Here is a 57,671-nt window from a genome sequence, read left to right on the forward strand (position 1 = left end):
GGCAATGCCATCCAGACGGTGCAGACGACCGAGGCCAAGCGCGTGATCACCGTGCGCACCGCCTCGTTTGCGTCGGCCTCCGAGGGTGGCTCGGCCTCGGTCGAGACGATCGCGGCTGCGGCCAACCCCGGTCTTTCGACCTTCGTTGCCGACGCGCTGTCGTCGTCGGACCGTCCGGAACTGACCTCGGCGAAGATCATCATCTCGGGCGGCCGGGCGCTCGGCTCGTCTGAGAAGTTCCAGCAAGTGATCCTGCCGGTTGCCGACAAGCTGGGTGCCGCCGTCGGTGCGTCGCGTGCGGCGGTCGATGCCGGTTATGCGCCGAACGACTGGCAGGTCGGCCAGACCGGCAAGGTGGTGGCCCCCGATCTCTACATCGCCTGCGGCATCTCCGGCGCGATCCAGCATCTGGCCGGCATGAAGGACTCGAAGGTCATCGTCGCCATCAACAAGGACGAGGAAGCACCGATCTTCCAGGTCGCCGACTACGGCCTCGTCGCAGACCTGTTCGAAGCCCTGCCGGAGATGGAACGGGTCTCCTGAACAAGGGGAAAATCGACGGCTGAGCGGATAAAATTCAGCCGTCGATCCTGACCGTCCGCGCGCCGACATGCAGCGCTCGACCGGCGCGAAAGCCCATGATCGCGGCCCCGAGACCGAGGGCCACGAACAGGATGGCGGCGGCGTCAAAACTTCCCGTCCAGTCGCGAATGAGCCCGACGAGCAGCGGGCCGATGGCGGCAAGCACATAGCCGACCCCCTGCGCCATGCCGGAGAGGTGGGCGGCGACATGGGAATCCGGCGAGCGCAGCACGATGAGCGTCATCGCCACGGCAATCAGCCCGCCCTGGCCGAAGCCCTGCAGAATGGCCCAGAAAATCACCGTCGACGGCGGCGCGAAGAGAATGCCGAGCAGGGCGATCACCGCAGCCGCGATCAGCGCGACGTTGATGCCGCGCTGGTCCTTGCGGCGAACGGCGAAGGAGGGAACCAGCAGGCAGGTGACGACCTGGGTCATGATCGAGACGGAAACGATCGCGCCTGCCGTCGCCGGGTCGAAGCCGCGCTCCCGCAGAATGGGTGCGAGCCAGCCGAAGATACAGTAGGCCAACGCCGACTGCAGGCCCATGAACAGCGTCACCTGCCAGGCGAGCCGATCGTGCCAGAGGCCGACGACGCGAAAGCCGCTGTGTCTCACTTGCGCCTTGCTGCCAAGCGCCTGCGGCGTCCAGATCAACAAGACGATGAAGGCGGGAAGCGCCCAGATGGCGAGCGCGCCGGACCACGAGCCGGTAATACCGTGTTCGAGCGGCAGGGTCAGGCCGGCGGCACCGGCCGCCCCGGCGCACAGCGCCATGGTATAAAGCCCGGTCATGATCGCCGCCTTGTCGGCGAAGTCGCGCTTGACGAGGCCCGGAAGCAACACGTTGCCAATCGCGATCGCGGCACCCGCAGCAAATGTCGACAAAAAGAGCAGCGGCACCGGTCCGAAGCCGCGCAGCACTGTGCCGAGCGCCAGCAGAGCCAGGGCGCCGAGCAGGGTGCGTTCGGCGCCGAAGCGCTGTGCCAGCTTCGGAGCTAAAGGTGCAAACAGGCCGAGGCAGAGCACCGGCAGGGTGGTCAGCAGGCTGGCGCCCGCAGTCGTCAGGCCGGTATCGCGCATCACTTCCGGCAGCAACACCGAGAGGCTGGAAAACAGCGGGCGCAGGTTGAAGGCGATCAGCACGAGGCTGGCGCCGAGGACGAAGCGCGCCGCACCCCGCGGTAACGCCGGCGGCTGAGGCTCCGGTACGCTGTCGGCTTCGGCGTCGATCAACTGGTCTTCGAGGCCGTTGATGGCTGCGGCCTGATGGGCCTTCGGGTCGGGGCTACGGAATGTCTGGTTCATTGCGAAAGAAGCCTGTCGAGTTCGCGCAGCACCGGCGCCATGAAGGCGCGGACAGAGGCTGCGGCACGGTCCGGGTCGCCGGTGGCAATTGCCGTGACGATCGCCGCGTGGGCGGCATCGTCCGGTTCCGGCACGTCGCCCTTGAGCGTCGATTGGATGGTTTCGAGGATCGATGCGGTGAAAAAATCATAGAGTTCGACGATGGCGCGATTGCCTGAGGCCTCGACGATCGCCTTGTGAAAGGCGATGTCGCGATGGCCGAAGGCCTCGTAGCCGCCGTCGGCAACGCTGCCGCGCGCCTTCAGCAGTCGGGTCATGCGCTCGAGGTCGGCCGGCGTATGACGGATGGCGGCAAGCCTTGCGGCTTCGACATCAAGGGCGGCTCGCGCCTCCCATTGGTCGCGCAGTCCGGCGCGCTTGACGCGGTCGAGCGCGCCGGCCGGATCGACGGTCGAGCGCACATAGGTGCCGGAGCCCTGGCGGGTATCGAGCAGACCTTGCGAGACCAGCACGCGCACGGCCTCACGCACCGTGCCCCGGCTGACGGACAAAAGCTCGGTCAGCGCGGTTTCGTTCGGGATGCGGTCACCCACACCCCAGCGGCCGCTGACGATCTCAGCGCGCAGGCTTTCGGCCGCACTGTCGGCCAGATTGGTTCGGTTGATGGGATGCATGATAAATTCGTCAAGTCATCAGATGACATGATGAATATGCCCATGCTCAGTTGCTGTCAACCGACCTGGGACGTTATCAGCCTTCGTCGCTGTCGCTTCTCAGACGCCGAAGGAGCGGCGATAGGCAACGGGCGAAACGCCGAACTTGCGAACGAAGGCGCGCCGGAAAGCAACGTCGTCATTGAAACCCAGATCGCGGGCGATCGCTTTCATCGGCGTGTTCGTTTCTTCGACCAAACGCCGTCCGGCCTCCAGCCGCATCGATTCCACGTAGTCGCCCGGTGTCATGCCGACCTCCTGCTTGAACTGACGGGCAAAGTTGCGTGCGCTCATGCCGGCGCGCTTTGCCATCGCGGCGACCGTCAGCTCGGCCTTCAGGTTGTCGGCGATATATTCCTGCGCAGATCGGATCGGTGTTCGCTGGGCGATTTGCGTTGCCAGATGCGTGCTGAACTGCGACTGCCCGCCGGGTCTCTTGAGAAAGACCACGAGTTCGCGCGCGACTTTCAACGCGGTCTCGAGGCCGAGATCCTTCTCGACGATTGCAAGCGCCAGATCGATGCCGGCCGTCACCCCGGCTGACGTCCAAATGTTACCGTCGCGGGTAAAGATGCGGTCGGGCTCGAGCTTCACCTGCGGAAACCGCCGGGAAAACTCGATGGCCTGCGACCAGTGCGTTGTCGCCTTGCGCCCGTCGAGCAAGCCGGTTTCCGCCAGTACGAATGCGCCGGAACACACCGAGCCGAGCCGTTCCGGCCCTTCCGACGCAGCCTTTACCCAAGCCAGCACTCGGTCGGGAATGGGCCTTTCCTGGATCAGCGGATCGCCGGCGACAAGCACCGTGTGAAAATCATCGGCGGCGTCGTCGATCGTTCGGTCCGGCAGCAGCCGAAGACCCGATGTGCCGCGGATCGGGCTGTCGTCCAGTCCGACAACTGCCACCGAATAGAAGTCCGTGCCGCTCTGACGGTTTGCCTCCGCAAAGACATCCGACGGCCCGACAACATCAAGCAGTTGGACGCCCGGCATCGCCAGAATGGCAACATTGACCTTCGACATCAGTGCACCCGAAACAGTTTCCCCGACAGAATCTCGGTCATCGTCCTCACGAAGACAACACCGATGGCGACGGTGAGAAAGGCGAACATTGCGACAGCCAGGGCGCGAAGCAGATCGGTATCGGCGGCTTCGGCGTAACGGAAGAAGGCGATAGAGAAGGCGGCGAGCGGAAAGCTGATGGCCCACCAGGCGACGCTGAACGGAACATGGCTGCGGAACACCATCGGCGACAGCACCAGCGTCAGGAAAAAAGCGAAATAGAACAGCACGCTGGCCAGCATGTCCACGGAGCCGGTGAGATTGGTATAGGCGAGAAAGCCGACGGCAAACGGAGCGACGAGTACCATCAGTGACGGGCGGGCAGGCAGCGGCAGCGGATCGTGGTGCCTCAACCTGGCAAAGATCAGGGTGACGAAGATGCCGGCGACGACGCTACCGACGGCCAAGGCGAACAGGTTAGCTTCATGAGCCCAGGCGAACGGCATAGCCTTGCCCGTCACGGCTATGTCCAACGTGGCGACGCCCGGGATCAGCAGCGGCGGCAGCGTGTGCTCGGCGTTCTCGGGCGAGGTGAGAAATCGCCTGGCGACGACATAGGCCAGCGTGAAGGTCAGGGTGAGTCCGACGATCCAGACGGCCTGGCTGACGGCAGCGCTATAGGGCCCGAGGAAAGCCGACAGCAGCAAAAGGCCGATCGCAATGGTGGCGAAGAAATTCCCCTGAACAGGATGGCTGAATTCCTTGGCGACGGCGGCGGGATGACGGGCCCATTTCGTGATGTAGCCGACGGCAAGTGCGATAAAGGTGAGGACGGCAAACCAGCCGATGAGCTCACCGGGGATTGCGGAAAGGGCGATAACCTTCACGGCTTCCCGCCATGCCAGGCTGAGCCCGGCCAACCCCATGACAGAGGCGAACAGATTGATCGGCAGGTTTGCAATCGTGTGACGGCCGACGGGCTTGACCGTGACGTCGTCGAGTATTCCGGCGTTCGACATGACACTCTCCACTTCGGATGCTGTTGCTGGAGAATATAAGCGAAACCTGGCTTGGCATTAATAGTGCTTGTGGGATGATTTAGGACAGATCGCGCATCAAATCGGCCACGATGCTGAATGCAGGTGGTTCACCTGCCAATCTCTGCACGGAAGGGGGAAGCCCCGTGCACTATTGATCCGTCAGCGCGCGGTCGGTGATGCTGAGCAGCGTCTTTTCCATGTCCGGCTCATCGCCGGAGCAGACGCAGAGCATTTCCGCGTCGCCTTCGCCCACCGAGAGGTAGGCGTGGCCCATCGTCGAATCGATATAGACGCTCTCGCCGGCTTTCAGTCGCACCGGTGCATATTGATCGGTATGCAGTTCGATCTCGCCCTTGAGCACGATCAGGAACTCTTCGCCGGCATGGCGCGTCAGCGGACCGAACTCCGCGAGGGTGCGCGCCCGGGCATGGGCGAGGATCGGCACCATGCGTTTGCGCACCAGATCGGTCGCAAGGTAGTGATAGTCGTAGTTACGGGTCAATTGGCGCAGCGTCGTGGTGGCTGAGGTCACCGAGCGGCGCGTACGGGCGGGCGGCTGCTTGCTGTCGCCGCTGAGCAATTCGGTGACATGCACGCCGAGGCCGGCGCAGATCTGCAGCAGCTTGTCATAGGTCAGCGACATCTGGTCGTTCTCGACCTTGGACAGGGTCGAGACGGCGACGCCGGTCAGGTGGCTGACGTCCTGAGGGGTCCAGCCATGATGCTTCCTCAGGTTCCGCAGGCAATCGCCGAGGTTTGGCTGTTCCGACATGGTTTTCTCTCGCAAGCGACACCTAACTAGCTAGTTCAACTCCGGGAGCCTCGCAACAAGCATCAAGAATTTTCCGATACGCTAAATATTGACCGTATCGGAAAATGATTTTACCAATGGCTATGCGCTCAGGAACCTCTTCTCCCAAAGTGATTGTCATTGGCGGCGGTATCGCCGGCCTGTCGGTTGCAGCGGCCGTGCAGCAATGGGCTTCGGTGACGCTCATCGAGCGCGAGGTGCATCTCGGCTATCACGCGAGCGGCCGCTCGGCGGCGCTGTTTGCCGAGACCTATGGCAACGCCGTGGTGCGGGCGCTGTCCGTTGCCAGCCGGCCGGCCATCGTCGACGGTGGTTTCGCCGAGCATGTGCGCGGCGCATTGCATTTCGGTGGGTGCGACGACGATGCGATGGTCGATGAACTGGCGCAGAAGTACCAGGCGCTCGTGCCGAGTGTCCGTCGGCTTTCGGCAGAGGAGGTCCATCGCCTCATCCCGGTCATCCGCACTGACACCACCTGCGGCGGCGTCTACGAGCCCGGCGCGCTCGATATCGACACGGGCAAAATGGTCCATGCCTGCGCTGCCTCCCTGAAGGCGCTTGGCGGAACTGTCGTCTCCGGCGAGGAGGTACTGGAGATCTCCCGTGTTTCCGGCCGCTTTCAGGTGGTGACCTCGGCCGGTTCCTACGAGGGCGATATGGTCGTCAACGCGGCCGGGGCCTGGGTCGATGTGATCGCCGAGCGGGCCGGGCTGGCGCGACTCGGATTTTCGCCCAAGCGGCGAACCGCCTTCATGTTCGATCCGCCTCCGGGGCGCGACGCCCGCCAATGGCCGCTCGCCGTCGATTTGCACGAGCGCTTCTATTTCAAGCCGGATGCCGGCAAGCTGATCGGCTCGCTGGCCGACGAAACGGATTCACCACCCTGCGACGCTTATCCGGAGGATATCGACGTTGCGATCGCCGTCGACCGGATCGAGCAGGCAACCGAACTTCGCATCGGCCGCCCGCAAAGACCCTGGGCCGGATTGCGCACCTTCTCGCCGGATCGCACGCCCGTGGTCGGCTTTGACCCGCGTTTGCCGGGGTTTTTCTGGCTCGGCGGCCAGGGCGGTTATGGTTTCCAGGTGTCGCTGACCTTGGCTCGGATCGCCTCGGCGCTGCTGCGTGACGCCGCGATGCCGCAGGACGTCGCCGACCTCGGCGTTGAGTTCGACGCGGTTGCGCCCGTCCGATTTCTCGAGACGGCCCAGACCCTATCGTTTTCTCCGGTCGGGCAATGACCGACCGGCCATGAAGATCGAAACGTCGTCGATGCGGTGAGGAGAACCCGCGGCGACGCCAACACCAAGGCAACCAGGAGCGTTTGCTATGAAATCCACACGTCTGATCCTGCGCACCGCGCTCGTCGCATCGACAATCCTCTTGGGCGGCCAGGCCTACGCCAAGACCCTGGTCTACTGCTCCGAGGCGAGCCCGGAGACGTTCAATCCGATGATCGGGACGGCCGATTCCACCATGGATGCGGCTGCCAAGCCGATCTTCAACCGACTGGTGGAATTCAAGGCGGGCACGACGGAAGTGGGACCGGCGCTCGCCGAGCGCTGGGATGTGTCGGAAGACGGCAAGGTCTACACTTTCCATCTGCGCCATGGCGTCAAGTTCCACGCCAACGCACAGTTTACCCCGACGCGCGAATTCAACGCCGACGATGTGCTCTACACCTTCGACCGCCAGCGCGATGCCGATAATCCCTACCACAAGCTGTCGAACGCATCTTACGAGTATTTCAACGCGCTCGGGCTGGGGCCGCTGATCGAGAAGATCGAGAAGCTCGACGATCATACGGTGCGATTCACGCTGACATCTGCAAACGTCACGTTCCTGCCCAGCATCGCGCTCGACTATCTCTCCATCCTCTCGCTGGAGCAGACCGAGAAGATGGTGGCAGCGGGCACGCCGCAACTGATCGACCAGGCACCTGTCGGCACCGGGCCGTTCGTGCTCGAGGCCTATGCGCAGGACAGCCAGATCCGCTACGCCGCCAATAAGGATTATTGGAACGGCGCGCCGAAGATCGATACCCTGGTCTTTGCGATCACGCCCGAGCCCACCGTGCGCGTCGCCCGTCTCAAGGCGAACGAGTGCCAGGTGGCGGCACCACCACCGCCCGGAGCTGTCGCCGACCTCAAAAGCGATCCTGACGTAACCGTCTACAACCTCGAAGGCCAGAATATCGGCGTTCTCGGCTTCAACGTCGAACATAAGCCGCTCGACGACGCGCGCATCCGCCTGGCGCTTGCCAAGGCCGTCAATCGGCAGGCGATCGTCGAGGCCGTGTATCAGGGCGCGGGCAGCGTTGCCGGCAGCGTCGTGCCGCCGGCCCAGCTCGGTGCCGCCAAGGATGCGGGCATCGACTACGATCCGGAAGGCGCCCGGGCGCTCCTGAAGGAAGCCGGGCACGAAGGCGACCTGTCGGTTGCCCTCTGGGCGATGCCGGTGTCGCGCCCCTACAATCCGAACGCCCGTCGCATGGCGGAGATGATCCAGGCCGACTGGAACGCCATCGGCGTCAAATCCGAGATCGTCAGCTTCGAATGGGCAGAATATCTGAGCCGCACCGCCAAGGGCGAGCATGACGCCTTCCTGCTCGGCGGCAGCAGCGACAACGGCGATCCGGACAACATGCTGAGCTATCTCCTGAGCTGCGACGGCGTGAAAGGCGGCTCCAACCGGGCGCGCTGGTGTAACGCCGATTTCGAAAAGCTGCTTCAGGATGCACGCGTCGCCGCCGATCCCAAGGAGCGCGCAGCGCTTTACGGTAAGGCACAGGCCATCCTCAAGGCCGAGGTTCCGGTGGCGCCGATTGCCCATTCGGTCGTGTCGATCCCGGTGCGCAAGAGCGTGACGAATTACGTTCTCGACGCCTTCGGCCGACAGAATTTCGCCAACGTCGATATCGCGGAGTAAGCGGGATGGATGGGATGACAGCGAACGGTAGCGCCAGGCTTGCCGATCTGAGCCGGCTGCTTCAAGGCTACGTCAACGATGGTGCGGTCGGCGTTTCCCTGGCCTTCTCGCAGGGCGAGGGCGAGACCGTCACTGTGACATCGGGGTTTTCCGACCGGGCGCGGGGGAGGCCGGTTTCGCCGACGCAGCTGTTCAAGATCGGCAGCTGCACCAAGACGTTTACCGTTGCTGCCCTCTTGAAGCTGGCAGACAGCGGTGCGGTGGATCTTGGCGCGCCGATCTCGCATTGGTTTCCTGATCTGCCGGGAGCTACCGCAATTTCCGTGCGTCAGCTCGTCAACCACCGCGGCGGGCTGCCGGAGTTCGAATACGACATACCGATGACGCCCGATCGCATCTGGACGCCGGCGGAACTCGTGGATCTCGCATTTCGGGTGGGCACCCAGACGGCGCCCGACGGACCGGCCGTCTACAACAACACCGGCTATGTGCTGGCCGGCATGTTGATCGAACAGATCACCGGCCAATCGCTCGGCGCCTATGTCCGCCAACAGGTGCTCGAACCGCTAGGGCTCGAAAACACCTGGTCGCCGTCGACCGAAAGCTTCCCTGAGGAGCGCATGGTGCGCGGTTACTACCACCGGCCGCCGCCGGCGGCGGACGCCGGGGCAGGTATCGCTGCCGGCGCCGAGATGTGGCGCATGGATGGCGTGTTGCCCTATTCCGACGCGCTGCAGGATTCCTCGGATTCGTTTCCGTTTACGGCCGCCTATGCCTGTGGCGACATGGTCTCGACGCCTGATGATATGGTCTCTTTCATGCAGGCGCTGTTTGGCGGCAAGCTTTTGGCGGACGGAATGTTCAGGGAGATGAGCGAAGGCCGCGTCGCCGTCAGCTTTCCCGGCACACGGATGCGCGAGACGGGGGCGGGGCTGTTCCAGAGCAGCTATGCCGATCGGCTCACCTATGGCCATCAGGGCAGCATTCCCGGCTATGTCACCGTGATGCAGCATGAGCCGAAATCGGGGCTGACGATCGCGATGACCAGCAATGTCGGCTCGGGCTACCGGATGTGCTTCTACGCCAGCGGTCTGCACCAGGTGCTCGATCGGGCGATTGGCATCATCCTGGACGGCTAGGCTTGTCGAGAACCTGCCGGCAACATGTTTCGACGTCAGATCTCGACCGCCCTTGCAGGCGGTCGAGTGCTTTTGGCGGCATGGTTACGAAAAGACGACGTCGACCTTCTCGAAGGTCCGGACGTCGATCAGGCCCTTGTCGGAGATGCGAAGTTCGGGAATGACGACGAGCGCCAGCAGCGAATGTTGCATGTAGGCGTTGTTCAGGCGGCAGCCGCAGATACGCATCGCCTCGACGATCGCCGCAGCTTTGTCAGCCACGATCTCGGCGCGTTGGTCCGACATCAATCCCGCGACCGGCAGTTCCACCAGCGCGAGTTCCTTGCCGTCCTTGATCACGACGATGCCGCCGCCAACTTCATGCAGCCGATTTGCGGCCTTAGCCATATCGTCCTTGTTGGTGCCGACGACGATCATGTGGTGGCTGTCATGCGCCACGGTGCTGGCAACGGCGCAGTCGCTGTCGTAGCCGAAGCCGGAAACGAAGGCGTTGACGACGTCGCCGGTGCCGCGATGGCGCTCAACCAGCGCGATCTGGCAGACGTCCTGGGCGCGGTCCATCTCGATGATGCCGCCCGCTGCCGAAAGCTCGGCCTCGAGCGCCCGCGTCGGCGCCTGGTTCTCGACGACGCCGATCACCCGGACGCGCGCGCGAGTTGCGGTGGCGTTGAGGCCGATGTCGAAATCTCCGGCCTTCAGGGTCTTGCCGAGATGCACGGTGTCGCGGGCGCTTTCTGGATAAACGAACGGCGGGATATCGCGCACCAGTGCACCGGACTCTGCCAGCAGTTCGCCGCGGGCAAACACCATCTCGATCGGCAGCGCGGCAAGGTCCGACGTGATGATCAGGTCGGCGCGCCTTCCGGGCGCGATCGAGCCGAGTTCGCGCTCGACGCCGAAATGCTGGGCAGTGTTGAGCGTCGCCATCTGGATGGCGGTGATCGGCTTCAGCCCTTGCGCGATGGCGTGGCGCACCAGCCGGTTCATGTGGCCGTCGTGGACAAGCGTGCCGGAGTGGCTGTCATCGGTGCAGAGCAGGAAGTTGCGCGGATCGACACCGGCCTCGGTGATCGCCTTGACCTGGGCTGCAACGTCGAACCAGGCGGAACCGAGCCGGAGCATGGCGCGCATGCCCTGCCTGACGCGGGCGATCGCGTCCTCGACGGTCGTTCCCTCGTGGTCGTCGGCCGGGCCGCCGGCGGCATAGGCGTGAAACTCCCGGCCGAGATGCGGCGAGGCGTAGTGGCCGCCGACGGTCAGTCGCGCATCCTGGGTTGCCGCGATTTCGGCGACCATCTTGGGATCATTGAAGGCGACACCCGGGAAATTCATCATCTCGCCGAGGCCGATGATGTTCGGCCAGCGCAGCGCCTCCGCCACGTCCTTGGCCGAGAGTTCGGCGCCGGCGGTTTCAAGTCCGGGGGCGCTCGGCACGCAGCTTGGCACCTGCACATAGACGTTGATCGGCAGGCTCTGTGCCTCGTCGTTCATCAGCTTGACGCCGGCAAGGCCGAGCACGTTGGCGATCTCGTGCGGGTCGATGAACATCGTCGTCGTGCCGTGCGGGATGACGGCGCGGGCAAATTCGGTGACGGTGACAAGGCCGCTCTCGACATGCATATGCGCGTCGCAGAGCCCCGGTACGAGATAGCGGCCGCTAGCATCGACAACCTTGGTGCCCTCGCCGATCGTATGGCTGGCGTCGGCCCCGACATAGGCGAAGCGACCGGCTTTGACGGCGATGTCGGTGTGCGGAATGATCTCGCCGGAATAGACGTTGACCCATTTGCCGTTGCGGATCACGAGGTCGGCCGGCGTCCGGCCCATGGCGACGTCGACAAGCTCGGGTGCGGTCCTCGACCAGGATTGAAGCATGACAGGTTCCTTCGAATGGAGACGATGCCGGCGCCCTTTTCACTTCTGAGTAAAAAGGGCGCAGGAAGGCTTTACTGGGTCTGAGCGACAAGCGCTGCCGCGAGCAGGGCGACGAACCACATGACCGGCTTTACATCACCCGCCCGCCCGCAGACCAGCTTGATCAGCACATAGGCGATGATGGCCAGCGACAGGCCGAGCGTGATCGAGAATGTCAGCGGGATCAGCACGATGGCGAGAAACGCTGGAATTGCCTCGTCGAGGTCGGTCCAGCGGATCTTGCTCATCGGCTCCGACATGAAGAGGCCGGTGAGAATCAGCACCGGCGCGGTTGCCACGGCCGGGACGAGCGACAGGAGCGGTGACAGGAACAGGAACGGCACGAAGAGCAGGCCCGCGACAAGCGCGACGAGCCCGGTTCGACCACCCTGGGCGATACCGGCGCCCGATTCCAGATAGACCGTGGCGGGGCTGGTGCCGAGTGGCGCCGAGATCAGCGCGGCGACGGCATCGACATGCATGGATTGCTTGATGTTGCGCGGCAATCCCTGCTCGTCCTTGAGATCCGCCGCTTCGGCAAGGCCGAGGAAGGTCGAGAGCGCCTCGATGAAGTTGGTAAACAGGAAGACGAAGATGAACGGCACGTAGATCAGGCTCAAGGCGCCGACAAGATCGATCTGGCCGACGAAGCTGAAGTCGGGTGCAGCGGAAAAGCCACTCCAGTTGACCAGCGTATGCACGTCAGGCGTATCCGGCCAGAAGGCGCTGCCATCGCCCCACCAGCGACCGATCGGGATGGAGAGGATGGTGGTGAGGATCATACCGGCCATCATTGCGCCGGGCACCTTACGAACCACGAGGCCAACCGTCAGGATGAAGCCGGCAATGAAGGTGAGGGTGACGGAGTTGAACGTCGTCAGGCCGACGATCGTATCGGGATTGGCGACGATGAATTTGGCGTTTTCAAAGCCGATCAGCGCGATGAACAGGCCGATGCCGCAGGCGATGCCGTAACGCAGATCGACCGGGATCGCCTCGATGATCGTTTGGCGCAAGTTGAAGAAGGCCATGACGGTGAAGAGCACACCGGCCCAGAAGACGCAGCCGAGCGCGATTTCGAGCGGCACCTTGGCGCCGACCACCATCGTATAGGCAAAGAGCGCATTGATGCCCATGCCCGGCGCAACAAGGATCGGGCTTCGTGCATAGAGCCCCATGGCGCAGCTACCGATGAAGCTGACGAGTACGGTCGCCGTGACGCCCGCCGAGAACGGAATGCCGGCATGGGACAGGATCGATGGGTTGACGACGATGACATAGGACGCGGCGAGAAAGGTCGTCAGCCCGGCAAGGATTTCGGTGCGGATCGTCGATCCGAATTGTGAGATCTGGAAGTAGCGGTCGAGCAGGCTGGCAAGCCAGGAGGCTTGCGCCTTGCCAGAAGCCGGCTCCACGGCCTTGGGTTGGTAGTTCATTTTGTTCCCCTTTTTTTGAAGTGAGGAAGGGGCCGGCGATGCCGACCCCTTCCAAGGCTTTACTCCGCAGCTGCGGCGCGTTCGTCCTCGCCGCCGTTCCCATGAAGCGGCGAGATGACTTTCAACTGGACGCAATCGACGACCCCGAGATCGGTGATGGCATATTCCGGGATCGCCGTAATTTGAAGCACGAACATGTACATGAACGGCCATGGCAGGGTGCAGCCGAGCGCCCGTGCCGCGTCGTCCAGCTCCTCCTCCAGCGCCGCCATTTCCGATGGCTCGATATCGGAGACGATGCCGCCGATCGGAAGATGCAGGAAGGAGACGACCTTGCCATCCCTGACCACCACCTGGCCGCCGTGGTTGGCAATCAGGTGGTTGATCGCGACCCGCATGTCTTCCGGGTTGGCGCCGATGCAGATGATGTTGTTGTCGTCGGGCGCGGTCGAGCTGGCGATGGCGCCTTCGCGCAGTCCGAAGCCGGAGGTGAAGGCGACCGGGCGGTTTTTCGTCTTGCCGTAGCGCTCGACCACAGTGACATACTGGATGTCCTGGGCCGGGTCGGCGAGCACGCAGCCGTCTCTTACCGGCAGGGTGACGTCGCGGCGGGTGCGCACGAAGATCTTCTCCGGGGTGACGGCGATCGCCATGGCCGCGGCGGTGTCGCCGGGGCCTTCATAGCGCAGCTTCAGATCGTCGAGCTCGAGCGGCGTGACCTTCATCGATGTGAGCAAGGCGGGGCTGCGCGGAGGCGGCACGAGTTCGATGGCCATGCGGCCGTCGCGCGCGACTTCCTCTCCCTTGGCGATGACGGCGTCGATCCGGAATTCGCGCAGGTCGTTGACGAGCAGGATGTCGGCGGCGCGGCCGGGAGAGATCGAGCCGACCTTGTCGTCGATGCGAAGCGCGTCAGCACCGTTGATCGTCGCCATCTGGATCGCCGCCATTGGCGAAATGCCCATGGCGATCGCCATGCGTACCATGTTGTCGAGATGGCCGCGCTTGAGAATGTCGCTGGCAACGACGTCGTCGGTGCAGAAGCTGATACGGCGCAGGGCCTTGACGCCCATCTCGGTGACGATGCGCAGATTGTCGGAGAGGAAGTGGGAGATCGAGGATTCCCGCACGACCACATGCATGCCGGCCCTGAGCTTCTCGAGCATTTCCTCCGGCGAATAGCTTTCGTGGTCGGCGCGCACGCCGGACTGCTGGTAGCCGTTCAGCCGCGCGCCGCGGGTCATTGGGCAGCAGCCGAGCACCGGCAGCCGGCTCTTTTCGGCGAGCTCCAGCGCTGCCAGCACGTCGGGGTCTTCCTCCTGGATGAACTCGCGCACCGTTTCCCAGATGCCGACGCATTCCGGCCAGTGATGGGTTGCCTGGTGATCGGCCGGGCTGAAATAGTGGCCGACGGTTGACCGCGGCATGGTGTAGGGCGTCTTGCACGGGGCGCCCCAGAAGACCTTGAGCGGCGTCTCTCTGGCCTCGTCGAGGAATTCGCGTGCGGCAGCCGGCCCGCCGACGACGATAATCTGGTCGAGCCCGGTGACGATCGACGTGGTGCCGAGCGGCACGACCGCCTTGGCAAAGCTGGTCAGCGACATCTTCGAGCATTCGACATGCAGATGGCCGTCGATCATGCCGGGCGCCAAATACTTACCGGTGGCATCGACGATTTTCGTGTCCGGTCCGACATAGTCGGAGATGTCGCCGACGGCGATGATCCGTTCGCCATAGATCGCGACATCCGCCTGGTAGATCTCTTCCGACACGACGTTCACCAGCCGGCCGCCGCGGATCGCCAATGTGGCCTTGTTGCCGGTGCCCGAGGCTGCCCGGATGAATTCTCTGATATTGCTCACTGAAACCTCTCCCTTAGCGTCGATGAAGTTTCCCAGTTTGGTTTCGTTTGTACAATGGGCCGAAATGGCGTATTTATCGGACATATCATCCAAGATTTTGGACGAAAAATGGACCTATCGCTTCTCGACTGTTTCGTCAAAGTTGCAGATTCCCGTTCGATTTCAGCGGCTTCGCGCCTGCATCGATTGCCGAAATCGACGCTCAGCCACAAGATCCGCCAGTTGGAGGACGAGTTCGGCATCGAACTCTTCGTGCGCGAGGGCCATCAACTGCATGTGACCGACGCCGGAGCCGAGTTTCTGCGCTATGCCCGGCTGATCCAGTCCAATTGCGAGGATGCGGCAACGGCGATGGCCGAGATGCGCCAGGAGGTGGCGGGCACGCTGCGCGTCGGCTCGACCGGTGAATTCGGCACGACGATTACATCCGAACTGCTCTACGCATTTCGGCAGCAATATCCGCAGGTCAATCTTGACGTCGTGTTCCTCAGCTCCAGGCAGCCGTTCTCCGACGTTACCGAACAGGCGCTTGATGGCATCTTTCACTGGGGCGAGCCGTCCGACGTCGACTACATCAGCCGGCGGCTTTCGGTCTCATCCTACGGCCTGTTTGCCAGCGCCGACTATGCCGCCCGGCACGGTCAGCCATCGACGCCCGACGATCTGACCGGCCACCGCGGCCTCGTCTTTCGCCAGCCGACGCGGCTGCAATCCTGGTATCTGACCCGTGAGGGAGCTGCCGAGGTCGACCTGCTGCCGGCCGCCACCTGTACGACCAATGACTACTGGACGATCAAGTATTTCGCAGTTGCGGGCGAGGGGATCGCCTACCTGCCGGAATTCTTCGTGGAGACGGAGCGGCAGGCGGGATTGCTGCAGCCGGTGCTGGCCGAGTGGCGTTCGCCGAAAACGGCGATCAATCTCATCTATTCGCGCCGGCGGCACGTGTCGAAGCGCTTCAGGGCCTTTGTCGAATTCTGTATCGACTTCTATCGCGATCGCGAGCGCACCGGCATTCCCCGGTATTACGTGGAGAAAGTCAGCATGCCGGCAGATGGTACGCTCCGCTGACAAGGCGTTCCATCTCTATCAGGCGTTGGCGGCCCTAAGCGCCAAGCCGATATAGACGGCCACATGTCTTCCCGCGATATCGGACAGAGAATGCATCTTGATGTGACGGCGCCCCTTGCCCTGGCCCTTCAGCTCCCCATGTGCGTCCGGCAGTGCCGCCCCCTCGCTGAACTCCAGAGTGACATGAGCCGAATAGGGAAATATTCCGCAGAATGGCCGCGCGCCAGAAAACAGCAGGCCGCCATATTTGATCTCTTCCGAAATGCCCGGGCCGGATGCCAACACAATCTCGCGCAGCTGTGAAACGATCGCGAACTGGGCATCGCCCCGGTCGCGGATGTCGGCGAGGAAGGTTTCGATACGCTTGTCCATCATCGTTGGCCCACGACTTGTAGAATGAGCTTGCTTAGGCCATGCCCAAACCTTGCGCCATAGTTACTGGAGAAACGCAGAAGAAAACTATGCTTGAGGCTGAACTCACGCGATGAGGTGTCTAGGCAGGACGATCCCGGCGGACAATCCACCCCCGACCTCGTTTCGCAATGCCAGCGCCGCGCCCGCGTGATCGAGCGCGAGTTCGGCGATGCTGAGGCCAAGGCCGCTGCCGATCGCGGCCTTGAAGCGGCCGCGGAAGAAGCGCTCGGTGACGTGAGGCATCTCTTCCGGCGGGATACCCGGTCCATCGTCATTGATCATGATTGTTACGGCGCCGTCATCGTTTTCGATTGAGCAGTGGATCGTACCGCCGGCCGGCGAGTGATGGAGCGCATTTTCCATCAGGTTGCGGGCGGCAAGTCGCAGCAGATCGGAATTGATCCTGACCCGCAGCTCGAAGAGCCTGGGATCGACGACAACGGACGCAGCACTGCCGGCATGGCCAAGCAGTTCGCTCCGGAGCGAGAACAGCATCTCGCCGGGATTGACCTCGGCGGCAGCACGCGCTGTTTCGGATGCTTCGACCGAGGCGATGTCGAGCAATTGCCTTACGAGCCGTCCAGTCCTGTCGACGCCCGCGACGATCTGGCCAAGCGCCTTTTCGCGGATTTCGGCATCGTTGCTCGCCAACGCCACCTGAGCCTGGGTCTTCAGGCCGGCAAGCGGCGTTCTCAGCTCATGGGCGGCAAAGGCGATAAAGTTCTGCTCGCGCTGACGCGCGCCGGCGACGCGGCCGAATAGGCCGTTCAGCGCGCGAAGCACGGGGCTGATCTCGCTCGGCGTTGCGGTCTCCTTGATCGGGTGCAGGTCCGAGGCGTCGCGGGCGGCGAGATCACCGGCCAGTTTTCTGAGCGGCGCCAAGCCACGCCCGACACTCAGCCAGATGAGGGTTGCCAGCAGCGGTATGATCAGGAGGGCTGGAAAGAGCAGGCCCTTGACGACGTCGTTGACCAGCCGGTCGCGGATGCGCAGGTTGTCGCCGACCAGCACGCGCACGCCAAGCTCGGCGTTTTCGACCGCGTAGACCCGCCATGTTTCTCCGTTGATCACCGTTTCGGAAAGGCCGGTCGCATGCGCCGACAGTGTCGTCTCCGGTGCGCTTTCCGACTTGCCGATCAGGGTGCCGTCCAGAGACCAGATCTGGCAGGAAAGCTGCCGGTCATAATGCGGGTGGTCGAGCACCGGGATCTTAGCTTTCGTCTGTGCCGGCCTGTCCGGGTCGATCTCCTGGTTGACCACCAGCGAACTCACCATCTTCGCCGCCTCCATCAGCCGGGCGTCAAGCACCTGCTCGACCTCGGCGCGGGTGCTGAAGAAGATCCAGAGCGTAGCCGAAAGCCACATGAGCCCGGTGGTGACGAGCAGGATGATGAAGAGGCGTGCGCGGATCGATCGCATCAGGTGTCGCCGCCGAGCCGGTAGCCGATGCCCCTGACAGTTTCGATGAGGCCGGGTCCGAGCTTGTTTCGCAGGTGATGGATGTGCACCTCGACGGTGTTGCTTTCAACCTCTTCCTGCCAGCCGTAAAGCTTGTCCTCCAGCGTCGCCTTCGAAAAGATGGCACCGGGTTGCGACATCAGCGCATGCAGAATGGAGTATTCCCGCCGCGAAAGCCGCACCGGAGTGCCGGCCTTTTCCACCGATTGCCGGGCCGGGTCGAGCCGGATCGTCGCCCATTCGATGAGGGCGGTCGAGCGCCCGGCGGAGCGACGCGCGAGCGCGCGCAGGCGTGCCGCGACCTCATCGAGATCGAAGGGCTTGCCGAGATAGTCGTCGGCGCCCATGTCGAGCCCGCTGACGCGATCGGCCACGGTGTCGCGGGCTGTCAAAAGCAGCACCGGCGTATCGTTGCGCGCGCCGCGCAGCTTTTTCAGGACGTCGGTGCCGGAGCCGTCAGGGAGCATGAGATCGAGGACGACGGCATCGAAGCGGCCTGCCGCCAGCGCCGCATCGGCGCTCTCCCGGGAGGCAACGGCATCGGTCGTAAAACCGGCGAGCGCCAGCCCAACCTTCAGCCCGTCACGCAAAATGTCATCGTCTTCGACAATCAGTACCCGCACTCAGATCTCCACTACATAATCGGCGGTGGTTGTTTAGCACCTCCCTTAAGGCAGCCTTAAGGTAGCGCATTCCTTTGGGCGTCATCGTAACAAGCCCCGAGTCGATGAATGTCCGATTTAGATGAACCGAACCAGTTGCCATCAGCCGTAGCCGATTTGCGATCAGGCGGCACGCTGACGCGTCGCAGCCTTTTCGTTGGCGCGACCGCCATCCTGCTTTCAGGCTGTGCGACAACCGCGCGTCCGACACCGAAGCCAGCGGTGGTCGAGATGACGCCGCCGCCCAAGGGTGCCGTTCCGCCGATGTACTACGCCATGCCGGATGAACAATTTCCGATTCCCGCGGTCAATGTCCCTGAAGTCGATCCGAAGTACTGGCGTCAGGAAGTCGACTACCCGACGCAGGAGCGCCCGGGCACGATCATCGTCGATACGCCGGCGAAGTATCTCTACCTTGTCCTGCCCGGCCAGCGCGCCATGCGCTACGGCATCGGCGTCGGCCGCGAGGGCTTTGCCTGGTCCGGGCGGGCGGTGGTGGCCTACAAGCGGAAATGGCCGCGCTGGACGCCGCCCGACGAAATGGTCGCCCGGCAGCCGAAGCTCGAGCCGTACAGCATCAAGAACGGCGGCATGGGGCCGGGGCTGAAGAACCCGCTCGGCGCACGGGCGCTCTATATCCACAAGGACGGCAAGGATACGCTCTACCGCATCCACGGCAGCCCCGAGGCGCGGTCGATCGGCAAGGCCGTCTCGTCCGGGTGCATCCGCATGCTCAATCAGGATGTCGTCTATCTGCACGATCAGGTCCGCGACGGCAGCCCGATCGTCGTCATTCCCGATCCGTCGAAAGCACACCTCGCCACGAGCTGAGCGCGGCTTATCCGGTCGCTCAATATCGACCGATCAGCGAACGCACATGTCTCTGGCCCCAGCAGGGCCAGAGTATAGCGGTGCCGGTACTGGGGGAGGTCAGTGGCTTGCGGGTCTCAGTCGGCCCCAGATCGGCGCGACGACATTGCCCATGACGGCAATGGTCACGGCGCCGACGCCAATGGCGAGCAGGGCCTGCTGCGCCGACGTGGCGATCCAGCCGATCAGGCCCGGGGCAATGGAAAGCGCGTGGACCACGGTTTCGGAGATGTCGTGAATGATGTGTTCCGGCCCGGGATATCCCATCTGCGCAAGGCCATGGACGAGAATGCTGCCCCCGACCCAGAGCATCGCCGCGGTCCCGATCGCCGCGAGAACCTTCAGAAAGATCGGCATACCGACAACGAGGCCGCGACCGATAACGCGCAGCGCCGATACGGAGGTTTTGGCCAATGCGACGCCCGCGTCATCGGCCTTGACGATCAATCCGACAACGCCGTAGACGGCAAGCGTGATGGCGATGCCGACCGATGCCAGCACAGCGCCCTGGGTATAGATGCTGGCATCGGCAACGGTTGAGAGCGTCAGCGCCATGATCTCTGCCGACAGGATGAAATCGGTGCGCACCGCGCCCGCGACTTTCTCGTTTTCGAGCGCGACCGGATCGGTCTTTTGTCCGAGAACGGCGTTTTCGTGCTCATGCGCCGCGTGCGGAAAGAAGACGCCATAGAGTTTCTCGGCGCCCTCGTAGCAGAGGTAGATGCCACCCAGCATCAACAGGGGGGTAATCGCCCACGGGGCGAAATAGCCGAGCAGCAGCGCACCGGGCAAAAGGAACAGGATCTTGTTCTTGAGCGAACCGAGCGCAATGCGGCCGATGATCGGCAGTTCGCGTTCCGGCGTCAGCCCGACGACGTAGCGCGGCGTCACGGCCGCGTCGTCGATCACCACGCCTGCGGCTTTAGCACCGGCCTTTGCGGTCTGGGCGGCGACGTCGTCAAGCGAGGCAGCCGCCATTTTTGCGATGGCCGCGATGTCGTCGAGCAGGGCGATGAGACCAGTAGCCATTGAACGCGAACCCTTTGCGCTGAAACTCCGTCGAGCGGTTGCTCTGAGGATTCGGCAGTAACCACCGCAGCGTGTCGAGTCAACGCCATGCAAAACGGTTGGTGGGCGCACACCATTTCGTGAGGCGAATACTGTTCGTTTCGATTGACGTTAGATCGCTTTCGATTTACGAGTGACGAAATACGAAAATCGTCAGTCGTGAATCGAAAGTAAGCCTATATGGACGACAGCATTGAAAGCCAGCTGGATGCCACGCGTCAGGAAAACGTCTCGCGGATCCTGGACGCGGCCGAAAGGCTTTTTCGGCATTTCGGCTATTCGAAGACCAATGTTGCCGACATCGCCCGTGACCTCGGCATGTCGCCGGCCAACATCTACCGCTTTTTCGCCTCGAAGGCGGAGATCCACCAGGCGATCTGCGGCCGCATGCTGGCGGCCAGCTACCAGCAGGCGCAGGGCATCTGCCGGTTGCCGCTGAGCGCGACGGAGCGCTTGCGGCAATATATCCGCGCGCAACATCAGATGACCGTGGAGGTCATGCTTGACGACCAGAAGGTGCACGAGATGGTCGTCATCGCGATGGAACGCGACTGGCACGTGATCGACAAGCACATCGATCGTCTGCACGCCCTTGTCGCCGATGTGATCCGCGAAGGGATTATCGCGGGCGAATTCCCCGAGCAGGACGCTGATGCGGCCTCCAGATGTTTCGGCGCTGCGACCGTGATCCTCTGCCACCCGCAGATGGTGGCGCAATGTCTTTCGAAGGAAAATCGGGCGACGCCGGATGAGCTGATCGAATTTGCGATCAAGGCACTGAAAAACTGACCAGGCCGCGTGCGGCCCCTGATGTGTACCGTATGGCGGATGCCACCGAGGAGTGCGGAAATGCCGATGCCCGTTCAAACCCGTAGCTGTTTCGCGTCCAGCGGAAGGATGGTCCTTCTTGCCGCGATCTCCCTCATTCTGGCGGCCTGCTCGCAAGAGCATGAGGAGGCCAAGCCGGTCGTGCGGCCGGTCAAGGTGGTCGAGATCAGCGATGCCGGCGAAGTCCGGCAGATGAACTATTCCGGTGTCGTGCGCGCCCGAACGGAGATGAACCTCGGCTTCCGCGTCAACGGCAAGATCACCGAGCGTCTGGTGAATGTCGGTGACCGGGTGGAGTCCGGCGATCTGCTCGCCCGCATCGATGCGACGGACTACGATCTTTCAGTCAAGAGTGCGGCCGCGAACCTTGAGGCCTCCGAGCGCCAGGTCGAGACGACCGCATTGGTCCGCGCGCGCGCCGAACAACTCTTTGCCCGGAAAGTCGCCTCCCAGGCGCAGCTCGACCAGGCAACACTCAGCCATAACCAGGCCGTGGCAACGCGCGACGCCGCAAGCTCGGCGCTGTCCCAGGCGAAGAACCAGGTGGCCTATACCGAACTGGTTGCCGATCGCAACGGCATCGTCGCGGCAATCGCGGCCGATGTCGGACAGGTGGTCGGCTCCGGCACTCCCGTCGCCACCGTTGCCGTCGACGGCGAGAAGGAAGTGCTCATTGCCGTCCCGGAAGTTGATGTCGCCAATTTCAAACCGGGCATGTTGGTCAAGGCCGGCTTCTGGTCGGACCAGGGCCTGATGCTCGACGGTAAGGTGCGCGAGGTTGCGGGCAGTGCCGAACAGCCATCGCGAACTTTTGCCGTGCGCGTCAGCCTGCCCAACGATCCGCGCATTCTGCTCGGCATGACCGCGACGATCCTGGCTTCGGCTGATGACGCCGAGCGCCACATGTCCGTGCCCTTGAGTGCTTTGGCTCAGAGGGACGGTGGAACAACCGTGTGGGTCGTCGACCGCGACAGCCAGACCGTGAAGAGCAGGGCGATCACCGTTGCCGACTTTACCGGCGAGGGTGTGCGCGTGGTCGACGGGCTGAAGCGCGGCGATCTGGTCGTTGCGGCCGGCACGCAGTTCATGACCCAAGATCTGAAGGTTGCGATATCGGGCGATGTCACGCGCCAGTCTGCTGCAACCGACAAGACCGCAGCCACCGAAATCGCGCGCTGAAACAACCCAACCGCGGAATGAAGCCGATGTCCCTGCCCACCGAAGAAAAGCGGCCTTTCAATCTTTCGCGCTGGGCGATTGCCCATCCCAGCATCGCGCGGTTCCTGTTCGGCCTGATCATCATCACCGGTGCTCTCGGCCTGATGCGGATGGGTCAGAAGGAAGACCCAGACTTCACCTTCCGCGTCATGGTCGTACAAGCCTTCTGGCCGGGCGCCTCGATCCAGGAGATGGAGGATCAGGTCGTCAACAAGATCGAGCGCAATCTGCAGGAAACCCCGCATCTCGATTTCGTGCGCTCCTATACCCGTGCCGGAAGCGCGATCATCACTCTGCAGGTCGAGGGTGACACCAACGCCCAGCAGGTGGCCGACGCGTTCTATCAGGTCCGCAAGAAAGTCGGCGATATCGACGATGAGCTGCCGGAGGGGCTACTTGGGCCCTATTTCAACGACGAGTTCGGCGACACCTTCATTACCCTGCATTCGCTCAGCGGCGACGGTTACAGCTATCCCGAACTGAAGAAGTTTGCGATCCAGGCGCGCGACATGCTGCTGACGACACCCGGGGTCGAGAAAGCCGTGATCCTCGGCGACCAGCCCGAAAAGATCTATATCGACGTTTCCTCCAAGGTGCTGGCTGCGCGCGGGCTGACGCTTAACGACCTTCGAAACACCATCGCCGGCCAGAACAATGTCGACCCTGCAGGTTCGGTCGATACCGGTTCGCGCTCCGTGCGCATTTCCGTCGAGGGCGGCCTCGACAAAGTCGAGGATCTGCGCAACCTCAGCCTGACGGCCGGTGGGCAGGTTACCCGCCTCGGCGATATCGCCACCGTTTCCTCAGGGCTGGAAGATCCCTATTCGCGCAAGTTCCGCTTCAACGGACAGGACAGCGTGCAGATCGGCGTGGTGATGGCCAAGGGCTTCAAGGTCACCGATGTCGGCACGGCTGTCGAAGAGACCTACCAGCGGTTCGAGGCGGCTTTGCCCTATGGCGTCGTCGTCGACCAGATCTCCAACCAGCCGGAAGTCGTCACCGAAGCTGTCGGCGAATTCATGAAGGCGCTCGGCGAAGCTCTGGTGATCGTGCTTGTCGTCTCCTTCCTGTCGATCGGCTGGCGCTCCGGCCTGGTGATCGCCATCACTATCCCGCTTGTGCTCGCGGCGACCTTTGCCATCATGTACGAACTTGGCATCGACCTGCAGCGCATCTCGCTTGGGGCGCTCATCATTGCGCTTGGGCTCCTGGTCGACGACGCGATGATCGTTGTCGAAATGATGGAGCGCAAGCTGGAGGAGGGGCTCGTCAAGGTCGAGGCTGCAAGCTTCGCCTATTCCTCGACGGCCTTCCCGATGCTGACAGGCACGCTGATTACCACCGCCGGCTTCATTCCGGTCGGCTTTGCCGCCTCGACTGCGGGCGAATATGTCCGCTCGCTGTTCTATGTGGTCGGCATCGCCCTGGTGGTCTCGTGGTTCGTCGCCGTCTACTTCACACCGTGGCTCGGCAACATGATCCTGAAACAGCGCTCCCATGCCGGCGGCCATCACGATGTCTTCGACACCCGCTTTTATCGGCGCCTGCGCTCGACGGTGTCCTGGGCAGTTCACCATCGCATCATCGTGCTGTCGATGACGCTTGTCGCCTTCTTCGTCAGCCTGTGGGCGTTCCAGTTCATTCCCAAGAACTTTTTCCCGCAATCCTCCCGTCCGGAAATCCTCGTCGATCTCTGGCTGCCGGAAGGCACCAGCATCAAGGAAGTCGAGACCCAGGCCAAGGCGCTCGAAGCGCGGATGATGGACGATGCGGACAAGCGCTTCATCGCCACCTATATCGGCGAGGGCGCGCCGCGCTTCTTCCTGCCGCTCGATCAGCAACTGCGCAATCCGAACTTCGCCCAACTCCTCGTCATGGCCAACGACGAGCCGGCGCGCGAACGGCTGATCGACAAACTGCGCAAGATCCTTGCCGAGGATTTCCCGTCGATCCGCTCCAAGGTCGACCGCCTCTTCCTCGGCCCGCCGACCGGCTGGCCGGTGCAGATGCGCGTCATGGGGCCGGATCGCCAGGAGGTGCGCCGCATCGCCGATCAGGTGAAGGCGAAGTTCGCGGAAAACCCTCAGCTCGGTGCGGTTCATGACGACTGGCTGGAGCCGGTGACGGCGATGAAACTGGTGATCGACCAGGATCGCGCCCGCGCGCTCGGCGTCACCTCGCAGCGCGTCCGGCAGATGCTGCAGGCGACCATGTCCGGCGTGCCGCTCGACAACTTCCGCGATGGCGAGGAGACGGTCTCGATTGTCGCCCGTGAGCCGGATGCCACCCGCGCGCTGCTGTCGTCGGTGGAATCCGTCTATATCCCGACTGATTTCGGCAGCTTCGTTCCGCTCTCACAGGTGGCCAAGGTCGTGCCAGTGCTCGAACAGGGCATCGAGTGGCGCAGGGACCGGCTGCCGACGATTACCGTTCGTGGCACTTTGCCCGACGGTGTACAGCCGAACGATGTGGCGTTGAAAATGTATGGGGACATGCAGACGCTACGTGATGGGCTCGCTCCCGGCTATAGCATCAATATCCAGGGCGGTGCCGAAGACGCGGCCGAAAGCCAGGGCTCGATCGCAGCCAAGGCGCCGATCATGCTGGCCGTCATCGTCGTGCTGCTGATGGTCCAGTTGCAGCACTTCGGCAAGGCGATGCTGGTTCTGGCAACCGGTCCGCTCGGCATTATCGGGGCGGCGGCGGCGCTACTGATCAGCGGTGCCCCCTTCGGCTTCGTCGCCATCCTCGGAGTTATCGCGCTGCTCGGCATCATCATGCGCAACTCGATCATCCTGGTGGACCAGATCGACCAGGACATTGCCGCGGGCATGGATCGCTCCGAAGCCATCATCGGTTCGGCGGTGCGCAGGTTCCGTCCGATCATGCTGACGGCAATGACCGCGGTTCTGGCGCTGATCCCGATCTCGCGCGGCGTCTTCTGGGGGCCTTTGGCCTATGCGATGATGGGCGGCATCCTTGTCGCGACCGTTCTGACAATTCTGGTGCTGCCGGCTGGTTACGCGCTCTTCTTCGGCCGGGAGCCGAAGAAGAAGACGCCCGAACCGGAAGCCGCTGAAGCGGGCAATGCCGAGCCTGCGGTGCCGATGATCTATCCGCCTGCGGTTGCTGCCGAATAGCACTGACGGCGCCGTCGTGGGAGCTGCTCGGCGGGCTTGGCACCAGATGCTGCCGGTGATGAGGCGGCCGATAGGATCGAGTAGCGGCGTCGCCATAGCTGGTAACTCCGCGCAAAGGTCGCTGTAGCACTTTGAATTGCTGCATGTTCTTATCCTTAAATCGGCTACGATTTAAGGAAACATGCAGTAGCTCGGCACCCCGAAACGTCTGATCGATTGAAGGCGCGCGCGATTGCGCGGCCGCCTTTCTCCATAAATCGATGCCGATCAAGAAATTATGCAGTAGGGTCGCCCGCGTTCAGGTGCCTTCCAGGGGATTCGGGTGAAGCTAGACGTTTTCTTCTGCAGTATGATGGTTTGCGCATTTTCGTTGCCGTCCATGGCGCATGCGGAATGGCAGGCGGTGGAAAACGTCCGCACCTATGCGATCTCGGGCCAGACAGGCCCCGAGCTTTATGCGTCGATCGGCGAGCGGGGGCCAAAGGTAGGCGGACTGGTTCGGGCCATCGCTCACACCGACTTCAAGCTGACATGGACTAGGAAATACGAGCCGCAAGGCAACGCCTGCACGCTCGTTTCCGCCAAGCCGAAGCTCATCATCACCTATACGCTGCCGAAGCCGTCGAAGCCGCTGCAGGGGGCCATGGTGCAGAATTGGGAAACCTTTTTCGCAGGTGTTCGCAAGCACGAGCTCATTCACGGCGACTACATCAAGGATCTGGTGAAGGCGATCGAAACCACATCGGTCGGGCTCTCGGTAGACGCAGACCCCAACTGCCGCAAGATCAGAACTGAGCTGACGAGGCGGCTGGGTGAGCTGTCTGTTGCTCAACGCCAGAGAAGCCGGGACTTCGACCGCGTCGAGCTCAGCGGCGGCGGTAATATCCACCAACTCATTCTCAATCTCGTCAATGGTACCGGAGGCCGTTGACGGAGGCCCATGCGTATCGGCCCACACCTTCGGCAAGGCAGGTTCAATCGGCACGTGCGATTTCGTGCGCCGCAACAGGATATCCCGACAAGCTCTTGCCGGGGCCGGCGAAGCGGAATGCTGGCATCTCGATACGACACATGCCGTCCCATGCCGGCCGGATTGCCGGATATGGGAGACAAGTCAGCCGATCGCGAACGACAGTCAGCAGGCCGCGATCAAAAACAACGCCTGCCGGAGCCTTCGCTGTTCGCAGCGTCTGCCGGGTCGTTGGCTAAAGTCGGTCTACTTCATGAACTCTCTGATCTTGTAGGCGACCTCGGTGCGGTTGGTCGCGTTCAGCTTTTTCATGATGTTTCTGATGTGAACTTTCACGGTGCTTTCACACAGATCCATCTCATAGGCGATGATCTTGTTTGCCTTTCCACGGCGCAAGGCTTCGGCGACTTCGATTTCCCGCGGCGTGAACAGGCTGTCGGAGCAACGGGCGCCATTCACAACCGAGTTGATTGCCTCTCGCATCGTCAGGATGCTGCTTGCCGGAACGAAGACGCCACCGGCGCGCGCAAGCGCTATCGCTTCGGCGGCGACATTGATGCCGACATTGCTTGGAATGTAGCCACGGGCACCGCATTCCAACGCCTTGAGAATTTGGCCGAGTTCATCAGTTTCGGCAACCACGATCACCGGGCTGTATTTGAACTTCTCAACCAGTGTTTCGATCTTTTCGCAGACTGCAAGGTCGCCCACTTTGCCGCCGCCGACGATGAGAAGAACCGCGGAAGGGTCTGTCTGCAATTTGCGGCCGCGCCACTCGTCAAAGGATCCGACGGTAACGATCGTCAGCCCGGGGTCGTAGCCCGTCAGGCTTTTCGACAGGCACTCCCGGTCGAGGGCCCGAGGGTCGATGAGCAGGATGTAATCGAGATCCTCCTCCTGATCGGTCATGTCCGAGCCGGCCAGACTTTGGGGTAGACGCTGTTCCAGCACGCTTGGAAGGGATGTCGGTCGCGTCGTGGAGCTTCTTGCAATTGTTGCTGTACGAATATCCATTGAATTTTCTCCTTTTTATTCTTATTTTGATAGGTGTAAATATTCTAGATACAAGTATTGGTATTAATATCCCTTCGGGTTCCTCTCGTATTTTCTTCTTATAATTTGGTGATCAGAACACATATATTGTCGGTGCGCATTAACACAGGTTAAAGCCCTCGTAATGAATCAACCGGGACTCGTGCTGAGATAGCCCGGATCGAAGTCCACCAATTCGGCCAGGCGTCTGCGATCGAGAAATTCGACGATGCCATTCCTGAACGACAGCAATCCCTTCAACCGCATCTCCTTCAGAACGCGATTGATGTGCACGGTCGACAGCCCGACGGCGTCGCCGATGTCGGACTGCGTCAGCGGGCAATCGAAACCGTCAAATCCCGGCCTGTCGGGTCTGCCCGCCCGGACCGCAAGTTCGAGCAAGAGATGCCCGGTACGCTCCAGTGCGTCGCGACGTGCGATGTTTGCCAGCCGCTCGGTCATCCTGACCTGGCGCTTGAGCATCTCGTGGACGAAGTTCTGCTGAATTCTCTGTGACAGATTGGGGCCGCCGGTGCCGGGAGGCACCGCGAACTCGTAGACGGCAACGTCGGACAGAGCCTGGATTGTCTCTTGCGTCATTTCCGACGACAGGGTCCAGAGCATATCTCCACGCAGCATGAAATCGATGACGATCCGCGTTCCATTTGCCAGAATCTTCCGGCTGACGCTCCAACCGGAGATGAAGAACAGAACACATGATCGACCTTCGGGCTCGAACAGAATTGAGCCCGCCGGGAATACCCGCTTTCGCGCCACGGAGAGTTCCGACCGCTGCTGATCAGCGTCGAAACTCGACAATTCGCGATACCGTGACGAACTTATAAATGCCCCAAGTTGCCCCACCATATAGGTGCACTCTCTCTTCGGTCTTTTCGATTGTACTTAAGTATATAGCAAACAACCGGTGGTTAGGAATATTACCCAAGATGGTTAGTAATGGTGGGAAATCACATCGATATGAGCTTAATCCGGCCGGGTGGGTACCGGTGGTAATTAGCTGAAGCGTTTGGGTTTTGAGCACCAGCCATGCCGACACCCCTGCGATCGACAGTGCGTGACCCGTAACGGTTAGAGACCGTGCGACAGGGCGTAGCCCGACAAGCCTCTGTCGCTTGGCACAACCACCTGCTGGATCGTCGGGCTCGCGCTGCGGTTTTGGTGCGCCTCAAGGCACTCCCGCAGCTGCGAGATGCCGTCGCGGGCCTGATCGAGGATCGAGGCATGGGCCGCGGGATCGATGCCCTTGCGGGCTGCCTCCTCTAGCAAGGAGGCCACATCGCGAGCGGAGATGTCGGGTCCGTTGGCAAAATATTCCGGTCGGCCAACGAACTGGAAGAAGCCTTCGACTTTCGCATCCCAGCCGAGACCGACCTGCGGCACTCCGAGGGAATAGGCGGCGATGCAGGCGTGAAGGCGATGCGCCAGTATCACCTGCGTCGATGCGATGATGTGGATCAGTTCCTCGGGCGTTTTGGGACGAGGGGCGAGGTAGAGATCGCCGCTTTCGATATGGGTGGCGAGACCGTCACCGTTGAGAATGCGCCGTGCGAAGGCCTGGTCTTCCTGGGCTCCATTTGTGAAGAGGCAGATCCTATATCCGGCATCGAGCATCACGCCGAGCAGCTGATGATAGTCGTCGGCATGCCGAAAAGGAGTTCCAGCCGAGCCATGGCTGGAATGTCGGCGCAGGATGAGCGGGTCCGTGACGCAGATGCCGATTGCCCGGTCATCTGCCTTCAGTGGCTCGAGCGCGTGCCACGCGACGATCTCGCGGACGAGCAGGCCGGGATCCGGCAGTATCCGGGCGTGCGGCCCGGCTGGAAAATGGCCGAGCCAGTTGCGGCCGGCGATAGTATCACGAACCGAAACGTGGACGACCTGGCTGTCATCGATCATGCCGAAAAGCTGCCTTGCCTGCGACGACCAGTCCCGGCTGGTGCCGACGGCATAGACCGCCAGCGGCTTGCCGCTGCGGTTGACGCAATCGAGTGCTGCGCCGACCTTGAGCGGGAAGTTCAGGTCGTCGTCCTGAAACAGGTTTCCGCCGCCGATGACAATGGCATCGGCGGCGTCTATCTCCTTCTGCCATTCGACCTGCAACCGGCGGAGTGTCGGACCGAGGAGTTGCCTTACGATCAGCCGACGGGCGAATGACGGCAGCGCTTGCAGCACCTTCAGCAACTGCCGGCGGCGCCCGCCACCGGCGGTGCCGAAGGCCGTCCTGCCGGCGAGATCGATTGTCTTGACCTCCAGTCCCTTGGTTCCGCGCGCCAGCGCAGTCTCCAGGCACTGCGCCAGAATGCCGTCACCAAGGTTTTCGCTGTATTTGACGTTGAAAATGACGACCTTCATCGGGAGCCTCCCATGCGGCGCGGGCCTGTCGCACCAACCAGTCGCGGTCCTGCCGCCGTTGCCTCGACGATCTGCCGGCATGTCAGTGCCGCCGCGCTGCCGGCGAGAATGTAGAACATCAGGCCCAGATCATAGACGGTGCCCGATACGAGAGCCGTGCTGAGGGCTGCGATAAAGCCGGCCTTTGCCGCCCGGAGAGCGGCAAGACTTTCCGTTCGCCGCGCGGCACCTGGCGCCATGCGAGCGCGTAGAATGGTCGCGACAAAGACCCAGAAGATGGCGAGCCCCAGGACACCGACATTCGACAGGAGAACCAGGAGATAGCTGGAGGCGCGTGCGCTCCCCAGGCCGGCCCCCATGCCGGAGGTGTTGACGAAGGCCTCATAGGCAGCGGCGTTCCACATCGCGCGCTCGCGCCCTGACTGGCTGTCGGCCTTTGACAGCAGCATCTCATCGAGAAAATCGTAAACAGTCGACACCATTTCCGGGAACATGTTGACGATCGCGAGCGTAACGAGCGGCACGACCAGGAAAAGGGCAGCGAGAAACACCGGACGTCCGGGCTTTCCCCGCTCGAAGACCGTCACAACCGAGCGTATCCAGAGAAACGGAAAGACCACGGCCAACCCGAGCAATGCCGTCGCGGAGGTCGAAAACACCAGGCCGGCAAGGGAGGCGGTCGCCAGGAGGGCTGTCGCCCGTGAGCGCACCCGGTCGAGCCAGAGGCTCGCGGTCGCAGCAAACAGGATCAAGGTGTAGTCGGCAAAGGCCGATGCCTCGGGGAAGGATCCGGAGATCCGCTTCAGCCCACCTTTTTCCGCCGCGGTCAGAAGGGCGTAGTTCGCCGTGCGCACCACGCTCAGCAGATACTCGGTGCCCGAGAAATAAGTGAGGATATCGGCCGCCGCGAAGGCGAGGTTGACCGTGGCGGCAATGATAATCGCGTGGACGAGATGCGATGGCGCGGCCGTCCGGCGCAGATAGGCGTGGCAGAATCCGAAACAGGCAAGACCGCCGAGCGCATAGACGGCCTGGGTTATGTTGTTCGACGAAAACCGCAACGGTGACAACGATATGAAGCTTCTCGCGCCGACCGATCGCTCGACCGTCATCACGTCGACGGCACCCTGAAACAGGCGAGGCGACAGGATTGCCGTCAGCACGCCGAAAAGGGTAAGCACCATCAGCCAAAAGCCGGGCCCGGCCGGTGCGAAGGCCGCCAGCACCGGGCCTTCGCCGTAGGCCATGAGGACCCTGAGGCCGAAGAACAACAGAAAGACGTTGGGAACGAGGATGGACGCACCGCCAAGTGCGGGAAGGTTGATGGCGGCGGCAGAGCCGAGGGCGGTTGAGACGACCATGAACGTCAATGCCCAGTGGATGGGCGCCATCAGGACGCCCAACCCCACAAGCACGGTAACGAAGCCGATCAGTTCAAAGCTCATGCCACCAGTTCCAGTTGCTGAAACGATCCTATCAAAGGGGGCATGTCGCGTATTTACGCCTCCGGCTAAGCCTTTCGCATAAAGCTACGGCCTGAATCGGTAATGGACCCGCGATACGGGCCCGCGTTAGTTTTGCACCATGACCTCATCTGTTCGCGAAGCTCGCCCGTATTGCGCACGCCGCCTGCCAGCTCGGCTTTTCGCCCGGCCTGTGGTCTGCTGCCTGTGGCTGATGATGCTTGTGTCGGCGACCCATGCCGACGGATACACGGCCGGCGACACGGGTGACGAGCTTCCTGTCGACGACATGCCGCTGACCTTCGACGAGAATTTCGACAATCTGAGCGTGTCCGCCTGGGGGCCTGGCACCCGGTGGATCGCCCATACGCCGTGGTCGGGGGATTTCGGTGGCGCCCGCTTTGCCAACCCCGGTCAGCGCTCGCCGTTCAAGACCGAAAACGGCATTCTGAGGATCGAGGCCAAGCGCGACCCGGAAGGCGACTGGCAGTCCGGCCTGCTCGCGTCGGTAGACCCCAAGGGCAATGGCTTTGCCCAGCAATACGGCTATTTCGAAATGCGTGCGCGTTTGCCGGTCGGCCCGGGCGTATGGCCCGCATTCTGGCTGATCGGCAAGGACCGCTCGAAGTCGACGGCCGAGATAGACGTGATGGAATTTTACGGTGACAAGCCGGACGGATATTCCTCTGTCATTCATGTCTGGCATCGCGATGACAAGGACGATTCCCAATTCAGTCGGATCGAGGTATTTCGCGACGCCGACCCCCAGGATTTTCATACCTATGGGGTGAAGATCGATTCCGAATTCATCCGGATGTACTTTGACCGGAAACTCGTGTGGAAGGCCGAAACGCGGCCTGAGCACCGACAGCCGATGTACGTGCTGCTCAACCTCGCGCTCGTCGAAAAAACCGCCGATCAGGCACCGGATCCATCCCACATGTTCATCGACTATGTCAGGGCACACGAACTTCAATAGGTTGCCCTTAAGGTCGTTTTCGCCGTGTTTGATCCGCCAGGGTCGGCGCTGCAGTCGATCTCGAAAAAACCCTGAGAAAACAAAAAGATGGAATGCGCTTCCGGTCACCGACATGGCGCCTCGTCCGTGCATTCCCGTGGCTTGCATCCCCCTAAGGACTAAGCGGGCCTAACCCTTTTGATGGCGATGCGTCGGTGCGGCTATCCCAATGATCAGCTGTTTCATTTTTCGCCACCATGAAATTCTGGCTGACGACGGCATTGCAGCAAAATTTGCTAGTCGCCCTTTGCCGGGAGGGCGTCTGGGTCTTCCCGCCGGTCAGTGAAGCGAGAGGGACAGGAGGCGAAAGATGGCTGAGTTCCGATTTTCCGGGGCAGACGGTTCGGCGGCGACGTCCGGGCAGGTGACGGGCCGCTCGCAGATAACCGTGCGCTACAACCCGGAGCACTCGGTTCAGGCCGTCGTTCACCGGCATGCCCAGGCGGCTCCTCGGGCGACGGCAATCGCCTTTGATAACCGCTCGATCACCTATGGCGAACTTGACCTGATGTCTGATGCGCTTGCCGCCTATCTGGTCGATGCGGGCGTCACGAAGGGCGATATCGTCTGCCTCTTCGTCCCGCGCTCCCTCGAAACGATCGTCGCCATGCTGGCCACCCTCAAGGTCGGCGCCGCCTATCTGCCGCTCGATACGACTTTTCCCGTCGATCATCTCGACTATGTCATCGGCGACTGCGAGCCCAAGGTGGTCTTCGTCGATACCTGCTCGCTTGCTACTATGCGCCTTGTGCCGAGCGTCAAGGGCACGATCGCCGACCTTCACGCGATTGTCGCCGATCTCGCGCAAGCCGAGAGGAAGCCGTTCGAGCCGGCACCCTGCGAAGGCGGTGACATGGCCTACGTCATGTACACGTCGGGTTCGACCGGTCGACCCAAGGGCGTCTCAATTCCGCATCGTGGCATTACCCGCCTTGCCCTCGATCAGAATTACGTGCGGATCGGGAGTGCCGACGTGATGCTGCACACCGCAACGATCGCTTTCGATGCCTCTACGTTTGAGATTTGGGGCGCATTGACGAACGGTGGGACCATTGCCGGGTTGCAGGACGGAAATTTCTCGGTCGGCCGGCTTAGGGACGTCATCCGCGACAATGGCGTTACCGTCTCTTTGCTGACCACCGGCCTGTTCAACCTGCTCGCCGATTTCTCCTGCGGCGAACTGCCGACGTTGCGGCATATGATGTTCGGCGGCGAAGTCGCCTCGGCCGAACATGTCAAACGCTTTCAGAAGGCGCATCCGGACTGCCGACTGACAAACCTCTATGGGCCGACGGAAATCACTGTTATCGCCACCGCCTTCGACATTCCCGCGGGTTTCTACGGCAAGGACGTGCCGATCGGCGGCGCCGTCAGCCACACCGGACTATTGATCGTCGACGAGGAGCATCGCCCGGTCGGGTGCGGGGTAGAAGGTGAGCTTGCCCTGACCGGCGAGGGCGTCGCCATCGGCTATTTCCGACGTCCCGAGCTGACGGCAGAGCGGTTCATCACCATCCGCACCGAACAGGGAGACGTGCGCGGCTATCTGACGGGCGATCTCGCCGTGCTCGGCGACGATGGCATCCTGCTTTTCCGGGGCCGGCGTGACCGGCAGATCAAGCTGAATGGCAAGCGCATCGAGCTTGACGAGATCGAAGCGGCCCTGCGGCGCGACCCGCGGCTCGCCGACGGTGTCGTCATCTGCCAGCATCTGGATCAGTCGCACAAGCGCATTGTCGGTTACCTGTGCCCACATGAAGGCACCCGCGCAGACGATGCGGATCTGATCCGCGGCGTAATGGAGAGGCTGCGCAACAGCCTGCCCGCCTACATGATCCCGAGTGTTGTGATCGTGCTCGATCAATTGCCGTTGCATCAATCGGGGAAGGTCGATCGTGCCAGGCTTCCGCTGCCGGTGGACGCGTTGCCGACCGAAAACGCCCCTGTCGCCAGCCGGACGGAGGCGCTGCTGCAGGAACTGTGGCGCAACGTGCTCGGCTTGCGGGCCGTAGAACTCGATCGCAATTTCTTCGATCTCGGCGGCACCTCGCTCCAGCTGATGCGGGTGCATGCGGCGCTGGAGGTCAATCTCAGCCGGTCGATCGATGTTGTTGCCCTGTTCAAGCACCCGACCATTCACGAATTGGCGCGCTTCCTCGATGGAAAGTCGTCGGCCAGTGCCCGAGCGATGACGGCGGCCGAACGTGCGGCGCTGCAAAAGAAGAACATGTCCCATTTCCGCAGGAGCGCTTCATGACCGTTTTCAACGATGCGGACGATGCCCGCGGCTCGGATCGCAATGACCAGGATGTGACAGGCATTGCGATCATCGGCATGTCCGGCCGGTTTCCGGGCGCCCCATCGGTCGAGGCACTTTGGGATCTCGTATGCGAAGGGCGGCATGCATTCTCGAAGCTCAGGCCGGAAGAAATCGAGGATGCATTTACCGACGAGGAACGGGCGGCGGCGAACTATGTGCCGGCCCGGCCGCAACTGCCGGATATCGACATGTTCGACGCCGAGTTCTTCGGCATGTTCCCGCGGGAGGCGGCGGTCACTGACCCGCAGCACCGCGTCTTTCTCGAGGTGTGCTGGGAAGCACTCGAGCGGGCCGGATACGATCCACATCGCTATCCCGGCCTGGTCGGAGTCTTCGCCGGGGCGTCGATGCCCACCTATCTCATCAACAATGTCCTGGGTGAGCGGGCGAAGGCCGAGGAGTTCACCTCCAACTACCAAATCGGTTGCTTCCAACAGATCGTCGGCTCGGTGACGGACGTTCTGGCGACCCGCATCGCCTACAAGTTCAACCTGCGCGGACCGGCGATCGCCATCCAGTCGGCCTGCTCCACGTCGCTGGTGGCCGTGTCGCAGGCCTGCCAGAACCTCCTGACCTACAGTTGCGACATGGCGCTTGCCGGTGGGGTATCGATCACGATCCCGCAGCGGCGCGGCTATATCTACCAGGAGGGCGGCATGGTTTCGCCCGACGGCGTCTGCCGGCCGTTCGACGAACAGGCGGCTGGGACGGTTTTCGGCAGCGGTGCGGGCATCGTTTTGTTGAAGCGGCTTGAAGACGCGCTTCGGGATGGCGACCGGATCTTTGCGGTCATTCGCGGCTACGGCATCAACAACGACGGTTCAGACAAGATCGGGTTTACGGCGCCAAGCGTCGAGGGGCAGGCGGACGCGATTTCGTCGGCTCTTGCAAACGCCGGCGTCGATCCCCAGACGATCGGCTATGTCGAATGCCATGGCACCGCGACCCCGCTTGGCGACCCGATCGAGTTCGGCGGATTGCGCAGCGCCTTTGCCGAGGCAGGAGACAAGCGGCAGATTTGCGCCCTGGGCTCGGTCAAGGGCAATGTCGGTCACCTCGATGCGGCTGCTGGCGTCTGCGGACTGATCAAGACCACGCTGGCGCTCTATCATGCCAAGATACCGGGAATGGCGAATTATCAGCGGCCCAACCCGCGCATCAATCTCGACGACAGTCCGTTCTACATTCCCGCCAGCACCACCGACTGGCCGGCCACCGAAGGTCCGCGCCGCGCCGGCATCAGCTCGTTCGGCGTCGGCGGCACCAATGTCCATCTCGTGCTGGAGCAGGCGCCGGCGTCGCAGGGCGATGTCGAGGACGTGGCGTGGGGGCCTTGCATTCTGCCGCTGTCGGCCCGCAACGACGCCGCGCTAGCGTCCATGCGGGCGAACCTGCGCGAACATCTGCAGGCGCACTCCGCTTTGTCGTTGTCCCAGGTCGCGCACACGCTGCAGGCCGGACGGCGCGCTTTCAGCCATCGCAGCGCCATTGTCGCCAACGATATCGAGCAGGCGATCGAACGCCTTGGTAGCGAGCGGGTAGCAAGTGCCGTTGCGACCGAAAGCCCACCGCTCGCCTTCATGTTCCCGGGCCAGGGCTCGCAATATGTGGGCATGGGTGCTGCACTCTACAGCCGCGAACCGGAATTCACCCGCTGGATCGATAGGGGCACGGAGCTGCTCCGGGCACCTCTAAAAACCGACCTGCGCGATTTCATCTGCCACAGCGGCACGGTGAGCCAGGCCATGGCAGACGAACAGCGCGAGACCCGCATCGCGCAGCCGTGCCTCTATCTCGTCGAATATGCGCTTGCGCGGCTATGGATGAGCCGCGGCTTGAAACCCGACGCCATGATCGGCCACAGCGTTGGTGAATTCGTCGCCGCAACGCTTGCCAATGTCATCTCCTTCGAGGACGGATTGCGGCTCGTCGCTGCGCGCGGCCGCTTGATGCAGTCGCAGCCGCAGGGCGCGATGGTTTCCGTGCGTGCGGATGTCGAGACGGTCTCAGCCTATGTTGGCGACGAGGTCGAAATCGCCGCAGTCAACGCCCCGAAACTCTGCGTCATCTCCGGAACCTTCGCTGCTGTCGATGTGGCATGCGTCGCGATGGAGCGCGCCGGTATCGCCTTCAGCCGGCTTCACACGTCGCATGCATTTCACTCCGCCATGATGGATGGCGTCACGGATGCCCTGCGCGAAGAGACAGCTAAGGTCACTTACGGCACCGCAATAACGCCCTATATCTCCTGCGTCACCGGCGGGTGGCAGACGATCGATCAGGGCATGTCGCCTGACTACTGGGCGAAGCATTGCCGCGCCGCCGTGCGGTTTTCCGACGGGCTGGCAACCCTTTGCGACGGGCGCAAGCCGGTCCTGCTGGAGGTTGGCCCCGGCCGCACCCTGTCGGTCTTTGCGGCACAAACTCTCGCCCGCGACGCGATTACCGCGGTCGTCCAGTCGTTGCCGGAACATGACCGCGCATATGCCGCCGGTGAAACGCTCGCCGAGGCCCATGGCAAGCTTTGGATGTCGGGTTGTGACCTCAACTGGCCGACGTCGCCTTCAGCGGGCAATGCCCCTCTCATTCTGCCCACCTACCCGTTCCAGCGGCAGCGCCACTGGATCGACGCTCCTGCCTCGGCACGGCGCGGCGAAAGCCGGTCGGTATCGTCTACCGAGCCGCTCCCTGCGGCCGAGCCATCTTCCACCGACACTCAAGCGCAACCGTTTGACGGGATAAAAATCATGAATGTTGCCACACCAGTTGCTGCCGCAAGCCGTATCCCTGCCTTGCAAACCTCCCTGATCAGCCTGCTCAGCGACATGTCGGGGGAGGCGCTCGGATCGGACGAAGCGGGTGCGACATTCTTGGAGCTCGGCTTTGATTCACTGTTCATTGGCCAGTTCGCCCAGAGGATCGAGAAGGACTACAAGGTCAAGCTCTCGTTCCGCGAGCTGCTGAGCAATATTCCCACCATCGGGGATCTGGCCGCGCATCTCGACCGGCAGCTGCCGCCCGAGCCGCAGCAGGCCCCAGCAGCTGCTGCGGTTGCCACGCCGCCACTCGCAGCGACCGCGGTGCCCGCCGTAGTAGCGCATACGGCCCTGCCGCTTCCCGTTGCCCCCGTCACCACGGCCGCGACCGTTGCCGGCATCGAATCCGTCCTCCAGTCGCAATTGCAGATGTTGCAGACGGTCGTTTCGCAGCAGCTGCAGGTGCTTCAGGCGGCGGGTTCCGTCGCCGTGCCGCCGGCAATGTCGACCGTTGCTGCGGCGGCGGTAGCCCCTTCGATTGCGACGAATGAGCCGCAACTGGGACCGAAGACTGAGGTCGATCGCACGACCGAGGGCGAAATCGGAGCGGAGCGCATCAAGCTCTATCGCCCAGGCGCCAAGAGCCTTTCGACCGAGATGACCCCACAGAAACAGGCGTTCGTCGCCGACCTGATCGCAGCCTACGAGGCACGGAACGGAAAGTCGAAAAGCTTCGCCGGCCAGAACCGGAAGTGGCTGGCCGATCCACGCACCGCTGCCGGTTTCCGCCAGGACTGGAAGGAGATCGTCTTCCCCGTCGTCTCTAACCGGTCGAAGGGGTCGCGGATCTGGGATGTCGACGGCAACGAATACATCGATCTGGTCAACGGCATGGGCCAGACGGCCTTCGGTCATGCGCCGGATTTCGTCGTCGATGCGGTGAAGGCGCAGGCCGACGCCGGATTTGCCATCGGCCCGCAGACGCCGCTTGCTGGCGAGGTCGCGGAAATGATCGCAGAGATGACCGGGCACGAGCGGGTGACCTTCTGCAACACCGGCTCGGAAGCCGTCATGGCAGCCATGCGGGTGGCGCGCACGGTGACCGGACGGGACCGGATCGTGATTTTTGGCAACGATTATCACGGGCAGTTCGACGAAGTGCTTGTCAAGGGCAAGAACCGGGCGGGTGCACCGGTTGCGATACCGGTTGCGGCCGGCATCCCGTCCGCCTCCGTCGCCAACATGACGGTTCTACGCTACGGCGATGCGGAAAGCCTTGACTGGATAAGGGCCAATGCCGGCGATATTGCCGCGGTGATCATCGAGCCGGTCCAAAGCCGTCATCCGGAATTGCGGCCGGTCGAGTTCGTGCGCGAGCTGCGCGATATCGCGACGAGATCGGAATTTGCACTGGTCTTCGACGAGGTCGTCACCGGCTTCCGCGTCGATCCCGGCGGCATGCAGGCCGTCTGGGGTATCAAGGGCGACATGGCGACCTATGGCAAGGTCATCGGCGGCGGCATGCCGATCGGCGTGCTGGTGGGCGACAGCCGCTTCATGGATGCGCTCGACGGCGGATGCTGGAACTACGGCGACGATACCGTTCCTATGACCGCGCCGACCTTCTTTGCCGGGACGTTCGTGCGCCATCCGCTCGTGCTTGCGGCGGCGCGGGCCGTTCTCCAGCACATCAGGGGCGAGGGCGCCGCCCTCTATGGCGCCGTCGCCGATCGCACGCAGGCTCTGGTCGCCGAGATCAACGCGGACCTGGCCAGCCGCGGGATTGCCAAAACCATCAACGGTTACAAGAGCTGGTTCTTCGTCGACTTCGGCAGCGACGATCCGCTGGGCTCGTTGATCTATGCCCAGATGCGCATGCAGGGCATCCATATCCAGGACGGCTATCCCTGCTTCCTGACGACCGCCCATAGCGAGGCGGATTTCCAGGCGATCGCCGCCGCCTTCCGCGCCAGTCTCGATGCGTTTCAATCGGTCGGCATCCTGGGCACGAAACGCCAGGCAGAGCACATCACGCCAGCGCCTGCCGCCGTGGCACCTGCGCGACCGTCAACGGCGCCGCTGACGGAAGCACAAAAGGAAATCTGGCTGGCCGCCCAGGCTGGCGACGAAGCCTCCTGCTCCTTCAACGAGTCCTTCACGATGGTTTTGGACGGGCCGCTTGATCGCGAGCACCTTGTCCTGGCGCTCGATGCGGTGGTGGCACGGCATGATGCGCTGCAGATCCGGTTCGGTCGGGCAGGGGATCATTTCGAATTCATTTCCGATTTCGTGCTTGATGTCGCCGATATCGACCTTGCCAGCGAGAGCGATCGCGAGGCGTTGTTCCAGCAGTTGATCGACGAGGATGCCCGCACTCCCTTCGATCTTGCCGATGGGCCACTCGTCCGGGCTTCTATCATCAGGATGGCTCCCGACAGCCACCGCCTGGTCTTCACGGCACACCACATCATCTGTGATGGCTGGTCGATCAATGTGCTGATCGAAGAGCTTGCCGCGACCTATTCGGCCTCTATGCGCAGCGCCGAGGCCGGGCTGGCATCACCGCTGTCCTTTGCCACCTACGCTACCGATCTTGCTCCTAATGCGGAGATATCCAACGCGACCGAACAGTTCTGGCTCGACCAATACAAGGACGTCCCCGATCTGCCGGAAATGCCGCTGGATCGGCCGCGGTCGGATCGCCGCAGCTTTGCCGGCGGCACAGTCACCGGAAACATCGAGGCGGAAACCTACAAAGCCGTGAAGAAGGCAGGCGCAAAGTCCGGCGCAACCTTGTTTTCGACGTTGTTGGCGGCACTGCAGATCATGATCTCCCGCCTCTCCGGGCAGGACGACATCGTCGTGGCTGTGCCTTCGGCCGGGCAGAGCCTTCTCGACGGCCAGACGCTCGTCGGCCATTGTGTCAACCTCCTGCCGCTCCGCCAGACCGTCGCGTCCGATAAACGCTTCGACGAGCATCTCAAGGCGACGCAGCAGCTTGTGCTCGGTGCGTTCGAGCACCAGGACTACACCTATGGCACGCTGGTCCGTAAACTGGGCGTCAAGCGCGACACACACCGCCTGCCGCTGACAGAGATCCAGTTCAACCTGGAGCGAGTTCCGGACAATCTGGAGTTCGGCGGGCTGCAGACCACGATCGCGTCGAACGCCAAGGCCTTCTCCAACTTCGACATGTTCTTCAACCTGACCGAAGGCCCTAAGGGCGTTCGCATCGATGTCGACTACAATGCCGAGGTCTTTGAGCGCAGCACGATCGAGCGCTGGATCGGGCATTTCGTGACACTGGTCGCGGCGCTGGCAGCCGACATCACCCGGCCGATCCGCGATCTGCCGCTTCTGGCTGCGGCCGAACAGGCCTGGCTTGCCGATGGCCTCAATGACACGGCTGCCGACTACGATCGCGACGCATTCGTCTTCTCGCTGTTTGCCCGCAAAGCTGCCGAGCAGCCGACGGCAATCGCCGTCGAAGTCGATGGCAAGGCAATGACCTATGGTGAGCTCGAAGGGCGATCCAACCAGTTGGCCTGCCAGATCCAGAAAGCCGTCCCGGAGCCTGGGCAGCGCATCGCCCTTCTCGTCGAACGGTCGCTCGAAATGGTGATCGCCCTGCTGGCGATCATGAAATCGGGACATGCCTATGTGCCGCTCGACCCTGCCCATCCTGAGACCCGCCTGTCGCAGACACTTGAGGTTGCGCGTGTTGCCGGCATGATCTGCGACAGCGATCGGGCAGAGGGCCTGGCCGAAAAGGGCGTCGCGATCATCCGCGTCGATAACGACGCCGGGACGACCTATCCGGCAACGGCGCTGCCGAAAGTTCCGACGGACACGGCGACGCCGGCCTACATCATCTTCACCTCCGGATCGACCGGCGCACCGAAGGGCGTCGAGGTTTCTCATCGTGCCCTGGTCAACTTCCTCACGTCGATGGCGCGGGAACCGGGGCTTGACGATCGCGATACGATCGTCGCAGTGACGACGATCTCCTTCGACATTGCCGGCCTTGAACTCTACCTGCCGCTGATCACAGGTGCGAAGGTGGTACTTGCCGGCCGGAACACGGTGCGCGACGGCTTTGCCCTGGTACGGCTCGTCGAGAGCTGCGGTGCGACCGTGCTTCAGGCGACGCCGACACTGTGGCAGATGCTGGTCGAAGCCGGCCTCAGCCGCCCGGGCCTCAAGATGTTGTGCGGTGGCGAACCGCTTCCCAAGGCACTCGCCTCCTCATTGCTCGGCCTCGGGGGCGAACTTTGGAACATGTATGGCCCGACCGAGACGACGATCTGGTCGTCGGTGCAGCGGATCGAGGATGGAGAAAAGCCGATCACGATCGGCCATCCCATTGCCAACACGCAGCTTCTCATCCTCGACAAGGCCAATGGCGTCGCGGCCATCGGCGTCACGGGCGAACTGCATATCGGAGGCGAGGGGCTTGCAAACGGTTACTTCGCCCGCCCGGATCTGACCGAGAAGGCCTTCGTCGATATCGACATCGGCACGGGAACGGTTCAGCGTCTTTACAAGACCGGCGACGTCGGCCGGCGGCTCGCGGATGGTTCGCTGCAATTGCTTGGCCGGCGCGATCAGCAGATCAAGCTGCGCGGTTTCCGCATCGAACTTGGCGATATCGAAGCGGCCATATCCGCTGCCGCCGGCGTTCGCCAATGCGCCGTCGTCGCCGCCCCCAACAGCAACGGCGACAAGCAGCTCGTCTGCTATGTCATCCCGGAAGACCAGAGCAGCAAACCCTCGACATCCATGCTTGCCGCCCACGCGGAGGCCAATCTGCCGGCGCATATGGTGCCCGGTTTCTGGGTGCTGGAGGAAGCCCTCCCCCAGACGGCCAACGGAAAGCTCGACCGCAAGACGCTCGAACAGCGTGGCCTGCCGCAACGCGGGACCTCGGCCATCAAGGTTCCGCCGCGCACCGCTATGGAAACGCAGCTCTGCGAGATCTGGCGCGAGGTTCTGAACGCGCAGGAGATCGGCGTCGAGGACAACCTTTACGCGCTCGGTGCGGATTCACTGATCATCTTCCGCATCGCCGCCCGCATGCTGGACAGCGGTCTGCGTCTGGAGGCCAAACATCTGATGATGCACCCCTCCATCGCAGAACTCGCCACCTTTGCCGAGACACGCGACGACATCGATCTGAGCGGCACCCAGCCGCAGGTTCCTTCGCTGAGAGATTTCCGCAATGGCGCGCGTCGCCGGTTTGAGCAGGTATCAAGAGCATGAAAGAGACCAACAACACTGCACCTGTCGCCGAACCCACCGTGATTGCGGAGTTCCCCTGTTCCCAGACCCAGTTGCGTTGCTGGATCCTCGACCAGCTGAAGCCGGGCAATCCGGCGCTCAACGTCGCGGTCCGCTGGGAGATTCGCGGCGCGTTCCGATCCTCGACGTTGGAGGCCGCCTTTCGTACGGTGATCCAGCGTCATGAGATCCTTCGCACCCGGTTCGTCGAAGTTGGCGGCAGACCCTGCCAGCAGGTCGTCGACCAGGTCGACTTCAGGATGTCGGTCATCGACCTGCGAAATGTGCCCGTAGACCAGCGGGATCAGCGCATCCTGTCTATCGGTGAGGAAACCGCGCGCGCGCCGTTCGACCTCAGCAGTCCCTACCTCTTCCGCGTTTCGCTGTTGATGGTCGAGAACGAGCGGGGCTTTCTGCTGATCACCGCCCACCAGAGCTGCTTCGATGGCTGGTCGATCCGTGTGCTTGGCCGCGAGGTTGGTGAAATCGCAGCGGCGCTTGATGCCGGGCGGCAGCCGGCCGTACCGGATCTGCCGTTGCAATACGGCGATTTCTCGCTGTGGCAGCAGGAGTATCTGAACAGCTACGGCTTCGAGACCGAGAAGTCATTCTGGCGCGAGCAACTGACCGGCGCGCCGTATTTCGAAGTCATTCCCGATACGCCGCGCGGGCCGGTCAAAACCAGCCGTGGCAACATCCTATCCGTCAACAACCCCAGTGAATTCAGCGAGCGGATTGACGCTGCCGCCCGCGCGCACCGGGTCTCGCTCTACAGTTTCGGGGCTGCCGTCGTCAGCGCGCTTCTCCATCGCTATACCGGACACGACACCGTCATGTTCGGCTCACAGGTCGCCGGGCGTGACGAGACGGATCTGGAGAACCTCATCGGGGTCTTCATCAACAATGTCGTTCTGCGCTTCGACATGGCCGGCGACATTTCCTTTTCCGAGCATGTGCGTTTAGCAACCGCAACGGTGACGGCTGCCCTCAACCATCACAGAATGCCATTCAACAAACTCGTCGAGCTGGTCAACCCAGTCCGCGACCCCTCGCGCAACCCGCTGATCTCCGTCAACTTCAACCTGCAGAAGGCTTTCCTGGAAGACCATCAGTATGGAGGTTTCGAGCTGATCAGCGCGCCGTCGCAATCGCCGGGCGTCATCTACGATCTGAGCTTCATCATGATCGGGCGGCCGAGCGGATGGCGCATGTCGATCGAATACAATGCCGACCTGTTTGAAAAGAGCACGATCGAATCTCTTCTACGGCTTTGGCAGGAGGCCTATGAAGCAGCGCTGGAGCGGCCCTCGGCGCCCCTTTCCTCACTGGTCATCCCTGCGAGGGAGATCAAGACGCAGCAAGTGGAGACGGGGCGGGCAACGGCGATCGAACAGATGCTTGCCGCTCATCCATCCGTCGGCTCGGCCGCGGTGCTGGTCGAAGACGATGGCAAGCGCGTGCATGCTTTCGTCACCCCGGCGCCAACGACCACCGAACCGCTCGATCGTCTGCCGGAGCATCTGATGGAGTATCTCGGGCGGCAGCTTTCGCAATCCGCCATGCCGGGTGGCATCAGCGTGCTTCTCAACTTTCCGCGCGATACCAGCGGCACCATCGATCGAACCGCGCTGGGGATTCCAGCGCCGCCGACCACCCTCGCCAAGGCTGTGGCCGATCGCGTTGAGCCGGCAGATGTTCCGGCACCAGTATCCATACCGGCAGCGCGAACCGACCAGACCAAGGCGCTTGCAGCGATCTGGGCGGAGGTGCTCGGCGTCCCGACGGTCACGCCCGGCGACAACTTCTTCGCGCTCGGCGGCCACTCGCTCCTGGCATTGCGCATGCTCTCAGGCGCTCGCTCGAAGCTTGGGGCAAAGGCTGACCTGGAGCTGCTCTTCAAGCAGCCGACATTCGGGGGCTTTGCCAATGCGCTGTTTGGCGACGCGCAGCCGAGCGGTACCGATCTGGAACCCGCAAGCGCCAATCCCTGGAGCGTGGGGGCCTGCGGGCGCACCGATGCGCCCTATACGCTCTACACGCTCAACCATCCGTTCCTCTATTACCGGCTTGCGACCGATCTTGGCGATGCCGTCTCGGTCTATAACGCCAACATGTTCCATGCGGACCTAACCGGCGATCTCGCCTCCATGTCGCTTGAAGAGATCGCCGGGCATGCCGTCGACAGCATGGGCGCAGATATACTCAAGGGGCCGATTGGCGTGATGGGGCTTTGCGTCAATGGCGTGCTGGCGGTCGAAATTGCCCGCCAGCTGCGCGAACGCGGCGCCGATCTTCGCTTCACGGCCGTCATCGATGCCTGGGCGCCGGGCTATGTCAAGTCGCAGCCCCGGCTCAAGCGTCTTCGCTGGAACAGCGAGCGTCGCGTGAAGCGCATCGGCTACTTCACGCGGAAGCTCTTTTCCGGCCGCATCAGCTTCGTCGACTATCTCAGGGAGTTCAACTTCACGCTCGCCCTGCTCAAGCATCTGGGCTTGCGGGCCGGGACCTATTCCCAGGAAGAGGCCGTCAATGCCGATGTTACCGACTTGCTGGTCAATGCGGCCCGTCGCTATCGTCCACCATCGACAAATGAGAAGTCGGTGCTTTTGTTCCGCAGTGAAGCCACCCATCGCCGCGCGCGCAAGCTGCTTTTCGGCTGGCGTGGTGCAATCGCCGCAGACAGCGAGGTCTTCGACCTCGAAGGCTGGCACGAGGATAGCCTCAACAGCAACAGCATTCAGGCCCTGGCGACCATCGTCATCAACAGGTTCCGCTCTCACGAGCGCTGAACACGACGTGCGAAGGCAACATCCATGCGTGTCACAAGCCTACCATTGCGCATCGGCGTCCTGGTCGAACAGAACGAGCACTTCGAGAATTGGCAACTGATGGTCTTCGATCGGATCGTGGCCGATCCGCGATACGCCCTGACCGCCTTGCTCGTTCATCCGGCACCCTATGGGGTCGGCAGGAGCTCCATCTTCTTCAAGCTCGCTCATCGGCTTGAGCAGGCAGCGTTCGGCCGCCAGGCGGCATATAATCCCTGCAACTTCGATGCGCACAAACAGCGCATCGTGCCATTGGCATCGGCGCAGCCTGGTGCCGTCCAGGCGCAGGTGGCAGAGCTTGGTCTCGATCTGGTGGTCCGCATGACGCCCAGCGGCCTGCCCGACGACGCCGTGCGCGAACTGCCCTATGGCGAATGGGCGCTCTCCTTCTCCGACCAGAAGTCGGGAGCGGGCGAATGGTTCAGCTATCTTGAAGTGGCCAGCGGCGCACCGGCGGTGGACCTTTCGCTCTACGTTCGGCTCGGCGCTTCCGCTTCGTCGGTTGCCATCGCCTCGTCCTCGTTCAACATCAAGTTCAGCGCGGTCAGGAACATCAACTTCGTCAAGGAGCGCGCCGCCACTCTGCTGCTGCGCGAACTCTCGCGACTGGCCGACACCGGGGAGCTTATCACAACGCCGCTGCCGGCGCGCCGGCAAGCCGCGCCGCCATCGATCGACGAGTTGGGCCGGTACCTCGGAATCCTCAGCGGCCACCTCGTCGCGCGCGTGAAGAAGGCCGTGCAGCACATGGCCGGCACGGGTTCGACCGTCTGGACGCTCTTTACCGGCAGCGGCCGCATCGACGATTTCGAGCCGGGCATTTCCGTCGAAATCCCGCCGACGTCGACAGACATCAAGGCGGATCCGTTTCTGCTCCAGCATGAAGGCGAGTGCTACCTGTTCTACGAGGCCTATGCCGATGGCGACCGCAAGGCGCATATCGCGGTCGGCCGCTTTGACGGCGATCGGCTTGAGCCGGTGGGTGTCGCGCTGAACTGCGACTACCATCTGTCCTACCCATTCGTCTTCCGCGATGGCGACGACATCTTCATGATGCCCGAGACGCATCAGTCCAGGCGCATCGAGATCTGGCGCTGCGTCGAGTTTCCGCTGAAGTGGGAGATGCATGCTACGGCGCTCAACGGTATGTCTGCCGCTGACAGCGTGCTGACGCGCCATGACGGGCGGTGGTGGCTGTTTACGAACCTCTCCGAGTTCCACGCCTACGAGGATCATTGCAGCGAACTTCATGTCTTTGAAGTCGATGGGCCGGGGCTCGCGCGCATCACGCCGCACAAACGCAATCCGGTGGTGCTCGGCAGTACGTTTGCGCGCAATGCCGGTCGGATCTTCGCGCGTGAGGGGCGTGTCTTCCGCCCATCGCAACACAACGCGCACGGAATCTACGGCTACGGGCTGAACATCATGGAAATCGAGCAGCTGGACCTGGAGAATTACCGGGAGCGGTGCATCAGGACGATCAAGCCCGACTTCAAACCGGGATTGCTCGGCTGCCACCATTTTGACGCTGCCGGGGATCGCTATGTGCTGGATGCGCGACTGACGCTTTGAGCGTGAGGACTTCGTCAACGCTATAGCGAAGATGGACGGCATTGCCGAGGGTGAGCGCTGCCAAGGTGCCGACGAAACCCGGCGGGATTGCAAGGTCGAACAGGCTCCAGTTCAACGGTGCATCTCTGTCGCCGTCAAGGGATTCGAGCTTTGGACGGGAGGACGCGTCGACCGTTACGTCGAACGAGTCCAGCGGAAGCGACAGCCCGGCGCCATGGGCCTTCACGAAGGCTTCCTTGCGGGTCCAGCAGCGATAGAACGCGTTGAGATAGTCGTCACCGTCAAATGCGGCCAAGGCATCGCACTCGCGCTTCGAGAAGAAATGCCCGGCAACATCCTCCTTGAGGGGCTTGATCGCTTCGACGTCGATGCCAACGGGGTAATGGTCGGAAACCGCCAGTATCGCCACGTCGGCGCTGTGGCTGAGATTGAAATGTAGCAGCTCCGATGCGCCGGCGATGCGCGGCTTGCCGAAGACGTTGTAGGTGAGACCGATGCGGTGCGGCGGCAGGTGGAGGTAGTGGCCGAGCACGAGGCGCAAGCCTGCGCGGCCGGCTATGAAGCGTTGGCGATGTTCCGGATAAACGAAACGCGAGGCTCGCGCCTTCTCCTCACCGCTCAGCATCGGGAACAAGCGGTCAATTTCGCACAGGGCCGGATCAAGATTCCAGCGCCAGATGTCGATGAAGTTGGGACCGATCCGATCCAGGCTAGGTCGCATAGACGAGGCTCCCCTTCGAAGCGGGTCGCTGGCGCAGCATGCGACGGGCGAAATAGGTCATCAAGGGTAGGGGGTAGTTCTCGCCGAGCCCGATGCGGCATGTCCTCTTCAGGATGTCGAGCGACCGCGGGCACATATCCGGCGCGTATTCGACCTTGCGGGACGTCCAGGCATAGGGGTTCATCTTCGGATTTGCCGTGCGCTGCTCCAGCACCGGCAACCAGTTGCTGTAGACGTGCCGGCTGGAATCGTAGGGCCGATAGACGCCACGCTTGTTTTCGGCGGCAAAGGCCCGCGCCTCCTCGGCGGTATCGAAGATCACGTGCAGGCCGGCAGCATGGTCGCGGTCGTTGTGCGGACCGATGCGCATCGCATTGCTGGCCGACAGGATCTCGGCAATCGCATCGTAGTGGCGGCGCATCCGGCGGATCATCGGATCCAGCTTCTTCAACTGCACGTTCAGCATAGCGCCCTGGATCTGGCTGGCCTTGAGATTGATGCCGAGCATGGGCGGCTCGTTGGCATTGTCGAGGTGGCCGCGAAATAGCGCGCCGATATCGTGATACATGCGCGCCCTGGCGAAGAGCCGGTCGTCATCGGTGACCACGGCCCCGCCTTCGCCAATATTGATGTTCTTGAACTGGTTGAAGCTGAAGGCGCCGGCATCGCCGATCGTGCCCACCCGCACCCCCTTGTAGGTCAACCCGACGGCCTGACAGGCATCCTCGATGACGACGAGCCCGTGCTGGCGGGCGATCTGCATGATGCTGTCCATGTCGCACACCATGTTGGCCATGTGCACTGGAACGATGGCGCGCGTATAGGGCGTAATCTTTCGCAGGATATCTCCCGGGTCCATCGTCAAGGTCTCGTCGATATCTACGAGGATCGGGACAGCGCCGACGGCGAGGGCCGCGCCGGCCGTGGCGATCCAGGTATAGGCGGGCACAAGTACCTCGTCGCCCGGACCGATGCCGGCGGCCGCCAGAGCCGCGATCAATGCGCCCGTGCCGCTGCTGACGGTCAGCACATGGCCTGTGCCGAACTTGGCCGCGAAATCCGCTTCGAAACGCGTCAATGGCCCGTTGCCGTCGCTGCTGAAACGGGCCAGCTTGCCCGAGGCAAACACGGGGCCAAGTGCCAGCCATTCTCTGATACCTACACGCGCCATACCGTCATCTCCGCTCCTTGCCGGCTCTCCGCACTCGCCGACCATCGGCGTCCAGGGATAAGGACAAATCGCCTGCTGGGTACCGGCCCCAATGATCAAGCCTAGTCGCGTCGCGACATCGTTTCAAAATGGACTTCCGGCCAGCGCCTGAACAAAGTGTGCAGGCTCCAGCTAGCCGAAATCAGTAGTTGCCCTACTCCCCTATGCATATTGGGAGATTTCGGCGCGACGGCGCTGGTGCTACGACCGGTGTGTAGCACGCGGGAGTTCCTTTCATGCCGATCCGTGACCTCCGATCAGTCCCCTCAGGCACCGAGTTTCGTCCGGATGTGGCGATCATCGGCGGCGGCCCTGTCGGGCTGACGATTGCCCGGGAACTCGCGGGCAGCCGCTGCCGGGTGCTCATCATCGAAAGCGGCGGCGTCGACTTCGAGGTTGCTCAGCAGACGTTGAATGCCGTCGTCAATGTCGGCGAGCCTGTTGTGCGAGATGGCGTCGAGAAACCCGGCCGTGGCTATAACGGCAGCCTTTCCTGGCTGAATGACATACCCCCCTTCGAGCTGCGCAATCGGGTGCTCGGCGGCAGCACGCATACCTGGATCGGCAAATGCGCGAGCTTCGACGAAATCGACCTGGAGCGACGGCCGTGGCTGACGGTTTCCGGTTGGCCGATGACCCGCGAAAGCCTGACGCCAGTGCTCGATCGCGCGGCCCGCCTGCTCAATCTCGGGCCTAATCGTTATGACGAAGGGCTCTTTGCGCTCCTGCATTCGCCGCCGGACGAACTCGGTTTCGACCGTGATCTTCTTCGTCCCTTCTTCTGGCAGTTCAGCCATGAGCGTGATCGGCACGGCGAGCCCATGCGATTTGCCAACGTGGCTGCCGAACTGGTAGCGCCGAACATCGATATCCTGACCCACGCCACGGTCACGGCGATCCATCTTGACGAGAGTGGCCGCCGCGTCGCGTCGCTTGATCTCCGCAGCCTTGACGGTATCTCCGCAAGCGTGCGGCCCGAGACCGTCGTTCTGTGCGCGGGCGGCATCGAGAACGCCCGCCTGCTGCTGGCATCGACATCGGTCATGTCGGGCGGCGTCGGCAATAGCGGAGGCGTCGTCGGGCGCTACTTGGCCGATCACCCACGCTCGACGCTTCTCCGTTTCGACCGGCGGGATATAGACGCGGTGGCCAGGCACTTCAATTTCTACGGCCTTTCCTATCAGGGGGCGACCCGGTTCTATCTCCACGGTCTGCGCCTCAGCCCGGCTGTGCAAAGACGCGAAGAACTCGTCAACTGTGCGGCCTATCCCGTGCAGATCCATTCGGCTGGGGATCCCTGGGCGGCGCTGAAGCGACTGATGCGGGGCGACCGCACACGGCTTGCGAGCGATCTTGCCGTCGTCGCGCGATCGCCTGCCTTTCTGGCGGCGGGCACCTTCCGCCGGAAGGTGCAAAAGCGCGGAATGATGCACCGATCCGACGAGCTGCGCTTCGATGTCATGGTCGAGCAGAAGCTCGACGCGGAAAGCCGCGTCACCCTGTCTGATCAGCGGGACCGGTTCGGCGTGCCGATGCCGTGCGTTGCCTGGAAAATCGGCTCCACGGAGATGCAGAGCGTCAAGCGGCTTGCGCGGGCACTGGTCTCCGAATTCGTGCGCAATGGCCTTCCACAGCCGCGTCTGGTCGACTGGATAGCCGAGGATGACGAGGGGAAGGCTGCGTTTACCGACATGGCGCATCCGTCGTGCACGACGCGCATGGGGAGCGATCCGGCCACCAGCGTCGTCGATCCGAATGCCATGGTGCATGGGGTAGACGGGCTCTTTGTCGCCGGCAGCTCGATCTTTCCGACGCCCGGTCACGCCAATCCGACCTTGATGACGCTTGGCCTCGCGATGCGTCTTGCCGATCACCTGAAGACGCGGCTGGAAAAGCGCCCGGCAGCGACGGCAACATCTCGTGCGGTTGCGGCGGAAACAGTCGCTGCCCCCGGAATGTGATGCCCTATCCCTTCGCCTATCGGCGCTTGGCTCTCATTGCAGGCGGAAATAGAAACCGGCGCTTTCGCTCGGCCCCAGTTCGGGATGTGTTTCGATCACATGCGCGAGCGACGGAATGGACCAGCGGTCGACGAGGCGGTAGCCGAGTCGCTCGATGTCACGGCGGAAGACCTCTTCGTTGCGCATCTGGTAGGGCACGATGGCCTTGCCGATGCGCTCCAGCGTCACCACGGGGCTGCCCTTTCTCAAGGCCACCTTGTTAAGCAGGAGGTGGCGGGGCAGGGCGGGCATCCGCCCTAGCAGATCGGACAACTCGATATCGAGATATTGCAGCAGGCCTGAGCCGAGAAACAATGGCACAGGGCCGGCATCGGCGATGCGATCGACGAAAAGCAGATTGTCGAGCTTGTCCTGTTCGGCCCTGCGTCGACCGACCTGCACGATTGCCGGCAGGTCGTAGACCACCCATCGGAAGGATCCTTCGAGCGAGAGAAGGTCGCGGAATGCCCGGTATTTGGTGCCCATGTGGCCGCCGGCATCGACGAGACCGTCGATCTCGTCCCTGACCTGCCGCATCCAGAAAAGCACCGGATAGTCCCAGGGGGCGACCTGGCACATTTTCTCGAAGGCGATCTGCGCGATCTCCTCATGATCATAGCCGGCAAGCCCGCTGGAGCGGGCTGCGGCGATGGCGTCTTCGAACGATGAGTAGGCGCCGGTGAAGCGCTGCGGAAAAGGCGAGAGGTATCGCAGCCGACCGCTCGCCGCTTTGAGCGGGGTCAGGGATCTGTTGAGGCTGCGCACGGCGCTTCGCAGCAGCGGGTAAGCGGTGTTCTTGATATCGCTGGTCAGCACGATGCGTCTCCCCTGATTGCCGCGCCTGCGTCGTTGTGTGCGTTTCTCATCCGTGACGGCCGAAAGCGAAGATCGGCCGCAGGGCATTGCTCCATCGCTGCAGCACCGCGAGTGCTGCGACATAGATCGCCGCACCGGCAACCACCTGCAGCGCGATCGTCGACATCTGTTTCAGCGATGACGCTTCGGCTATCCGGCCGAACAGAAAGACGGCGGCCGCCATGGCGCAGACCGCGATTGCCACCAGGCCGCAGTCGCGAAGGACGCGGTTCCAGGCGAGTTCGCCCTCGCGCGATTGCAGCCGCATGGAAATGTTGAACGAGAACACCGCGGCGACGCATTGTCCAAGCGCCGTCGCAACCGCGCCGAACGGGGTCAGGAGAATGATCAGGCCGACGGAGATCGCCCCATTCAACATGACGGCCCTCGGCATCCTGTGAATCTTGCCACTCAGCGAAAGCAGCGGCTCGGTCACATAGCCCGGAATCAGAAGCGTTTGTTTCGCGGCGAGGATCGCAACGAGGATCGCCGCCGGCGCCCATTTCTCACCCAGCACGACGTCGATCAGTTCTGCCGAGATCAGTGCGAGACCGAGATAGATCGGTGTCGAGATGGCCATCAGTACGGTCATGAAGGTCGTGGCTGTCGCCCCGATCGCGGCCCGGTCGACATTGCCCTTGTCCTTGCCCGCCGCGCGGCCGAAGAGGATCCAGGCAAGCATCCGGGCGGGCTCGCCCATCAGCTCGGAGAAGGCGGCGACGATCCTTTCCGCTGCGCGGTAGTAGCCCGCTTCGGCCAGGCCGAGGAAGCTGCCCACCACCAGCGTGCCCGCATAGGAGCGAAAGAAAACCACAAGCCGGTTGGCGACGATATGGCGTGAGAATTCCAACACCTGCACGGCGTATGAGCGGCTGATGCGCAGGCGCGGCAGCCATCGCACCATGATCATCGAGGCGATCAGGATCGTCAGCTGTTGCGCCAACCGTCCGCAGATGAGCGCAACGATGTTCCACCCCGAGGAAAGCCCGCCGATCGCGACGAGCAGACCGATGATCTCGGCAGAGATCCTGATGATGGATTGGCCGCGCAATCGACCATGCGAAATGAGAATGCCGTCGTAAACCGTCGACAGCGATGCCGGCAGATACCAGGAGCTGAAAAGGGCGACCAGCAGTGCGCTCCAGCCGTGACCCAGCATGAACATGGTTGCAGCGGTACACAGGCCCAGGATCGTGGCGATTAGCCCCGACAGCATCGACAGGGTCGCAAGCTGATCGATATCAGTCTTATCGGCGCCGCCCTTCATGATGAACTCGCCCCATCCGCCTTCGGCAACGACAAGGACGAAGATGGCGAAGGAGGATGCGAACGCAAAGAAACCGAACTCGGCCGCCGCCAACACATGTGCCGCGACGATGAAAATCGACAGCTGGGCAGCCTGTGAGATGACTTTGGCGCAAAGGGCGGCAAAGCCGTCGCCGATCAGGTCGGGCAGGCGCAAGGCGCGGGGGAAACCTGGCAACAGCCGTCGCAGTGAGAGCGTTGCCGTCTCGATCCAGCGGGGCATCATTGCACCACGACCGGGAGGAAATGGCGCTGACGGAAGGGTGATAACGGGGCGAGCTCAACCGCTTGTGGTGCGCGTTGCGTATCGACTTTTGCCAAATTGCCCCGATTTGCTGAAAATTCGCAACTCCTAAGGTATGGTGTGCGTTGTCGCCATGATTCGGATATAGCCCGTTTTGGGCGGCAGAGTGCGCGATGGCGTGAACGGTGGCGCCCGCAGTTCGCCTGAATTCCGTGGCCTATTGCGGCTACGGAGAGAGCGGCGACGTAGGCGGGAGAGGGGAGCTCGCAACTGATGTTGAGACGGATCTCGTTGGACAAAGAGGGCGCCATGACCAATCGGCCTTCATGGAACACGAAGCTGGCCATTCGCTGGTCCGTGGTCGTGTTGTGCCTTGTCTTTTGGGCGGCCGTGTTCTTTTTCATCTGGTGAACGCCCCTCAGGTCTCGTTTGTTGCAAAGAGGACGACGCCTACCGTTTTTACAATGATCACCATGTCGAGGTAGACTGATCGAGACTGGTAGTACTCGATGTCGAATTGGACCCGCTCGTCGTAGGTAGTGTCCGGCCGTCTTCTCACCTGCCACATGCCGGTGATACCGGGCTTCAGTCCCGTGTAGTAATGCAGGTTCGGGCCGTATTTCTCGGTTTCCTCAGGTGAAATCGGGCGGGGGCCGACAAGGCTCATATCGCCACGCAGCACGTTATAGAACTGCGGCAGCTCGTCGAGGCAGGTCATCCGCAGGATCTTGCCGAGCCAATGGACACGCGGGTCGCCGACGAGCTTGCGCTTCTCCATCCACTCCCTGTTTCGCTCGGGGTCGGAGGCTAGCAGTTCCGCAAGCCGTTCCGCGGCATCGAGGCGCATGGATCTGAACTTGAGACACTCGAACATCTCTCCTTGCGCACCGACACGAGCCTGCCGGAAAAGGATGGGGCGTCCGTCGACAATCATGAGCGCGATTGCAATCAGCGCCAGGGCCGGCGCAAGGAAGATGAGCGCCAGGATGGAGACGGTCACGTCGATGAAACGCTTGGATCTGCTAGCGTGCCGTACTGCGATGGTTCCGCGTGCGGTATGCCTTTGTCGTGCAGCGCCATCAGAAACGGACAGCATATCTTTCACCCCTCCAAACACCGTTCGCCCTTAACAGGCTGCCAGCGGCAGCCTTGATTTACAATCGACCCTGATGGGCAGGGCCTAGTCCAATGGAGGTACACGCCGGGCAGGAAGACAGAGATGCTGCGTAAACCTCCTAATCGGGAGGCGGCAGACCGGCTGGGGGCTTCGCCAAGCGGTCGCAACCTTTGCCGGAAGAGCACTCCGCTCACTGATCGAAATCGCTTCACGAGACATCCCCACTGTGCAGATCGCCGACAGCCACTGTCTTTTCCAGTTGATGTCGCCGGAGATCGATTGTGGTCCGCTGGGCACGATGCAGCACGTGACCGTAGAGATCGAGCAATGCGTCCGCCCAGGTTTCGGGCGTATGGGCGAGCGCTGCTGCCTGCCTGAAACAGTTCTCGCTCATTTGCCGGACCAGTGCGTCATCGGCGGCAAGGGAGCGCATCGCGGTGGCGAGATCCTCGACTTCGGCGATGCGGAATTTGATGCCGCAGCCGAGGGCGGCAATCTCGTCGGCGAGCAACGCCGCATCGGTCAGGATGACCGGTATGCCGCTGGTGATGGCTTCAAGGGCGGCCAGCCCAAACGGTTCCGGCACACGCGACGAAACGACCACGGCCCGTGCGCTGCGGATAATACCGCGCATCTCGTCCTTGGTTTTCCAACCGTGTACGGTCGCCTCGGGATAGGTCTTCTCGATGAGTGCGCGACCCGCACCATCGCCGATGAAATGCAGCGGCACCTTTGCAAGGCGCGCTGCCCTGGCGGCGTCCTCGAACCCCTTTTCGGGTTCCAGCCGACCGACGAATACGAAGTTATGGTTGGTCCAGGGCTGGAGTCCGGGCTCGACGAACGGAAGCACAGGATTGCGGACCGTTTCGACGTGAGCGCCGCTCACGCCGGCGCGTTCGAAATAGGCTCGCATCCTCTCATGCACGATGATGATGTTTGCGGCCCTTCGCTTGGTCGGGAAGAGGCGCTCGCGCAACATATGCCGCGCCGAACGCCAGGCCTTCTCGTGCAGGCCGCGTTTGTCGCACTGCGTCGTGAGGCAGCGGCCGGACATCGGCTTCAGTTCACAGACACGATTGGTGCGGAAATTGACAAAGCCGCCATTGGGGCAGGCAAGGAAATAGTCGTGAGCGTGCAGGACCACGCGGTCGCGCACCGGCGCGAGTGCACGAAATATCGCCGGCGACAGGATCTTCGACCAGCCATGGACGTGGTAGATCGTCGACGGAGTGTCGCGGCTGGCAATCAGCCCGCTGAGCGCATCGTAGGCGAGCGGATCGTAAAGACCGAAACGCAATGCATCGCTTCGTCGCCGCTCCAGCAAGGGAGCCGCGTCCAGATTGATCGTATCGGCGGCCGGCCTGTCGACGGGCGTGCCGTCCCCGGCAAAGAACGTCACCGATATGCCGCGCTGTTGGAGCAACTCGGCCGAGAGTATGGCGAGATTCGTGGCGCCGCCGACCCTGATGGAACGATCGTTGATGACGACGACACGGTCGGGTGAGAAAGCCCTCATGATCTTACTCGAGCCTCTCGACATTTCGCGGCGCGAGCCGGCCGGTCAGCAGATCCAGAAATGCGCGCGCATTGCCGCGCAAACGGCCTTTTCGATCGACCCAGGGTTCCGGATTCCAGACCTTGACCAAATTCGCGATCAGGTTTCGCGCCATCTGAACGGTGGCGTGGCGGATACTCATCGTGTGCTTGCGCATGAGGTAAATGGGGTTGGCGATCTGCGAGTAGCCGAACTTGATGCCAGGCGTGCGGGCTTTCTTCGTTCCGAGGTGAACACCCAGCAGTCGGCTCGACCGAACGACACGGCCGTGCCTGGCAACCAGCCGGCTAAAGTCGACGTCTTCGAGCCAGCCATAGAGCGGTAGATTTTCGTCAAAGTGTAACCCGCCGCGTCGGATCGCGTCAGTCCTCACAGCCATGTTGCACCCGTAAGCGCTGTAAATCGGCGCGAAGGTCTCCGGCGCATCCGGCCAAGGCAATCCAGCCTCTATCATCTCAAGCCCATCATCGATTGCGATACCGGGGCCGATGATGCCATCGGCGATGACAGTGCCCGTGCACATGGCGACCTCAGGTTCGCCGACGAACAGTTCCAAGAGTTCGCCTACATAGGACGGCGCCATCAGGAAATCGTCGTCAAGGAACAGAATGATGTCGGCATTCACCGCCGCCAGTATTCGGTTGCGTTGGCGGCACAGACCACGTTCGGACAGGATCACGGTGACAGGGCAGACGAGCATGTCCGTGCAACTCGGATCCATATCCTCCGGAGATGTAAGGCACACGAAAATTTCGTCCGGTTGCCGGGTCTGCCGGGCGATCAGGGGCAGGACGGCCGAGAGAATGTCCCTTCGCCCGCAGCTCGGTATGCCGATGGCAACCGTCACCGGACGAACCTCGGGGTGATCGCTCGTTGCCGGCATCATTTTCTGAACTTGCGCCATTGTTTTCGGTCCCAGCGGATGTTGGTACGGCGAGGGCCGTCGCTTCTGTTTGAAATGACGCCGAGCAACGCGACGCGTGATTTGCCGAATGTCGCCAAGGCCTCGCCCAACCGTTCGACGGTCATCTTGTCGGATTGTCCGAGAACCACGACAATGCCGTCGAGATAGGTACAGATCACGCGTGTATCGGCCGAATCCTCGAAGCCCGACATGTCGACGATGATCACCTTGTAGCGCTGTCTCAAAAGCTCGAGCTCCGATTTCAGCGCCGGCAGGTGCCCGTAGCGCTGATGCGCGACGGCGGCCTTACGTGTCTGGTCGACCGTCAGAACCGGCACGCAGCGAACCGCCTTGCCGTCGAAATCGTCGACGTGCTGCGGCGCCTCCGATCTGCGCCTGGAGTATTGGCCGGCAATGCCCAGGATCCGCAGGCTCTCCATGCCGAAGCCCGCGCCGTCCTCGGTGGTGACGCGGCTAAGCCGCGAGCCGACGAAATCCGCGTCGACGAGCAGGACCGAGGTCCCTTCGTTCATGTAGAGCTGGGCGAGGTTGGCAGCGATTGTGGTCTTGCCCTCGCCGGGTCCGACCGAGGTCACGCCGATCACCGCCGTCGCGTTGGCAGGGAAGGCGGAATCGACCGAGTTCTTGACGCCGCGCAAAGCCTCGGAGAAGCGCGAATAGGGCATGTCCAG

40 protein-coding genes (1 of these 40 running past the window's edge) are annotated in these 57,671 nt (G+C 62.5%); 16 read left to right on the plus strand and 24 right to left on the minus strand.

The genetic code is table 11. From position 1 onward, the window contains the following. Positions 1-543: electron transfer flavoprotein subunit alpha/FixB family protein (locus ABIE33_RS21910; RefSeq protein WP_429129395.1), on the plus strand; the 543-nt coding region annotated here is incomplete at its 5' end. A gap of 34 nt (positions 544-577) precedes the next feature. Here the strand turns inward: ABIE33_RS21910 and ABIE33_RS21915 are convergent. The 5 genes from ABIE33_RS21915 to ABIE33_RS21935 form a co-directional block, all read right to left on the minus strand. After that, positions 578-1,888: a CynX/NimT family MFS transporter gene (locus ABIE33_RS21915; RefSeq protein ID WP_429129398.1), complete on the minus strand. Its 1,311-nt coding sequence runs from the start codon at positions 1,886-1,888 to the stop codon at positions 578-580. Then, the gene (locus ABIE33_RS21920) at positions 1,885-2,562 is read right to left on the minus strand and encodes a FadR/GntR family transcriptional regulator (RefSeq protein WP_429129400.1); all 678 of its coding nucleotides are present in this window, start codon (positions 2,560-2,562) and stop codon (positions 1,885-1,887) included. The genes ABIE33_RS21915 and ABIE33_RS21920 overlap by 4 nt, the downstream gene beginning before the upstream one ends. Positions 2,563-2,661: 99 nt before the next feature. Beyond that, positions 2,662-3,621: a GlxA family transcriptional regulator gene (locus tag ABIE33_RS21925; RefSeq protein ID WP_429129403.1), complete on the minus strand. Its 960-nt coding sequence runs from the start codon at positions 3,619-3,621 to the stop codon at positions 2,662-2,664. Further along, on the minus strand, positions 3,621-4,619 hold the full coding sequence (locus ABIE33_RS21930) for an SLAC1 anion channel family protein (protein ID WP_429129405.1): 999 nt from the start codon (positions 4,617-4,619) through the stop codon (positions 3,621-3,623). Before ABIE33_RS21930 ends, ABIE33_RS21925 begins: the two co-directional genes overlap by 1 nt. Positions 4,620-4,788: 169 nt before the next feature. After that, positions 4,789-5,412, minus strand: coding sequence for a helix-turn-helix domain-containing protein (locus tag ABIE33_RS21935; protein WP_429129408.1), 624 nt, complete (start codon positions 5,410-5,412; stop codon positions 4,789-4,791). A gap of 116 nt (positions 5,413-5,528) precedes the next feature. Between ABIE33_RS21935 and ABIE33_RS21940 the strand changes: the two genes are divergently transcribed. From ABIE33_RS21940 to ABIE33_RS21950, 3 genes are all read left to right on the plus strand, one after another. Continuing rightward, positions 5,529-6,692 carry an NAD(P)/FAD-dependent oxidoreductase gene (locus tag ABIE33_RS21940; RefSeq protein ID WP_429129410.1) on the plus strand — a complete coding sequence of 388 codons (1,164 nt, stop codon included), beginning with the start codon at positions 5,529-5,531 and terminating at the stop codon, positions 6,690-6,692. Positions 6,693-6,780: 88 nt separating this feature from the next. Then, positions 6,781-8,379, plus strand: a complete 1,599-nt coding sequence (locus ABIE33_RS21945; protein ID WP_429129412.1) for an ABC transporter substrate-binding protein — start codon at positions 6,781-6,783, stop codon at positions 8,377-8,379. A 14-nt stretch (positions 8,380-8,393) separates the two neighbouring features. Beyond that, entirely contained in the window at positions 8,394-9,518 is a 1,125-nt protein-coding gene (locus ABIE33_RS21950; RefSeq protein ID WP_429129414.1) for a serine hydrolase domain-containing protein, read from the plus strand. Between the two features lie 84 nt (positions 9,519-9,602). On the opposite strand, the gene ade is transcribed toward ABIE33_RS21950, so the two are convergent. The 3 genes from ade to ABIE33_RS21965 form a co-directional block, all read right to left on the minus strand. Next, the gene (ade, locus tag ABIE33_RS21955) at positions 9,603-11,393 is read right to left on the minus strand and encodes an adenine deaminase (RefSeq protein WP_429129417.1); all 1,791 of its coding nucleotides are present in this window, start codon (positions 11,391-11,393) and stop codon (positions 9,603-9,605) included. A 71-nt stretch (positions 11,394-11,464) separates the two neighbouring features. Continuing rightward, positions 11,465-12,868 (minus strand): NCS2 family permease, encoded by a 1,404-nt coding sequence (locus ABIE33_RS21960; protein ID WP_429129420.1) that lies wholly within the window; start codon positions 12,866-12,868, stop codon positions 11,465-11,467. A gap of 59 nt (positions 12,869-12,927) precedes the next feature. Next, positions 12,928-14,730: an adenine deaminase gene (locus ABIE33_RS21965; RefSeq protein WP_429129423.1), complete on the minus strand. Its 1,803-nt coding sequence runs from the start codon at positions 14,728-14,730 to the stop codon at positions 12,928-12,930. A 108-nt stretch (positions 14,731-14,838) separates the two neighbouring features. Here ABIE33_RS21965 and ABIE33_RS21970 point away from each other — a divergent pair, with 108 nt between their 5' ends. Continuing rightward, complete coding sequence (locus ABIE33_RS21970) at positions 14,839-15,801, plus strand: LysR substrate-binding domain-containing protein (protein ID WP_429129425.1); 963 nt, start codon at positions 14,839-14,841, stop codon at positions 15,799-15,801. Positions 15,802-15,819: 18 nt separating this feature from the next. On the opposite strand, the gene ABIE33_RS21975 is transcribed toward ABIE33_RS21970, so the two are convergent. The 3 genes from ABIE33_RS21975 to ABIE33_RS21985 all read right to left on the minus strand — a co-directional run bounded on the left by ABIE33_RS21975 (position 15,820) and on the right by ABIE33_RS21985 (position 18,296). Next, positions 15,820-16,173, minus strand: coding sequence for a DUF1801 domain-containing protein (locus tag ABIE33_RS21975; protein WP_429129428.1), 354 nt, complete (start codon positions 16,171-16,173; stop codon positions 15,820-15,822). Between the two features lie 105 nt (positions 16,174-16,278). Beyond that, positions 16,279-17,634 (minus strand): ATP-binding protein, encoded by a 1,356-nt coding sequence (locus ABIE33_RS21980; RefSeq protein ID WP_429129431.1) that lies wholly within the window; start codon positions 17,632-17,634, stop codon positions 16,279-16,281. Further along, a complete protein-coding gene (locus ABIE33_RS21985; RefSeq protein ID WP_429129433.1) occupies positions 17,634-18,296 on the minus strand; it encodes a response regulator in 663 nt (220 codons plus the stop codon). The genes ABIE33_RS21980 and ABIE33_RS21985 overlap by 1 nt, the downstream gene beginning before the upstream one ends. Before the next feature lie 108 nt (positions 18,297-18,404). Between ABIE33_RS21985 and ABIE33_RS21990 the strand changes: the two genes are divergently transcribed. Then, complete coding sequence (locus tag ABIE33_RS21990; RefSeq protein WP_429129435.1) at positions 18,405-19,166, plus strand: L,D-transpeptidase; 762 nt, start codon at positions 18,405-18,407, stop codon at positions 19,164-19,166. A 99-nt stretch (positions 19,167-19,265) separates the two neighbouring features. On the opposite strand, the gene ABIE33_RS21995 is transcribed toward ABIE33_RS21990, so the two are convergent. Next, on the minus strand, positions 19,266-20,234 hold the full coding sequence (locus ABIE33_RS21995; protein WP_429129438.1) for a DUF808 domain-containing protein: 969 nt from the start codon (positions 20,232-20,234) through the stop codon (positions 19,266-19,268). A gap of 219 nt (positions 20,235-20,453) precedes the next feature. Between ABIE33_RS21995 and ABIE33_RS22000 the strand changes: the two genes are divergently transcribed. The 4 genes from ABIE33_RS22000 (at position 20,454) to ABIE33_RS22015 (ending at position 26,390) form a co-directional block, all read left to right on the plus strand. Further along, the gene (locus ABIE33_RS22000; RefSeq protein WP_429129440.1) at positions 20,454-21,062 is read left to right on the plus strand and encodes a TetR family transcriptional regulator; all 609 of its coding nucleotides are present in this window, start codon (positions 20,454-20,456) and stop codon (positions 21,060-21,062) included. A 66-nt stretch (positions 21,063-21,128) separates the two neighbouring features. Beyond that, positions 21,129-22,280 carry an efflux RND transporter periplasmic adaptor subunit gene (locus ABIE33_RS22005; protein ID WP_429129443.1) on the plus strand — a complete coding sequence of 384 codons (1,152 nt, stop codon included), beginning with the start codon at positions 21,129-21,131 and terminating at the stop codon, positions 22,278-22,280. 26 nt (positions 22,281-22,306) lie between these two features. Continuing rightward, a complete protein-coding gene (locus ABIE33_RS22010) occupies positions 22,307-25,459 on the plus strand; it encodes an efflux RND transporter permease subunit (protein ID WP_429129445.1) in 3,153 nt (1,050 codons plus the stop codon). A gap of 349 nt (positions 25,460-25,808) precedes the next feature. After that, a complete protein-coding gene (locus ABIE33_RS22015; RefSeq protein ID WP_429129771.1) occupies positions 25,809-26,390 on the plus strand; it encodes a DUF922 domain-containing Zn-dependent protease in 582 nt (193 codons plus the stop codon). Positions 26,391-26,675: 285 nt separating this feature from the next. On the opposite strand, the gene ABIE33_RS22020 is transcribed toward ABIE33_RS22015, so the two are convergent. From ABIE33_RS22020 to ABIE33_RS22035, 4 genes are all read right to left on the minus strand, one after another. Beyond that, positions 26,676-27,338, minus strand: coding sequence for a response regulator transcription factor (locus ABIE33_RS22020; protein ID WP_025428340.1), 663 nt, complete (start codon positions 27,336-27,338; stop codon positions 26,676-26,678). Between the two features lie 273 nt (positions 27,339-27,611). Then, complete coding sequence (locus ABIE33_RS22025) at positions 27,612-28,238, minus strand: Crp/Fnr family transcriptional regulator (RefSeq protein ID WP_429129447.1); 627 nt, start codon at positions 28,236-28,238, stop codon at positions 27,612-27,614. A gap of 312 nt (positions 28,239-28,550) precedes the next feature. Beyond that, positions 28,551-29,834 (minus strand): polysaccharide pyruvyl transferase family protein, encoded by a 1,284-nt coding sequence (locus ABIE33_RS22030; RefSeq protein WP_429129450.1) that lies wholly within the window; start codon positions 29,832-29,834, stop codon positions 28,551-28,553. Next, positions 29,831-31,279, minus strand: a complete 1,449-nt coding sequence (locus tag ABIE33_RS22035) for a hypothetical protein (protein ID WP_429129452.1) — start codon at positions 31,277-31,279, stop codon at positions 29,831-29,833. Before ABIE33_RS22035 ends, ABIE33_RS22030 begins: the two co-directional genes overlap by 4 nt. Before the next feature lie 232 nt (positions 31,280-31,511). Between ABIE33_RS22035 and ABIE33_RS22040 the strand changes: the two genes are divergently transcribed. The 5 genes from ABIE33_RS22040 (at position 31,512) to ABIE33_RS22060 (ending at position 47,068) form a co-directional block, all read left to right on the plus strand. Continuing rightward, the gene (locus tag ABIE33_RS22040) at positions 31,512-32,276 is read left to right on the plus strand and encodes a glycoside hydrolase family 16 protein (protein WP_429129455.1); all 765 of its coding nucleotides are present in this window, start codon (positions 31,512-31,514) and stop codon (positions 32,274-32,276) included. 349 nt (positions 32,277-32,625) lie between these two features. Further along, a complete protein-coding gene (locus ABIE33_RS22045) occupies positions 32,626-34,572 on the plus strand; it encodes a non-ribosomal peptide synthetase (protein WP_429129457.1) in 1,947 nt (648 codons plus the stop codon). After that, positions 34,569-42,650 carry an amino acid adenylation domain-containing protein gene (locus ABIE33_RS22050; RefSeq protein WP_429129458.1) on the plus strand — a complete coding sequence of 2,694 codons (8,082 nt, stop codon included), beginning with the start codon at positions 34,569-34,571 and terminating at the stop codon, positions 42,648-42,650. Before ABIE33_RS22045 ends, ABIE33_RS22050 begins: the two co-directional genes overlap by 4 nt. Next, positions 42,647-45,457: a condensation domain-containing protein gene (locus ABIE33_RS22055; protein ID WP_429129460.1), complete on the plus strand. Its 2,811-nt coding sequence runs from the start codon at positions 42,647-42,649 to the stop codon at positions 45,455-45,457. The genes ABIE33_RS22050 and ABIE33_RS22055 overlap by 4 nt, the downstream gene beginning before the upstream one ends. Before the next feature lie 24 nt (positions 45,458-45,481). Continuing rightward, on the plus strand, positions 45,482-47,068 hold the full coding sequence (locus ABIE33_RS22060) for a glucosamine inositolphosphorylceramide transferase family protein (protein ID WP_429129463.1): 1,587 nt from the start codon (positions 45,482-45,484) through the stop codon (positions 47,066-47,068). Here ABIE33_RS22060 and ABIE33_RS22065 read toward each other — a convergent pair. Both ABIE33_RS22065 and ABIE33_RS22070 read right to left on the minus strand, forming a co-directional pair. Further along, positions 46,989-47,789, minus strand: a complete 801-nt coding sequence (locus tag ABIE33_RS22065) for a 4'-phosphopantetheinyl transferase family protein (RefSeq protein WP_429129464.1) — start codon at positions 47,787-47,789, stop codon at positions 46,989-46,991. The genes ABIE33_RS22060 and ABIE33_RS22065 overlap by 80 nt on opposite strands. Beyond that, complete coding sequence (locus ABIE33_RS22070; protein ID WP_429129467.1) at positions 47,779-48,960, minus strand: DegT/DnrJ/EryC1/StrS family aminotransferase; 1,182 nt, start codon at positions 48,958-48,960, stop codon at positions 47,779-47,781. The genes ABIE33_RS22065 and ABIE33_RS22070 overlap by 11 nt, the downstream gene beginning before the upstream one ends. Before the next feature lie 275 nt (positions 48,961-49,235). On the opposite strand from ABIE33_RS22070, the gene ABIE33_RS22075 reads away from it, so the two are divergent. Further along, the gene (locus ABIE33_RS22075; RefSeq protein WP_429129469.1) at positions 49,236-50,960 is read left to right on the plus strand and encodes an FAD-dependent oxidoreductase; all 1,725 of its coding nucleotides are present in this window, start codon (positions 49,236-49,238) and stop codon (positions 50,958-50,960) included. 33 nt (positions 50,961-50,993) lie between these two features. Here ABIE33_RS22075 and ABIE33_RS22080 read toward each other — a convergent pair whose 3' ends face one another. The 6 genes from ABIE33_RS22080 to ABIE33_RS22105 all read right to left on the minus strand — a co-directional run. Further along, complete coding sequence (locus ABIE33_RS22080; RefSeq protein ID WP_429129472.1) at positions 50,994-51,815, minus strand: methyltransferase, TIGR04325 family; 822 nt, start codon at positions 51,813-51,815, stop codon at positions 50,994-50,996. A 46-nt stretch (positions 51,816-51,861) separates the two neighbouring features. Further along, on the minus strand, positions 51,862-53,382 hold the full coding sequence (locus ABIE33_RS22085) for an oligosaccharide flippase family protein (protein ID WP_429129474.1): 1,521 nt from the start codon (positions 53,380-53,382) through the stop codon (positions 51,862-51,864). 439 nt (positions 53,383-53,821) lie between these two features. Then, positions 53,822-54,499 carry a sugar transferase gene (locus ABIE33_RS22090; protein WP_429129477.1) on the minus strand — a complete coding sequence of 226 codons (678 nt, stop codon included), beginning with the start codon at positions 54,497-54,499 and terminating at the stop codon, positions 53,822-53,824. 229 nt (positions 54,500-54,728) lie between these two features. Next, positions 54,729-56,036, minus strand: coding sequence for a glycosyltransferase family 4 protein (locus ABIE33_RS22095; RefSeq protein WP_429129479.1), 1,308 nt, complete (start codon positions 56,034-56,036; stop codon positions 54,729-54,731). Between the two features lie 4 nt (positions 56,037-56,040). Continuing rightward, a complete protein-coding gene (locus tag ABIE33_RS22100) occupies positions 56,041-56,979 on the minus strand; it encodes a glycosyltransferase family 2 protein (RefSeq protein ID WP_429129482.1) in 939 nt (312 codons plus the stop codon). Further along, on the minus strand, positions 56,958-57,671 hold the 3' portion of the coding sequence (locus ABIE33_RS22105; RefSeq protein ID WP_429129485.1) for a GumC family protein. 1,557 nt of this gene lie beyond the right edge of the window; 714 of the gene's 2,271 nt are visible here — the last part of the coding sequence; its start codon lies off the right edge, out of view — the gene reads right to left on this strand; the stop codon is at positions 56,958-56,960. Before ABIE33_RS22105 ends, ABIE33_RS22100 begins: the two co-directional genes overlap by 22 nt.

The organism is Ensifer sp. 4252 (genome assembly GCF_050434565.1).
Lineage (GTDB): Bacteria > Pseudomonadota > Alphaproteobacteria > Rhizobiales > Rhizobiaceae > Ensifer.

Coding starts and splice junctions, on each gene's coding strand:
- ABIE33_RS21915 (WP_429129398.1), bottom strand. CDS start 1,888: ATGAACCAGACATTCCGTAGCCCCGACCCGAAGGCCCATCAGGCCGCA.
- ABIE33_RS21920 (WP_429129400.1), bottom strand. CDS start 2,562: ATGCATCCCATCAACCGAACCAATCTGGCCGACAGTGCGGCCGAAAGC.
- ABIE33_RS21925 (WP_429129403.1), bottom strand. CDS start 3,621: ATGTCGAAGGTCAATGTTGCCATTCTGGCGATGCCGGGCGTCCAACTG.
- ABIE33_RS21930 (WP_429129405.1), bottom strand. CDS start 4,619: ATGTCGAACGCCGGAATACTCGACGACGTCACGGTCAAGCCCGTCGGC.
- ABIE33_RS21935 (WP_429129408.1), bottom strand. CDS start 5,412: ATGTCGGAACAGCCAAACCTCGGCGATTGCCTGCGGAACCTGAGGAAG.
- ABIE33_RS21940 (WP_429129410.1), top strand. CDS start 5,529: ATGGCTATGCGCTCAGGAACCTCTTCTCCCAAAGTGATTGTCATTGGC.
- ABIE33_RS21945 (WP_429129412.1), top strand. CDS start 6,781: ATGAAATCCACACGTCTGATCCTGCGCACCGCGCTCGTCGCATCGACA.
- ABIE33_RS21950 (WP_429129414.1), top strand. CDS start 8,394: ATGACAGCGAACGGTAGCGCCAGGCTTGCCGATCTGAGCCGGCTGCTT.
- ade (WP_429129417.1), bottom strand. CDS start 11,393: ATGCTTCAATCCTGGTCGAGGACCGCACCCGAGCTTGTCGACGTCGCC.
- ABIE33_RS21960 (WP_429129420.1), bottom strand. CDS start 12,868: ATGAACTACCAACCCAAGGCCGTGGAGCCGGCTTCTGGCAAGGCGCAA.
- ABIE33_RS21970 (WP_429129425.1), top strand. CDS start 14,839: ATGGACCTATCGCTTCTCGACTGTTTCGTCAAAGTTGCAGATTCCCGT.
- ABIE33_RS21975 (WP_429129428.1), bottom strand. CDS start 16,173: ATGGACAAGCGTATCGAAACCTTCCTCGCCGACATCCGCGACCGGGGC.
- ABIE33_RS21980 (WP_429129431.1), bottom strand. CDS start 17,634: ATGCGATCGATCCGCGCACGCCTCTTCATCATCCTGCTCGTCACCACC.
- ABIE33_RS21990 (WP_429129435.1), top strand. CDS start 18,405: ATGTCCGATTTAGATGAACCGAACCAGTTGCCATCAGCCGTAGCCGAT.
- ABIE33_RS21995 (WP_429129438.1), bottom strand. CDS start 20,234: ATGGCTACTGGTCTCATCGCCCTGCTCGACGACATCGCGGCCATCGCA.
- ABIE33_RS22000 (WP_429129440.1), top strand. CDS start 20,454: ATGGACGACAGCATTGAAAGCCAGCTGGATGCCACGCGTCAGGAAAAC.
- ABIE33_RS22005 (WP_429129443.1), top strand. CDS start 21,129: ATGCCCGTTCAAACCCGTAGCTGTTTCGCGTCCAGCGGAAGGATGGTC.
- ABIE33_RS22010 (WP_429129445.1), top strand. CDS start 22,307: ATGTCCCTGCCCACCGAAGAAAAGCGGCCTTTCAATCTTTCGCGCTGG.
- ABIE33_RS22015 (WP_429129771.1), top strand. CDS start 25,809: ATGATGGTTTGCGCATTTTCGTTGCCGTCCATGGCGCATGCGGAATGG.
- ABIE33_RS22020 (WP_025428340.1), bottom strand. CDS start 27,338: ATGACCGATCAGGAGGAGGATCTCGATTACATCCTGCTCATCGACCCT.
- ABIE33_RS22030 (WP_429129450.1), bottom strand. CDS start 29,834: ATGAAGGTCGTCATTTTCAACGTCAAATACAGCGAAAACCTTGGTGAC.
- ABIE33_RS22035 (WP_429129452.1), bottom strand. CDS start 31,279: ATGAGCTTTGAACTGATCGGCTTCGTTACCGTGCTTGTGGGGTTGGGC.
- ABIE33_RS22040 (WP_429129455.1), top strand. CDS start 31,512: ATGATGCTTGTGTCGGCGACCCATGCCGACGGATACACGGCCGGCGAC.
- ABIE33_RS22045 (WP_429129457.1), top strand. CDS start 32,626: ATGGCTGAGTTCCGATTTTCCGGGGCAGACGGTTCGGCGGCGACGTCC.
- ABIE33_RS22050 (WP_429129458.1), top strand. CDS start 34,569: ATGACCGTTTTCAACGATGCGGACGATGCCCGCGGCTCGGATCGCAAT.
- ABIE33_RS22055 (WP_429129460.1), top strand. CDS start 42,647: ATGAAAGAGACCAACAACACTGCACCTGTCGCCGAACCCACCGTGATT.
- ABIE33_RS22060 (WP_429129463.1), top strand. CDS start 45,482: ATGCGTGTCACAAGCCTACCATTGCGCATCGGCGTCCTGGTCGAACAG.
- ABIE33_RS22065 (WP_429129464.1), bottom strand. CDS start 47,789: ATGCGACCTAGCCTGGATCGGATCGGTCCCAACTTCATCGACATCTGG.
- ABIE33_RS22070 (WP_429129467.1), bottom strand. CDS start 48,960: ATGGCGCGTGTAGGTATCAGAGAATGGCTGGCACTTGGCCCCGTGTTT.
- ABIE33_RS22075 (WP_429129469.1), top strand. CDS start 49,236: ATGCCGATCCGTGACCTCCGATCAGTCCCCTCAGGCACCGAGTTTCGT.
- ABIE33_RS22085 (WP_429129474.1), bottom strand. CDS start 53,382: ATGCCCCGCTGGATCGAGACGGCAACGCTCTCACTGCGACGGCTGTTG.
- ABIE33_RS22090 (WP_429129477.1), bottom strand. CDS start 54,499: ATGCTGTCCGTTTCTGATGGCGCTGCACGACAAAGGCATACCGCACGC.
- ABIE33_RS22095 (WP_429129479.1), bottom strand. CDS start 56,036: ATGAGGGCTTTCTCACCCGACCGTGTCGTCGTCATCAACGATCGTTCC.
- ABIE33_RS22100 (WP_429129482.1), bottom strand. CDS start 56,979: ATGGCGCAAGTTCAGAAAATGATGCCGGCAACGAGCGATCACCCCGAG.